This is a genomic window from Chryseobacterium sp. Marseille-Q8038 (genome assembly GCF_965111995.1).
Map to the genome: position 1 here is coordinate 2,941,246 of NZ_CBCOPN010000001.1, position 41,363 is coordinate 2,982,608.

At 36.1% G+C, this 41,363-nt stretch carries 39 protein-coding genes (1 of these 39 running past the window's edge); 22 read left to right on the top strand and 17 right to left on the bottom strand.

Annotation, left to right across the window (positions count from 1 at the left end):
* A protein-coding gene (locus ACWPWS_RS13730) for a PASTA domain-containing protein (RefSeq protein WP_454046856.1) crosses the window boundary here: on the bottom strand, nt 1–300 show its beginning. It extends 792 nt beyond the left edge of the window; 300 of the gene's 1,092 nt are visible here — the first part of the coding sequence; it begins with the start codon at nt 298–300; its stop codon lies off the left edge, out of view.
* Nucleotides 301–456: 156 nt separating this feature from the next.
* On the opposite strand from ACWPWS_RS13730, the gene ACWPWS_RS13735 reads away from it, so the two are divergent.
* The 5 genes from ACWPWS_RS13735 to ACWPWS_RS13755 all read left to right on the top strand — a co-directional run bounded on the left by ACWPWS_RS13735 (nt 457) and on the right by ACWPWS_RS13755 (nt 3,612).
* Nucleotides 457–1,440 (top strand): D-alanine--D-alanine ligase, encoded by a 984-nt coding sequence (locus ACWPWS_RS13735; protein ID WP_454046857.1) that lies wholly within the window; start codon nt 457–459, stop codon nt 1,438–1,440.
* Nucleotides 1,441–1,529: 89 nt separating this feature from the next.
* A complete protein-coding gene (coaD, locus tag ACWPWS_RS13740) occupies nt 1,530–1,994 on the top strand; it encodes a pantetheine-phosphate adenylyltransferase (RefSeq protein WP_076356137.1) in 465 nt (154 codons plus the stop codon).
* 23 nt (nt 1,995–2,017) lie between these two features.
* Nucleotides 2,018–2,389, top strand: a complete 372-nt coding sequence (locus ACWPWS_RS13745; RefSeq protein WP_185126837.1) for a four helix bundle protein — start codon at nt 2,018–2,020, stop codon at nt 2,387–2,389.
* A 49-nt stretch (nt 2,390–2,438) separates the two neighbouring features.
* A complete protein-coding gene (locus ACWPWS_RS13750) occupies nt 2,439–3,071 on the top strand; it encodes a trimeric intracellular cation channel family protein (protein ID WP_105684370.1) in 633 nt (210 codons plus the stop codon).
* Nucleotides 3,072–3,075: 4 nt separating this feature from the next.
* Nucleotides 3,076–3,612, top strand: coding sequence for a hypothetical protein (locus ACWPWS_RS13755; RefSeq protein WP_454046858.1), 537 nt, complete (start codon nt 3,076–3,078; stop codon nt 3,610–3,612).
* Between the two features lie 35 nt (nt 3,613–3,647).
* Here the strand turns inward: ACWPWS_RS13755 and ACWPWS_RS13760 are convergent, their stop codons facing one another.
* Nucleotides 3,648–4,217, bottom strand: coding sequence for a hypothetical protein (locus ACWPWS_RS13760; protein WP_105684372.1), 570 nt, complete (start codon nt 4,215–4,217; stop codon nt 3,648–3,650).
* Between the two features lie 75 nt (nt 4,218–4,292).
* On the bottom strand, nt 4,293–4,787 hold the full coding sequence (locus ACWPWS_RS13765; protein ID WP_209786003.1) for a dihydrofolate reductase: 495 nt from the start codon (nt 4,785–4,787) through the stop codon (nt 4,293–4,295).
* A gap of 73 nt (nt 4,788–4,860) precedes the next feature.
* On the opposite strand from ACWPWS_RS13765, the gene ACWPWS_RS13770 reads away from it, so the two are divergent.
* From ACWPWS_RS13770 to ACWPWS_RS13795, 6 genes are all read left to right on the top strand, one after another.
* Entirely contained in the window at nt 4,861–5,466 is a 606-nt protein-coding gene (locus ACWPWS_RS13770) for a LemA family protein (RefSeq protein ID WP_034693337.1), read from the top strand.
* 2 nt (nt 5,467–5,468) lie between these two features.
* Nucleotides 5,469–5,897 carry a TPM domain-containing protein gene (locus ACWPWS_RS13775; RefSeq protein WP_454046859.1) on the top strand — a complete coding sequence of 143 codons (429 nt, stop codon included), beginning with the start codon at nt 5,469–5,471 and terminating at the stop codon, nt 5,895–5,897.
* Nucleotides 5,878–6,690 carry a TPM domain-containing protein gene (locus ACWPWS_RS13780; RefSeq protein WP_454046860.1) on the top strand — a complete coding sequence of 271 codons (813 nt, stop codon included), beginning with the start codon at nt 5,878–5,880 and terminating at the stop codon, nt 6,688–6,690. Before ACWPWS_RS13775 ends, ACWPWS_RS13780 begins: the two co-directional genes overlap by 20 nt.
* A gap of 98 nt (nt 6,691–6,788) precedes the next feature.
* Nucleotides 6,789–7,367, top strand: coding sequence for a hypothetical protein (locus ACWPWS_RS13785; RefSeq protein WP_209786005.1), 579 nt, complete (start codon nt 6,789–6,791; stop codon nt 7,365–7,367).
* Between the two features lie 250 nt (nt 7,368–7,617).
* Nucleotides 7,618–8,139, top strand: coding sequence for an NAD(P)H-dependent oxidoreductase (locus ACWPWS_RS13790; RefSeq protein ID WP_454046861.1), 522 nt, complete (start codon nt 7,618–7,620; stop codon nt 8,137–8,139).
* A 3-nt stretch (nt 8,140–8,142) separates the two neighbouring features.
* Nucleotides 8,143–10,032: a monovalent cation:proton antiporter-2 (CPA2) family protein gene (locus ACWPWS_RS13795; protein ID WP_309513150.1), complete on the top strand. Its 1,890-nt coding sequence runs from the start codon at nt 8,143–8,145 to the stop codon at nt 10,030–10,032.
* A 1-nt stretch (nt 10,033) separates the two neighbouring features.
* On the opposite strand, the gene ACWPWS_RS13800 is transcribed toward ACWPWS_RS13795, so the two are convergent.
* Complete coding sequence (locus tag ACWPWS_RS13800; RefSeq protein WP_454046862.1) at nt 10,034–10,861, bottom strand: GIN domain-containing protein; 828 nt, start codon at nt 10,859–10,861, stop codon at nt 10,034–10,036.
* A gap of 253 nt (nt 10,862–11,114) precedes the next feature.
* On the opposite strand from ACWPWS_RS13800, the gene ACWPWS_RS13805 reads away from it, so the two are divergent.
* Nucleotides 11,115–13,256, top strand: a complete 2,142-nt coding sequence (locus tag ACWPWS_RS13805) for a M3 family metallopeptidase (protein ID WP_209786008.1) — start codon at nt 11,115–11,117, stop codon at nt 13,254–13,256.
* Nucleotides 13,257–13,400: 144 nt separating this feature from the next.
* Nucleotides 13,401–13,778 (top strand): YchJ family protein, encoded by a 378-nt coding sequence (locus ACWPWS_RS13810; protein ID WP_105684380.1) that lies wholly within the window; start codon nt 13,401–13,403, stop codon nt 13,776–13,778.
* A 199-nt stretch (nt 13,779–13,977) separates the two neighbouring features.
* Here ACWPWS_RS13810 and ACWPWS_RS13815 read toward each other — a convergent pair whose 3' ends face one another.
* Together ACWPWS_RS13815 and ACWPWS_RS13820 are read right to left on the bottom strand one after the other, a co-directional pair.
* A complete protein-coding gene (locus tag ACWPWS_RS13815; RefSeq protein ID WP_209786010.1) occupies nt 13,978–14,478 on the bottom strand; it encodes an FKBP-type peptidyl-prolyl cis-trans isomerase in 501 nt (166 codons plus the stop codon).
* A gap of 143 nt (nt 14,479–14,621) precedes the next feature.
* On the bottom strand, nt 14,622–14,870 hold the full coding sequence (locus tag ACWPWS_RS13820) for a VF530 family protein (RefSeq protein WP_309513154.1): 249 nt from the start codon (nt 14,868–14,870) through the stop codon (nt 14,622–14,624).
* 123 nt (nt 14,871–14,993) lie between these two features.
* Here ACWPWS_RS13820 and ACWPWS_RS13825 point away from each other — a divergent pair, with 123 nt between their 5' ends.
* The 3 genes from ACWPWS_RS13825 (at nt 14,994) to ACWPWS_RS13835 (ending at nt 19,601) form a co-directional block, all read left to right on the top strand.
* Nucleotides 14,994–15,146, top strand: a complete 153-nt coding sequence (locus tag ACWPWS_RS13825; protein WP_309513155.1) for a hypothetical protein — start codon at nt 14,994–14,996, stop codon at nt 15,144–15,146.
* Nucleotides 15,147–15,356: 210 nt separating this feature from the next.
* Complete coding sequence (locus tag ACWPWS_RS13830) at nt 15,357–16,562, top strand: metallophosphoesterase family protein (protein WP_454046863.1); 1,206 nt, start codon at nt 15,357–15,359, stop codon at nt 16,560–16,562.
* 3 nt (nt 16,563–16,565) lie between these two features.
* A complete protein-coding gene (locus tag ACWPWS_RS13835; RefSeq protein WP_454046864.1) occupies nt 16,566–19,601 on the top strand; it encodes an SbcC/MukB-like Walker B domain-containing protein in 3,036 nt (1,011 codons plus the stop codon).
* A gap of 75 nt (nt 19,602–19,676) precedes the next feature.
* Here ACWPWS_RS13835 and ACWPWS_RS13840 read toward each other — a convergent pair whose 3' ends face one another.
* A complete protein-coding gene (locus ACWPWS_RS13840; protein ID WP_454046865.1) occupies nt 19,677–20,702 on the bottom strand; it encodes an LLM class flavin-dependent oxidoreductase in 1,026 nt (341 codons plus the stop codon).
* 283 nt (nt 20,703–20,985) lie between these two features.
* Nucleotides 20,986–23,124 carry a DPP IV N-terminal domain-containing protein gene (locus tag ACWPWS_RS13845; RefSeq protein WP_454046866.1) on the bottom strand — a complete coding sequence of 713 codons (2,139 nt, stop codon included), beginning with the start codon at nt 23,122–23,124 and terminating at the stop codon, nt 20,986–20,988.
* A gap of 330 nt (nt 23,125–23,454) precedes the next feature.
* Here ACWPWS_RS13845 and ACWPWS_RS13850 point away from each other — a divergent pair, with 330 nt between their 5' ends.
* Both ACWPWS_RS13850 and ygiD read left to right on the top strand, forming a co-directional pair.
* The gene (locus tag ACWPWS_RS13850) at nt 23,455–23,967 is read left to right on the top strand and encodes a YceI family protein (RefSeq protein WP_454046867.1); all 513 of its coding nucleotides are present in this window, start codon (nt 23,455–23,457) and stop codon (nt 23,965–23,967) included.
* Between the two features lie 78 nt (nt 23,968–24,045).
* Nucleotides 24,046–24,873, top strand: a complete 828-nt coding sequence (ygiD, locus tag ACWPWS_RS13855) for a 4,5-DOPA-extradiol-dioxygenase (protein ID WP_454046868.1) — start codon at nt 24,046–24,048, stop codon at nt 24,871–24,873.
* A 78-nt stretch (nt 24,874–24,951) separates the two neighbouring features.
* Here the strand turns inward: ygiD and ACWPWS_RS13860 are convergent, their stop codons facing one another.
* From ACWPWS_RS13860 to hutH, 4 genes are all read right to left on the bottom strand, one after another.
* Entirely contained in the window at nt 24,952–26,433 is a 1,482-nt protein-coding gene (locus ACWPWS_RS13860; protein WP_454046869.1) for a S8 family peptidase, read from the bottom strand.
* Nucleotides 26,434–26,525: 92 nt separating this feature from the next.
* Nucleotides 26,526–26,972 (bottom strand): GNAT family N-acetyltransferase, encoded by a 447-nt coding sequence (locus tag ACWPWS_RS13865; RefSeq protein ID WP_454046870.1) that lies wholly within the window; start codon nt 26,970–26,972, stop codon nt 26,526–26,528.
* Nucleotides 26,973–27,053: 81 nt separating this feature from the next.
* The gene (locus ACWPWS_RS13870; protein ID WP_454046871.1) at nt 27,054–27,503 is read right to left on the bottom strand and encodes a DUF2059 domain-containing protein; all 450 of its coding nucleotides are present in this window, start codon (nt 27,501–27,503) and stop codon (nt 27,054–27,056) included.
* Nucleotides 27,504–27,506: 3 nt separating this feature from the next.
* Entirely contained in the window at nt 27,507–29,000 is a 1,494-nt protein-coding gene (gene hutH, locus ACWPWS_RS13875; RefSeq protein WP_454046872.1) for a histidine ammonia-lyase, read from the bottom strand.
* Nucleotides 29,001–29,129: 129 nt separating this feature from the next.
* On the opposite strand from hutH, the gene ACWPWS_RS13880 reads away from it, so the two are divergent.
* Both ACWPWS_RS13880 and uvrC read left to right on the top strand, forming a co-directional pair.
* Nucleotides 29,130–29,891 (top strand): hypothetical protein, encoded by a 762-nt coding sequence (locus ACWPWS_RS13880; protein WP_105684396.1) that lies wholly within the window; start codon nt 29,130–29,132, stop codon nt 29,889–29,891.
* A gap of 86 nt (nt 29,892–29,977) precedes the next feature.
* Nucleotides 29,978–31,771, top strand: a complete 1,794-nt coding sequence (gene uvrC / locus ACWPWS_RS13885) for an excinuclease ABC subunit UvrC (RefSeq protein WP_209786022.1) — start codon at nt 29,978–29,980, stop codon at nt 31,769–31,771.
* 394 nt (nt 31,772–32,165) lie between these two features.
* Here the strand turns inward: uvrC and ACWPWS_RS13890 are convergent, their stop codons facing one another.
* The 4 genes from ACWPWS_RS13890 to ACWPWS_RS13905 form a co-directional block, all read right to left on the bottom strand.
* Entirely contained in the window at nt 32,166–35,030 is a 2,865-nt protein-coding gene (locus tag ACWPWS_RS13890; RefSeq protein WP_454046873.1) for a T9SS type A sorting domain-containing protein, read from the bottom strand.
* Nucleotides 35,031–35,106: 76 nt separating this feature from the next.
* Nucleotides 35,107–35,850: a hypothetical protein gene (locus ACWPWS_RS13895; RefSeq protein ID WP_454046874.1), complete on the bottom strand. Its 744-nt coding sequence runs from the start codon at nt 35,848–35,850 to the stop codon at nt 35,107–35,109.
* Nucleotides 35,851–35,861: 11 nt separating this feature from the next.
* Entirely contained in the window at nt 35,862–36,944 is a 1,083-nt protein-coding gene (locus ACWPWS_RS13900) for a putative type IX sorting system protein PorV2 (RefSeq protein WP_454046875.1), read from the bottom strand.
* 13 nt (nt 36,945–36,957) lie between these two features.
* Nucleotides 36,958–37,836, bottom strand: a complete 879-nt coding sequence (locus ACWPWS_RS13905) for a DMT family transporter (RefSeq protein WP_209786026.1) — start codon at nt 37,834–37,836, stop codon at nt 36,958–36,960.
* A gap of 170 nt (nt 37,837–38,006) precedes the next feature.
* Here ACWPWS_RS13905 and ACWPWS_RS13910 point away from each other — a divergent pair, with 170 nt between their 5' ends.
* Nucleotides 38,007–38,528: a GNAT family N-acetyltransferase gene (locus tag ACWPWS_RS13910; protein ID WP_454046876.1), complete on the top strand. Its 522-nt coding sequence runs from the start codon at nt 38,007–38,009 to the stop codon at nt 38,526–38,528.
* Nucleotides 38,529–38,813: 285 nt separating this feature from the next.
* On the top strand, nt 38,814–40,442 hold the full coding sequence (locus tag ACWPWS_RS13915; protein ID WP_209786028.1) for an acyl-CoA carboxylase subunit beta: 1,629 nt from the start codon (nt 38,814–38,816) through the stop codon (nt 40,440–40,442).
* Between the two features lie 83 nt (nt 40,443–40,525).
* On the opposite strand, the gene ACWPWS_RS13920 is transcribed toward ACWPWS_RS13915, so the two are convergent.
* Nucleotides 40,526–40,723: a hypothetical protein gene (locus ACWPWS_RS13920; RefSeq protein WP_149835059.1), complete on the bottom strand. Its 198-nt coding sequence runs from the start codon at nt 40,721–40,723 to the stop codon at nt 40,526–40,528.
* Nucleotides 40,724–41,363 lie beyond the last annotated feature (640 nt).

The following is a 41,363-nucleotide window of genomic DNA, read 5'->3' on the forward strand; positions in this document are numbered from 1 at the left end:
CGTTACCGTTCTTCCGTCTTTCACACGGGAACCTGGTGCAGGATACACCTGCAACACCTGGAATGGTCTGTACTTCGGGTCGTAATTGGCACTGTCTACTTCATATTCCAGTCCAGTATCATCTAATATTTTAACGGCATCATGTACCGATTTATTTACAATATTGGGAACAGGAATTTCCTGACCGTGATTAGTATGGTATTCCAACCAGCGAAATGTAAGCCATACAAGCCCCACGAAAACACCGATGGCTACTACTAAATTCAGTAAAACTTTCCAATTGAAAAGTGATTTAAGCATACTTAAAAATACTTTAATTATAACCGCAAATATAGCTAATAATTTTAGAATGGACTTTTTATTTAACACAATTCATTTTCGATTTTAAAATTTGCCGATTTCCCATATTGCATTGCATAAAATGATTAAATTTGCCTTAATTGATACTATATGGTTATGAATAAAAAAAGTGTTGCCGTAGTAATGGGAGGCTATTCTGATGAATATGTTGTTTCTTTAAAAAGCGGACAATTGATTTATGATTCTCTGGACAGAAATCTCTATGACGTATATAAAGTAGTAGTCCTTAAAGATGAATGGTATTTTTTAGGAGAAAATGATAAAAAATATGCCATCAACAGAGGAGATTTTTCTGTGACTTTAGATAATGGAGAAGTCTTAAAATTTGATGTTTGTTTCAATATTATCCACGGAACTCCGGGGGAAAATGGAATTCTTCAGGCATACTGGGATGCCATTGGTCAAAAATATACAGGTTGTGATTTTTACCAGAGTGCTCTTACTTTCAATAAAAAAGATACTCTTGCCGTGTTATCTAAATATGGAATTCCTTCTGCAAAAAGTATTTATTTAAGAAAAGGGGAAGACATCAATGTGGATGAGATTGTATCAGAACTCAATCTTCCTCTGTTTGTAAAACCTAATCAGTCCGGATCTTCGCTGGGAATTTCCAAAGTAAAAGAAAAATCAGAACTGATTGCGGCTACTGAAATTGCATTCAAAGAAGATAATGAAATCCTGATTGAAAGCTTCCTTGATGGTATGGAAGTTTCTGTTGGCGTTATTGATTTTAAAGGAGAAACTATTGTATTAGGAATTACAGAAATTGTTCCTACTAATGAGTTTTTCGATTATGAAGCAAAATACGAAGGAGCCTCTGAAGAAATTACACCGGCAAGAATTGACGAAGAAACCACAAAGAGAGTGGAAGAAATTGCTAAAAGAGCATACAATTCATTAGGGATGAGCGGTTTTTCAAGAAGTGAATTTATTCTGATGAACGGGATTCCTTATATGCTTGAAATGAATACCAACCCGGGATTCTCTCCTGCAAGTATCCTTCCTCAGCAGGCAAAACATTATGGAATTTCCATCATGGATCTTTGCGGAAATGAAGTTGAAAAAGCACTTAATAAATAAAATAGAAGTTAGAAATTAGAGGTTAGAAGCAAAATACACTTACAGCTTATAACAGATAATTCACGATTCAAAATTATAACTCGTACAACATGAAAATTGCTGTTTTCCCAGGGTCTTTTGACCCGATTACACTAGGACATTACGACATTATAGAAAGAGCGGCACCGCTATTTGATAAATTAATCATCGCTATCGGCCAGAATTCTCAGAAAAAATATATGTTCCCTCTGGAGAAAAGAATGGAATTTATCCAGAATTCTGTAGCAGAGTTTCCCAACGTGGAAGTAGACTCATTTGAAGGCTTAACAGTGGATTACTGTTTTGAGAAAAATGCTCAGTACATTATCAGAGGACTGAGAAACCCTGCCGATTTTGAATTTGAAAAAGCAATTGCTCATACCAACAGAACATTAGCTCACAAAAAACTGGAAACCGTATTCTTATTGACTTCTTCTGGAAAATCTTTCATCAGCAGCAGCATTGTAAGGGAAATCATTACCCACGGCGGCGAATATGAGCTGATGGTTCCGGACTCAGTAAGGGTGGAAAAATAAATATAAGTAATGAGCAATAAGTAATGAGTAATTTTGATAGGATAGATTTTAACCAAATTTTCAGGGAAAGAACCAAAAGCTTTTCTATTACTATCATTAGAACGCTTTCTTCATTACCTTTTTCGGATGATATTTCAATAATAAGAAAACAAATTATCAGATCTGCAACTTCTGTGGCAGCCAATTACAGAGCTGTATCCAGAGCAAGATCGGAGAAAGAAAAATTTGCAAAAATGTGCATAGTCGTCGAAGAAATTGATGAAACTCAACTTTGGCTTGAAATTATTGAAGAATTAGAATATGTAAGTCCGGAAAAAATTTTACATTTAAAAACAGAATGTGAAGAACTTGTAAAAGTTATGACTACATATAAGTTTAAATTATCACAAATTTAAATGGCATAATTTTTATTACTCATTGCTCATTACTTATCATTCATAATTTATGCACGAACAGTTCAATTTTGCCATAGAAGTCCTGGGGACCATTGCCTTTTCCATGTCGGGAAGTTTTGCAGCAATGCAGAAACGGCTTGATCCGTTCGGAGTGCTTATTATTGCATTTGTAACTTCTGTGGGAGGAGGAACTGTAAGAGATTTACTGCTTGATATCCCTGTATTCTGGATGCATGATCTTCTGATGTGTGCTTTGATTCTCGTGACCAGCATTTTTTCAATGGTCTTCAAATCTCTTGAAAAGAACTTCAAAGTCACTTTATTTATCTTCGACAGCTTTGGGCTTGGATTATTTACCATTATCGGAGTTCAGAAAGGCTTAAATGCAGGAATCCATCCTATGATCTGTATTGCTTTAGGAACCATAACAGGTTGTTTCGGAGGGATTATCCGGGATATATTGCTCAACAGAATTCCATTAATTTTCAGAAAGGAAATTTATGCCACAGCATGTATATTGGGAGGTTCTGCATTTTTATTGATGACCAGATATACCATGCTTTCTTATACTTTTATACAAATATTCACTATTTTATTGATTGTTGCTATAAGAACCTTTGCGGTAAAATACCATTGGCAGATGCCTAAGTTCTATGGCTACGACCAGAATTCGGAAATGTAACTTTGTGAAAAAACTACCTCTTATCATTCTATCACTTTCTTTATTCTCCTGCAAACACGAGAGTCAATTTGATCTGAATAAAGATCTTTATCATTTTTCCGAAAGAATGCAAAACGGAGATACGGTTAAGATCATGACTGATCTTTCAGCCTGTACATTCCTTGCATTTGAAACCTATACTTTTACCAAGCAGCATGACACTCTGTTTCTGGAGAAATACTCTGAAACAGCATCATATGGTAAAACGAGCCAAACATTACCTAAAAGAATCTATAAAGTAAAAGCCAGCGATCCTTTGTCCTTTGAAAATTATCTTAAATTCCTGAACAAAGAAGATAAACCGCATGAGAAAGGAGATTTCCCTTTGGTTACGGTAACCTATAAAAAACAAAGCCGGAAATTTTATGATGACGGACTCCAAGATAAGTTTATGAAGCATGATAGTTTGTTTGCCGTTAAGGAAAACATTTACCCAAAAGATACATTTTTTAAACAGGAAGCACCTCCACCGCCTCCAATCATAAAAAACAAAAAGTCCTGAAAAATCAGGACTTTTATATTATATTTTTTTATTGACTAGAAGAATTTTCCTCTGTTTCTCATATTTGGGTTATGCATGTGTTTCTGCATAGTCGGCATTTTCAACTGATCTTTCATCATTTTGATCTGATCCGTCATCATGCCTGCGCTGTCTAATCTTTTTGCTTCTTCCAGCAACTTCTGCCCTTCCTGTTTTCTTCCTTTGGAAATAGCTGCTGCCGCAAGATTCAACGTAGCCATTGCTCTGTCGTGTTTCATATTTAAACCATACTCCAACGCTTTCTTCATGAAAGGTTCTACTTTCGCAGGGTGATCCTGAGCTTGTGTCAATCCTGATAAATAGTGAAAATATCCGTATTGAGTTTTGTGAAGCTGGCCTTTATAATCTGTTATTTTGGATAACCATTCTCCGGCTTTTTCCATATTTTGTTTTCTCAATTGCCAGAATGCCAGCAGAATATATTCGTTCTTGAAGAATAGTAAGATTGGAAATGCAGCTAAAAGAAAAACAACAATTCCCCACCCAAGGTTTCTTGTGAAAAACATCATATAAAGTCCTAACAGGATAAGAAGTGCTGCTACTGCAATTTTTATGTATTTATTCATTATTAAATTTTAAAAGTGCAAAGATAAATAAATTAGAGATTAGAAGCTAGAAGTTAGAGGTTAGAATTCCTATAACTATTCGCTCTTAATTTTTTCAAACGTCTGGAAGCAGAAATCATAGCCATTTTTTTCATCTTTTTCATGGCAGGTTTCGTTTGTTTTTTTCCAGATTTTCTGATCTATTTTTGGAAAGAATGTATCTGCTTTAAGATCTGCTTTCACCAGAGTAACCTCAAGTCTGTCTACTAAATCAATAGTCTGCTCATAGATATTTCCTCCACCGATAACGAAAACTTCCTCATCAATCTTTTTAGCAAACTTCAAAGCTTCTTTAATGCTTCCCACGATAAGAATTCCTTCTTCAAACCAGTCTTTCTTTCTTGACACAACAATGTTGGTACGGTTCGGAAGAGGCTTGCCAATACTTTCGTACGTTTTTCTTCCCATTATAATCGGATGTCCTGAAGTAATATCTTTAAAATGTTTTAGATCTTTGGGAAGATGCCAAAGCAACTGGTTTTCAAAACCAATTTCGTTTTTCTCTCCCATTGCCACCACTATTGTTGTCATTCAAATAATTTTTTACAAAATTAGCACATAATTTGTATATTTGGTTAGCACAAAAAATTTAAAAAAATAAACTATGAAAAATAAAGGATGTCTGGGTGCAGGAACCATTGGTATTGCCCTTCTTATTATTGTTGCTATTCTTTTCTTCTGGGGAAAAAGCGGATATAACAGCTTTGTCAACAAAGAACAGACTGTAAACGCAAAATGGTCTAATGTAGAGACCGTATATCAGAAAAGAGCGAACCTTATTCCTAACCTGGAAAGAACGGTAAAATCGTATTCAAAATTTGAGCAGGAAACTTTAACTCAAGTGGTAGAAGCCCGTTCCAAAGCGACTTCTATCAATATCGATCCTACGAATATGACGGAAGCTGATCTTGCCAAATTCCAGGCTGCACAAGGAGAATTATCGGGTGCATTAAGCCGATTGATGGCCGTAGTAGAGTCTTATCCTAACTTAAAAGCAGACCAGCAATATATCAACTTCCAGAGAGAATATACTGCTATAGAAAACAGTATCAGAACAGAAACTGTTTATTATAATGATGCTGCAAAGGATTACAATACTTCCATCAAGACTTTCCCGAATAATATTCTGGCGAATTTCACCAACTTTAAAGAAAAACCTTATTTCAAAGCTGATGCAGGAGCTCAGAAAGCCCCTGAAGTATTCAAATAATAATGGGTAATTTCCTAACAAATCAACAGATCGCTTCCCTCGTGGAAGCGATTCAGTCTGCAGAAGATCATTCTACGGGAGAGATCAGGGTACATATTGATTCCAATACAGAAAACCGTGATGCTAAAACGGCATTTGATGTTTTCAAAAAACTCGATATGGATAAAACGGCTGACCGGAATGCTGTGCTTTTCCATGTGAATTTCGAACAAAAATATCTTACCATTATTGGAGATATCGGAATTCATCAAAAGGTAAGACAGTCTTACTGGGATCATCTTCACGATTATATCACTGCTGAATTTGCCAAAGGAAATTATTATCAGGCTCTGAAAAGTGCTATCCTGGAAACAGGACTTGAACTCAAAAAATATTTTCCTGTAGAAGGAGAAAATCCAAACCAACTCTCAAATGAAATTACATTCTCTTAAAATAGTATTTTCATTTTTACTACTCTGCTTTTACACTTTTGTATCAGCACAATACACCATTCCTGAAAAACCAGCAGTTCTATATCCTGTTTTTGATGAAGCAGGGTTGCTTTCTCAACAGGAAAAAGATGCCCTTAATAATAAACTGATCAAGTTTGCAGATTCTACCTCAACGGAAATTGAAGTAGTCATCATCCGCTCCACCAAAGGAGAAGATGTGAATTTTCTGGCAACCATGTTCGGAGAGAAATGGAAAATCGGAAAAAAGGGTGTTGATAACGGAGTGGTTTTCCTTATCGCCACAGAAGACAGAACCATGTCTATCCAGCAGGGACGTGCCGTGGAACAATATCTTACAGCATCCGTAGCAGGACAGATCTTAGATTATATTGTTACCCCAAATTTCAAGAAAGGCCTTTGGTATGAAGGAATCAACGGTGGAACCTCAGCCATTATGGAGGCTGTTGAGGGAAAATTCAAACCTGTAGCAACCACAGCTCCTTCCGGCAACGGAAGTGCTTTTAAAGTCCTTATTATTGCTTTTGTTATTTTCATCATTATTGCTATCCTTTTTGGTAACAGAGGCGGCGGACGTGGCGGAAATAATGACGACGATGATGATGTGATTATCACAAGAAAAGGACGCAGAAATTACCCTGGTGGTTTCTTCCCATTCCCAGGCAGTTTCGGAGGCGGTGGCTTTGGCGGCGGAAGTTCCGGCGGTGGTGGCGGCTTTGGAGGCTTCGGCGGTGGCGGAAGTTTTGGAGGTGGCGGTGCATCCGGAGGATGGTAAAATTTACTCTTAAAAGAACGTACATCTATCTCATCTTTTTTACATTATCATTTTAAATTCTTTTTCGAATTCATTACAATTTTTATTCAACTCAACCCATGAAATTCTTATTTAATCTTTTCTTTTTACTTTTCTCAATCAGTACATTTTCTCAGAAAATAAATTCAGAAAACTATTATAATTTTTATAACAACAATAAAGAAAATTTAAAAAGTAAAAGATTATATACGGTATGGCTGAATAAAACAGAAGCCAGCATGATCTTAAAAGAAGAAATGAAAAATGCAGGTTTTGAATGGCTGAGTGATTTTAGAATTGTCAAAATTAATGATGAAGAATTCGTTATAGCTCTTTGTTATTCGGAAAAGTCTAAGTTTGGCTTTGTTTATGAATCATCCCATTTTGCAATTCCTAAGAAGGAAAACAGAACCATAAAAAGTTTATATAAACAAGATACCGGAAATGATTATTCAGAAAAAATAGTAAGTATCAATGGTGATTCTAAATTTGTTAAAATAAAAGATCTTCCTTCCAATTTACAAATCATAAAAGAAGATATCTACTGGTATCAACGTACTGAGAATCCTGAAGATGATAAATATTTAGTCACCAAACAGGATATGATTACTATTCTTCGTGAAGACATACGTAAAACCTTAAGCAGCTTCAAAAAATAAACAATATCTTTTTACAAAGCTCATACCCGAATTAAAGAATGAATAAAGAGATTTTCAACCGATTATTCTATTCATTCTTGTCTTCACTCCCACCAACTAATACTTGTTTTTTATCTAAATGACAAAAATACCCCCTTTATTTATTTAATCTTAACATTAAATTCAATTTTCCATATTAAAAAATTAATAAAAGCGTTAAAAAACCACCTTTTATTCAATATTTTTTATTATATTTACTGAAAACAGGATTATGAAGAAGACGCTGGTAGTATTTGCACACCCTTATCTGGAGCACTCCAATTCGAATGTAGAGCTCATCAATTTCTACGTTCGCCACCAGCATTATACCCTAAGAGATCTTTACGAAGAATATCCTGATTTTCATATCGCTGCTTTCCGGGAAAGAAAACGTCTTAAAAACTATGAACGTTTTGTTTTTCAGTTTCCTCTGATATGGTTTGGAATGCCTCCACTTCTCAGATTATGGATTGATGAAGTTTTCGACAGAGACTGGCTTAAAGAAGGTGAGAATAATCCTCTGGAAGGAAAAGAAGTATATATTCTGGTCACCACAGGCGGAAAAGAAAGATCTTTCAGCAAAACCGGAACCTATCAATACACCATAGATGAACTCATCAGCGGACTGATTGTTTCATTAAAGGTTTTCAAAGCTGATATCAGGCACATCAAAATCGTATACGAAGCCAACAAGCTTTCTAAAAAAGAAATTATTTTACATAAAAAGGAATTTACAGAACTACTCAATCAATAGCATATGGAATCCAGCTTAGCGATGAACACATTAATCTTCCTGGGTGTAGCCATTATTATGGTTCCATTGGCCAGGAAATTAGGGTTGAGTTCTGTAATCGGTTATATTTTAGGAGGAATCATTATAGGTCCTTATGCCCTTAAACTTACAGGAAATAATGTAAATGACATTATGCATGCCAGCGAGTTTGGAGTCATCATGCTTTTATTTTTGGTGGGCTTAGAGCTGGAACCCCGTAAATTCTGGGAAATGCGAAAAAAAATAATGGGTCTGGGACTTTCCCAAATGGTACTCACCATTCTTTTGCTTTTCTTAGTATTTACAAGTGTAGGCTGGAGAGTAGACAAAGCTATAGCTATTGCGATGTGTTTTGCTTTATCATCTACCGCAATTGTCCTCCAGACTTTGCAGGAAAAGAATAATCTTAAGACTACAGCAGGAGAAGCTTCATTCTCTACCTTGTTGTTTCAGGATATTTCAGTGATTCCTATTTTAGCAATACTCCCTATTCTGGCCAATTATAAAGCCAAGCATCATGATAATGAAATTCAGATTCTGATCCAAAAACTACCGGAATGGCTTCAGGCCGGAACCGTAATTTTCGGAGTAGCTTTGCTTATTTTACTGGGCAGATATGTCTTTGTTCCATTCCTGCGCTATGTGTCAAAATCTGGAATGTCAGAATTATTGACGGCTTCTTCCCTATTCCTCGTTATTGGAGTTTCTGAACTAATGGTTGTTATCGGGCTTTCTCCGGCACTCGGTGCTTTCCTCGCAGGAGTAATGCTTGCCAACAGTGAATTCCGTCATGAACTGGAAGCCCAGATTGATCCTTTCAAAGGACTGCTGTTAGCTGTTTTCTTTGTCAGTGTAGGATCAACGATCAATTTTAATATTATTCAGCAAGATCCGTTATTTATCTTCAGTACTGTTTTTGCTGTACTGGCCGTAAAATTTGTTGTTTTATATACGATTGGAAAGTTTTTCAGGATAGATACTCCTCAGAGTCTTTTTTATGCATTTGCGCTTTCTCAGGTAGGAGAATTTGCATTTGTACTGCTCAATTATGCATCGGATCTCTATCTTTTAGGTCCTGAAATGAATGCGCAAATGATGGCTGTTACGGCAATCACCATGTGTATTACTCCCATTCTTCTTATTATCAATGATAAGTTGATTACCCCAAAATTCATTAAAGAAATTCCGGAGGAAGAACATGATTATAATATTCTTGACAGTGATGTTACTCAAAAGAAAATTATCATTGTAGGTTTTGGGCATTTTGGAAGTACAGTGGGACGTCTTTTAAAAGCCAATAAAATACCCGCTACCGTTTTGGACCGTGATTCTGATCGTGTGAAATTGCTCAGAAGCTATGGTTTTAAAGTCTATTATGGTGATGCTACCCGAATACCTATTTTAAGAGCCGCAGGAATTGAAGATGCTGAAATTCTGGTTTTATGTCTGGATGATTCAGATGATAACAAATTCATTGCAGAACTTGTGCGTGAACATTATCCCAATGTGAAAATTTTTGTAAGAGCGAAAAACAGAATTGATGCTTATGATTATCTAAACAGCGGTGTTAATCATATCTACCGTGAAACATTAGGAACAGCGGTTGATATGGCTGTGGATGTACTTCATGAAACAGGAATGAGGAAATATGCCGCAAGACGTCTTGGACAAAGATTTATGGCTATTGATAAAGCTTCAGTCAGAAAACTGGCAAAAATGAAGGAAAATAATGATGATATTACACTATTTACCACAAAAGAAATCCTCCAACGAGAGGAGGAATTATTAGCTTATGACAATCTTAATTTTGATAATAAAAACTGGGAAGGTTCCTCATCCGCTGATGAAGAAGATGAGGAGGAATCCCAGGGTTAATTTATTGGATGTTTACGCTTCCACCACTGCTTTCATCTTTAATGACACTCTTAAGCTCTCCTTTTTTCGAAATGTCTACACTTCCACCGGATGAAGCGCCTGCATTCACACTGGAAACAGCACTGATCTGAATACTTGCTCCACTGGAAGCATCAGCGTCTACATTATCAGCAACAACTCCTTTAGCAGAAACACTGCTTCCTGAAGAAGCACTTACCTCTACTTTTTTTGCTTTTCCGGAAAGATCAAGTGTGGATCCAGATGAAGATTCAATATCAAGGTTTACAGCCCAGATTTTACCATCGAAACTGCTGCTGCTGCTTACATTGATATCCATATCGTTAGCCTCCAGATCTCCGGAAATACTTCCTGCACTGGATGCTTCGATCTCTGTTTTTTCCTGGGTAAATTTATCTTTTACAATAATTCTTGCGGCTGAGTCAGCAAGAAGTTTCTTAAAATCTTTTGTATAAATTTTTGCCGTCACTTTACTGATATTCATCACTCTGATCCCCGGCTTATAATGAATATGCAGTTTTCCGCCATCATTATCTACAAGAATTTCATTGATGATACTCTGAGGTGCTGAGATTTCTACTTTTTCTGTTTCAGATTTTATAATTTCAGCTTCTATGGCTTGTGAAACCTGGATTTCATCAAAATCTCCGTTAAATTCTTTATGCTGTATCGGGCCGCTTTCTTTCGTTACTACTTTCTCTACCCAGTTACTTCTGTCTCCTTCTCCGTTTCTGTTTCTGTTCTCATGTTTATCATTACATGAGGCCAATGCCACTAAGGCTGAAAAAATAAATAAAGTCCTTGTTTTCATGCTTATTTCTTTTGTTGATTATTTTTTTGATTCCTTTATTAAATAACAACTAATTTATAAAAAATATTACATTACATTTAAAAATACTGCAATTGTCTGCAACACAGATTTTTCAAAAGCCCTTTTCTTTACTTACCCTACCTAACTCATTCATTAAAAATACTCCCGGAATGGTTTCAATAAATACATACGCCAAAATAGATTCTATGATACAAGTTTTTAATATCTTTATCATTTAATAACAACTATATTTATGAAGAATATTTCATCGGTATTATTAATTTCTGCCTTGGCGTTCAATCAATCTTGTACTACAATGAAACAGACCGATATTCAACAGGAGCTTCCTGCCCCTGATCCCTCTTTATCTTCAAATCCTTTTATGAAGAAAAGCAAGCTTCAGTATGAAGCTCCGGAGTTTGACAAAATCAAAAATGAACACTTCAAACCTGCTTTTAACTATGGTTTAAAGCAGCATGAAGCTGAAATTGTAAAGATTGCCAACAATCCTGCTGCTCCTACTTTTGAAAATACCATCGTTGCATTGGAAAAAAGTGGCGAAGTATTAAGAAGAGCACAAATTGTATTCTCCAATCTTACAAGTGCCAATACAAATCCTACCTTACAGGCTTTGGATGAAGAATATGCACCTATTTTTGCTGCACATTCTGATAAATTGTACCTGAATGAAAATCTGTATAAAAGAATACAATCCATCAAAGAAGACGGTCTTGATTCTGAAAGCAAAAGACTTGTACAATATTATAAGCAGAATTTTGAAATCGCAGGAGCCAACCTTTCTGCAGCTGATAAAGAAAAACTAAAACAAATCAACCAGGAGCTGGCTTCCCTTTCTACTCAATATTCCAATAAATTATTGGAGGCAAGAAAGCAAGGTGGAGTTTTCTTCTCTGATGCTAAAGAGCTTGACGGCCTTTCTGCTGATGAAATTGCTGCGGCAGCATCTGATGCTAAAACAGCAGGGCAACCTGGAAAATATCTTCTGGCGTTACAAAATACAACACAGCAACCTCTTTTACAAAACTTGAAAAACAGAGCTACCAGAGAAAAGCTGTTCAAAGCATCATGGACAAGAGCTGAAAAAGGAGATGCTAATGATACAAGATCTACGATTGAGCAACTGGCTAAGCTGAGATTGAAAAAAGCTCAGATTTTAGGTAAGAAAAACTTTGCTGAGTGGAAACTTCAGGATCAGATGGCCAAAACACCTGAAGCAGCTACTCAACTGATGAATCAAATTGCAACTCCTGCAGTGGAAACAGCAAGACGTGAAGCAAAAGATATTCAGGATCTTATTGATCAGCAGAAAGGAGGTTTCAAAGTAGAACCTTGGGACTGGAATTTCTATGCTGAACAGGTAAGAAAAGCTAAGTTTGATCTTGATGAAAGCCAAATAAAACCTTATTTTGAAATCACAACGGTTCTGGAAAAAGGAGTTTTCTTTGCCGCTGAAAAATTCTATGGACTGACTTTTAAAAAGAGAACAGATCTTCCGGTGTACCACCCTGATGTAGTAACATACGAGGTTTTCGATCATGATGGAAAATCTATCGCCATTTACTACCTGGATTTCTATACAAGAGATTCTAAAAACGGTGGAGCATGGATGAGCAATTTTGTTGAGCAGTCTTATTTATTAGGAACAAAACCTGTAATCGTTAACTGCTACAATTACCAGAAACCAGCTCCAGGAAAACCTTCATTAATCAGCTATGACGATGTTTCAACTATTTTCCATGAATTTGGACACTCCATTCACGGAATGTTTGCCAGCCAGAAATATCCTTCTCTTTCAGGAACAAATGTACCAAGAGACTTCGTAGAATTCCCGTCTCAGATCAATGAGCACTGGGCTTTGGATCCTGCTGTTCTGAAGAATTATGCTGTTCATTATGAAACAAAACAGCCTATTCCACAGGCTTTGGTAGAAAAAATTAAAAAAGCATCTACTTTCAACCAGGGATATATGACTACTGAATTGGTTTCTGCTGCCGAGCTTGATATGGATTGGCATACCGTAAGCAATGACAGTCAGTTCATTCCTGTATTAGATTTTGAAAAACAATCTTTAGCAAGTCATGGATTCAATTTGGCAACGGTTCCGCCAAGATACCATACTCCTTATTTTGCACACATCTGGGGAGGTGGATATTCAGCAGGATACTATGCTTATTTATGGTCTGAAACATTGGATAACGATGCATGGGAATGGATCAGTAAAAACGGAGGCCTGACCAGAGAAAATGGTGACCGTTTCAGAAAATACATTCTTTCTGTAGGAAATTCTGTAGATCTGAATCAGGCATTCAGAGACTTTACAGGACACGATCCGGATATCAAACCTTTATTAAGAAACAGAGGTTTTATTAAATAAATCAACGGGAAGCATTCTTTAATTAGAGTGCTTCTTTTTTTATGTTTCGGCTAAAGCCAACAGATTTTTATTTGTTTATTTTTTAACGGGCTAAGCCCCGTTTCTATTGATATTGATTATTTTTGCATCTAAAATTTTAAATATATGGACTGTCCCTGCTGTTCAGGAAAATCCTACGAAGAATGCTGCAAGCCTTATCATACCGGAGAAAAACATGCTCCAACGGCTGAAGCTCTGATGCGTTCAAGGTTCTCCGCATTTGCTATTCCCAATGGTGAATATCTGATGGAAACCACTCTTCCCGGAAAAAGAAAATACCACAATAAGAAAGACCTTCAGGAATGGGGAGAAATCAACCAGTGGACAAAGCTGGAAATCATCCGGACTCCCACTTTAAATCATGTAGAGTTTAAAGCCTATTATACAGATCAGGATGGCCATCCTCAACTTCATCATGAGTTTTCTCTTTTTCAGAAAATGCATGAACGCTGGTATTATGTTTCAGGAGAATTTTTGGATTAGTAAATTAGAATGATGCTTTGTGCGTAGAACCACCCCGTCAAAAATTCTTTGAATTTTTGACACCCCTCCGAAAGAGGGGAATGCCAAGCATTCATTAACTATTGTACCTTATAAATAAAAATAAGCCAAAGATAATTCTTTGGCTTATTTCGTATTTGGTATTTAAAAAATGTCCGAAAGTCGGTCATTTTTTTATTTTTTAGTGAGCTTCGTTTCCGTCAATTCCGTGAGCGTGACCATGTGCCAATTCTTCTTCAGTTGCCGGACGTGTGTTCAAAACTTCTACTTCAAAGTCTAAAACTTTACCTGCCATTGGGTGGTTAAGATCCGCAACTACAACTTCTGGTGTTATTTCTACCACAAATGCCTGGAAATTATTCCCTTGGTTATCAGATAAAGGTAAAATAGCTCCAATAGGTGGAGTTCCTGATTCTTTGAACATCTCAATCGGCAATTGAGCGATAGCATCAGGCTGTCTTTCACCATAAGCTTCTTCAGGCTGAATAACAAAAGCAGCTTTATCACCAGCTTTTAAACCTAAGATATTTTGTTCAAACTTTGGAATCATCATTCCTACACCATACAAAAATGTAAGTGGATTTTCTGCTGTTGTTTCTTCTACAAGAACTTTAGTTCCGTCCGCTTCGATAGTGTGAAGGATGTAACGTACAGCTACAACGTGATTGTTTTCAATTGTCATATTTTTTCTTTTTTTCGTGATTTCGTTTCACGATTAATAATACAAATATACTATTTTTGAAATGATTCAATGAGCTTGGAAGCCAGGAGATAGAATAAAGCTATGAAAGGCATAAAGAAAAACAGATCTTCTTTTTACTGCCTTTATTTTCTTCTACCTTCCTCTCTTTTTTTCTGTCTCAGGACAAAGAGATACAGACTTTCAACTTTTGTTCTTGCCCAGGGTGTTTTTCTTAAAAACTTCAAGGAAGAGTTTATACTTGGGTTATCTGTAAAACATTTTATATTGATCTGTTCGCCAAGCTTTTCAAAACCTTCATAGTATTCTACGAGTTCTTCAAGGATAGCATCCAGCCTTTTTCCATGTAAAGGATCTTTGGACTGTTGTTCCATCTTTTTTTTGCAAAATTAAATTATTATAAGTTTATACGGAAATCCACAACGCTTCTTCCCTTTTTGTTTCTTATTTTTGAAGAAGTTATTCTCATCCATAAAAATTATTCGTCACAAAAAAATATGAGCAAAAACAACGAAGCGAACCGGCAAAAAAATAAAAAGAAGATTGATCAGAAAAAACGCAAAATACAAAATGCAGAAGCAGAAAGGAAAGCCAAGTTAAAGAAAATCCGAGAAGATTTCAAAGCAAGGGAGACTGATAATACACTGTAAAATAATTCTTTGCTAAAACCTGCTCAGTTTCTGAAACAGCTTGATTTAAGGTACTAAAATAATAGCTGGCAACAGGCAAAATTGTCTGAAATTTTTATCTGAATTAAGGGAAACCTTATTTTTTAAAATTAAGTATTTTCTATATTTACATTTTAATATTTGCAGGATAATTCTCTGCACATACTCTTTTTTAATTCTCAAACTTAAATTATGAAAATCCTCCACACTGCCGACTGGCATTTGGGTAAACGCCTCGACCGTTTTTCAAGACTAGAAGAACAGGTTTTGGTGATGAATGAAATTGTTCAGATTGCCGACGAGCAAAACGTTGATTTAGTTTTAATTGCCGGAGATTTATTCGATAGTTTCAATCCAGGTGTAGAGGCCGTTGAACTTTTTTATAAAACTTTAAAACGGTTATCACTAAACGGTAAACGTCCGGTAATTGCTATTTCCGGTAATCATGATTCTCCAAGTTTAATCAATGCTCCTGATCCTCTGGCCAGGGAATGCGGAATCATTTTAATAGGCCATCCTAAAGCAGAGATCAGCCCTTTTGGTACAGAATATTTTAACATTACCCATTCAAAAGAAGGTTTTATCGAACTGAAAATAGAAGGAATAGATTTCCCGGTAAGAATTCTTCACACTCCTTATGCCAATGAAATCCGGTTAAAGGAATATTTTGGCGAAAATAAAGAGGAAGAAATCAACAAGGTTCTTTCACAGACCTGGAAAAATCTTGCCGATCAGTTTTGTGATGATTCCGGAGTTAATCTTCTCACTGCCCATTTATATATGAATAAAAGAGGCTCGGAAGTTCTGGAAGAGCCTGAAGGAGAAAAACCTATTAGAATCGGAAATGCCGATCTTATTTTTTCAGATAGCATTCCTGAACAGATTCAGTATACAGCCTTGGGTCACCTGCATGGGTTTCAGAATATCGGCACGAAGGAAAAACCTGTTATTTATTCCTCTTCTCCTCTGTGCTACAGTTTCAGTGAAGCGGGACAGAAAAAGTATGTTTCCATTATTGATGCAGAGCCGGGAAAACCTGTTTCTTACGAGAAGAAAACACTGACAACAGGAAGAGCTTTAGTCAGAAAAACATTTACCTCCATTGAAGATACCGTCAACTGGTTGGGTGAAAACCCATATACATTTATAGAACTTACACTGGAAAGTGAGACTTTTTTAACGGCTGATGAAAGAAGATTAATCTATCAGTCGCACAACGGAATTGTTCATCTTATTCCCAAAGTAAAAAACCTGGAATTATCAGAAGATCAAAGCCATGAAATCAATTTAAGTCAGGATATTGATATATTATTTAAAGACTATTTTAAATCCAAAAACGGCGGGCAGGAAGCCAATGAAGAACTGATGAATTTGTTTAACGAAATTTTAAATGCATAAGCCATGATCCCTGTTCAATTAACAATCGAAGGACTTTACTCCTATCAGGAACGCCAGACTATTGATTTCAGAAATCTTACTGAAGCGGGATTATTTGGTATTTTCGGTGCTGTGGGTTCCGGAAAATCATCTGTTTTAGAAGCGATTTCGTTTGCTCTCTATGGAGAAACGGAGCGTCTGAACATGCGTGATAAAAGGGCTTACAACATGATGAATCTGAAATCAAACAGTTCTTATATAGAATTTGATTTTGTGAATTATGAGAATAAATTGTTCCGTGCTACCCGTGATTTTAAAAGAAATTCAAAAAAATTCGAAGAAGTAAAACCTAATGCCGTTACTTTTTATGAGCATATTAATGGCAAATGGATTCCTTTAGATCATTCGAATGCCGAAATAATTATTGGTTTAAGCTATTCCAATTTTAAAAGAACCATCATTATTCCGCAGGGGCAGTTCAAAGAATTCCTTGAATTGGGTGCTGCAGAAAGAACGAATATGATGAAGGAGATTTTTAATCTTCAGAAATTTGATCTTCAGAACAATGTTTCTGCACTCCATGTAAAAAACAGATCTGAACTGGATCAGCTGGAAGGACAACTAAAAGGTTTTGAAGAAATCAATGAGGAAAAAATCAAGATTCAGAAAGAGCAGCTGGCAGAGGAACAGAAACTCCTTTCGGAATCCAATGAAAAGGTGGAAAAAATTTCCCAAACTTATCAACAGCTAAAAAACTTAAAAAGTGACTTCGATAGTTTACAGCAGAATAAGGAAAAATTCACCAAACTTTCTGAAGAAAAGCCTCAAATAGATGCTCTGGAAGTACAAATGGAATTATATGACCGTGTTTTCAGGATTTTCAACCCGTTGATTATTGAGAAAAATAAGCTTTCAAAAGAAATTGCTGATAAACGAAACGATAAAGAACAACAGATCAAAAGCCGGCAGGAAACTGAAAAAGCTTTTACCATCTTAAAAGAGCAGCTCACAGCCCTTGAACCACAATTTAAGGCCTTGGAGCAGTCCAGAATCCAGGAAAACGACCTGAACCTCATCATTCAGATCCTGAAATTTTCTGAAGAGATCAAAGTTCTGAATGAAAGAACACAGAAAGGTTCCGAAAAGGTAAAAGAAGTTGATATCAACAAAGAAAAGATTCAAAAAACCATTGATGAGCTTTCTGCCCTGATTAAAAACTTAAAAGAACAGAAACTTGATTCTGCTTTGCTTTCGGAAGTCGGAAACTGGTTTATTCAACAAAAAAATTTAAAAAAATCCCTGCAGGAACAAACCGAAAAGGTTAATAAACATCAAAAACAAATCGGAGAAATTGCAGAAGAATTACAACCTTTTGCCTATCACGAAAATTATAAAGATGATTTCAAAAACAGGAAAGAAACTTTAGAAACAAAGAAAAAAGAGCTTTCTCAGAAACTGGATCACCTTAAAATACAAAAAGAACTTTCCCGTTTTGCCAGTGAACTTCATGACGGTGAAAACTGCCCTCTTTGCGGGTCTAAGGAACACCCACACATTGTGGAATTTCATGATGTGAATGCTGAGCTAAACGACATCCAGGAGAAAATAACATCCGTTGAGCAGGAAATAACCGGTCTTCAAAAGCAGGAAGCAGAAATTGATAAGATTCTCGACCGCAAAAAAATCTTTGAAGAACAGCTTCTTTCAGAGCAGAAAATTGTTCTTCAAATTCAACAAAATATGGAAACCCATCTTCAGCATTTCATCTGGAAACCATTCTCTCCAGATCAGGAAGAGGATTTTGAAAAAAAGCGCTCAGACTCTTTTAATCTGGAGAAAAAGATTGAAGAAACGGAACGTAATATAGCCATTGAAAGGGAAAATGTTGACAAGGAAAACAAAACACTGGAAAAGTATAAAAGTGCTCTGGAAGGTTTCCGTATGGAAGAAGTTTCAAAACAGGAACAGATTAATATCAGCCGCTCCGGTCTTAAGATCCTGAACTGGAATCTGTATGCTCAAAAGGAAATAACAGAGGTTGAAGAAGCTTATCAAAACCTGGTACAATCCAATAAAGAAACTGAAGAAAATTATCAGAAGGCATTACAGCAGGAAAAAATTCTTTCTCCAAAACTGGCGGAGCAAAGGGCAATTGTCAGCCAATCTGAAAAACAGATTACAGAGCTTGAAAAAGAAATTTCCGGAAATGAAGAAGCTATTGGTAAAGCTTTGACTGATCAGAATTTCACTGAATTCGGAGAAGTTGAAAATATCTTGCTTCAGGAAATCAATGTTCAACTGGTAAGAAACAAAGTTCAGAATTTCAAGGTTGATTTTGAAGCGTTAAAGAAATTCATCGGAGAACTGGAATTAAAACTGAAGGGACTTTCATTCGATAATGAACAGTTTTCTTTGGCTGAACAGCAATTTCTTCAAGTGCAAAGTGAACAGAAAAAAATCAGTGATTCTGTAGTAACTAAAACTGCAGAAATAGACCGACTGGAAAAAGAATTCGTAAAAAAAGAAGATCTTCTGAAAGAATTGGCAAAGCTTCAGAAACGTTCAGAGAATTTAAAAATAATGATGAACCTGTTTAAAGGAGCAGGTTTTGTACAATATGTTTCATCTATTTATCTGAGACAACTTTGTGATCACGCGAATGTGCGTTTCCACAGAATGACCAGAAACCAGCTGAGTCTGCAGCTTAATGAAAATAACGATTTTGAAATCATTGATTACCTCAACGAAGGGAAAAGCAGAAGTGTAAAAACGCTTTCGGGTGGACAGGCCTTTCAGGTTTCTTTAAGTCTGGCGCTGGCGCTGGCAGAAAGCGTTCAGGCCAATGCACAGGCAGATAAAAATTTCTTCTTTATTGATGAAGGTTTTGGAACTCAGGATACGGAATCTGTGAATATTGTATTTGAAACCCTTACCAATCTGATGAAAGAAAACAGGATTGTAGGGATTATTTCGCATGTTGAAGAGCTGAAAGAGAAAATCCCTACAGCTCTCAATATCATTAAAGATGAGGAAAGAGGAAGCTTGATTGAGATTATTTAATCAAATATATTTTAAATTACAAAAGCCACAAGAGAATAAATCTTTTGTGGCTTTTGCACCTCATAAACTTCTATTTTACAGCTCTTTTATAACAGGCTTCACTTCATTCCCAAACAATTCAATAGATTTCATCATCACCTCATGAGCAGGATCTCCCACATCCATGTGTCCGATAAATCTTGTAATTCCGAAAATTTCCTTCATATAAGCAATTTTATCTGCCACCTCTGCCGGGCTTCCGATAAATAAGGCTCCATCTTTGCTTCTTCCTCCGTCATACTGCGCTTTTGTGTAAGGAGCCCAACCTCTGGAAGCCCCAATCCTGTCCATCTGGGATTTATAATTATGGAAATACCCATCTACTGCTTTTTGATCATCACTCACAAAAGTATGGGAGTGGATTGCGATCTGCATTTTCGAAACATCATGTCCCGCTTTTTGGTATTCCTGTTTATAGAATTCGATCAGATTTCTAAACTGTATTGGCATTCCTCCAATAATAGCTACCACCAAAGGCATTCCCAATTGTGCTGCACTTAAAACAGATTGCAGAGTTCCTCCTACAGCTCTCCAGATTGAAAGTTTTCCATCATTTTTTGCTCGTGGATATACAGTTTGGTTTTGCATTGGAGCACGAAGTTTCCCTGACCAGCTTACGTTTTCCTCAGCATTGATTTTCAGTAATAATTCTAATTTTTCGTCAAATAGCTGCTCATAATCATTCAATGAGTATCCGTACAACGGAAATGATTCAATGAAACTTCCACGTCCCACAAAGATCTCTGCTCTTCCATCTGAAATCAAATCCAGTGTTGAAAAATCCTCATATACTTTTACCGGCTCCGAAGAACTCAAAACAGTAACGCCACTGGCCAGTTTTATATTTTTGGTAATACTTGCTGCCGCTGCCAATACTATTTCCGGAGAGGAAACAGCATAATCCGGACGGTGATGTTCTCCCATTGCAAACACATCAAGCCCTACCTCATCCATGAGTTTTACCTGATCTAATATTTCACGAATCTTAATTCCTGCATCTCTATATTTTCCGGTGGATTGGTCAAAAGCCAGATCACCAAACATTCCTATTCCTAATTCCATATTGTTGATTTTAGTGATACAAAATTACCACTCTGAAAAATCAAAAACATTGATGTTTGTTAAGATCGAGGTACTGATGTTTCAAGTTGGAAAACGCAAAGGCGCAAGGATTTTATCTGCGATAAAATTTCATAACCCTAATACTATAAGAATTAATCCTTGCTGAAAATCTTTGATTTTCTTGCGCCTTACAGCAGCATAATCATAAAATTCTTTGCGCCCTTGCGCTTTCCAACAACTCTATTTATGAAAAAAATCCAGCCGTTCCGGCTGGATTTTTTTATTATTTCTTCAGATACAAATCAAAATAATCTGTAATCTTCTGCATCAGGTGAACCCTGTCTTTCCCGATCACATTATGCGGATGTCCCGGATATGTAAAGTAATCTAACTGAACTCCATTATCAACAGCCGACTTGATGAATTTTATAGAATGCTGCCATACTACTACATCATCCTGTGCTCCATGAATCATCAGTAATTTTCCTTTCAGGTTCTGTACTTTATCCAAAAGATTGGCTGCAGCATACCCTTGTGGATTTTCCTGTGGAGTATCCATATATCTTTCTCCGTACATAATTTCATACATACTCCAGTCGATTACAGGTCCGCCTGCTACCCCTACTTTGAATACATCCGGCTTACGAAGCATAAAACTTGTCGTCATAAATCCTCCAAAGCTCCATCCATGGATTCCCATTTTGTCACCATCTACATAAGAAAGAGACTTTAAATACTCTACTCCTTTCATCTGGTCATTCATTTCTGTAGTTCCAAGATTTCTGAATACCGCCTGCTCAAACTTCAATCCACGGTTAGAAGAACCTCTTCCGTCCATAGTGAAAATAATGTATCCATTTTGAGCCATGTATTCATACCAAAGGTTTCCTGAAGCCGGAAAGCTGTTTGTGATCAGCTGTAAGTGCGGTCCGTTGTACAGATAAACAATGGTGGGATATTTTTTATTCGGATCAAAATTTGTTGGAAGAATGATTTTTCCATACAAAGGAGTTCCGTCATCTGCTTTTAATGTTACATTTTTAATTTCCGGTCTCTGATAATTCTTTAATGGATTTTCAGAAGTAAGGATATTAGTAGTCTTTAAATTAGCCGTATTAATAATATTGGCAATTCTTGGTGAATTCGAGTTGCTGTAAGCATCATACAGATAATTTCCGTCACTGCTCAGTGTTCCAATATGCATACCTTCTGCATTGTCCAGTTTTTGCATTTTGAAGTTCGTCCAGTTGATTCTATACAAATGTCTTTCTAAAGGAGTTTCTTTTGTAGAAGTAAAATAGATTTCCTTTTTCTTTTCATTGAATCCTAAAATATCCGTTACCAGCCAGTCACCTTTTGTGATCTGTGATACCAAACCTTTTTCAAGACTGTAATGAAACAGGTGATTGTATCCTGTTCTCTGACTCTGCCAGATAAAGTCTGTATTGGAATTCGGGAAGAAAGTAAGCGGATGTTGTGGTTCAACATATTTACTGTCTGTTTCTTCGAATAAAGTTTTCACCAATTCTCCTGTTGCAGCGTCATACTGATTCATTTTCATATGATTCTGACCTCTGTTCAAAACGCCTACAAAAATGTATTTTGAATCTGGACTCCATGTAATTGCTGTCAGATACTGATCTTTTTCCCCTTCAACTTTCAGGAAAGTTGTGGATTGGGTTTTAATATTGAAAACACCTAAAGTCACCTGGTGAGAAGTCTTACCAGCCATTGGATATTTAATATTATGGTTAACGGCTGGAGTTACAGACCAATCGATGATCGGGTAATCTGCTACCATGCTCTGATCCATTTTATAGAATGCTACACTCTCAGAATTTGGCGCAGGGAAAATTCCGGTATCAATTCCGAATTCATTTCTGTGAACGGCCTGTCCACTGATGATATTTTCATTGGTTTCATTGGTTACAGCAATCGTTTTTCCATTCCTGTTTACAAATAAATTATTCTTTGCTGTGAAAGCAAAAGTCTGACCATCACCAAACATCTTTACGTTGGCTGCATCCTGATCAATTACAGCTGTACTTTTTACTTTCCAATCGTTTCCAGATTTTTCAATCCATGACATTTTGCCACCTGTCGTAAAATAACCATTGGTATTTCCTGTAAATTTGATTGCCGGAACAGCCTTCAGCTTATCATTGGAAAGATTCCTGTTCAGTTGGCTCAGCGAGATCAGAGTATCCTGTTTGTTGGTTTTCAAATCCGTAATCAGATAACCACCTTTTACGGCCTGGATGTAAGATTTTCCGTCCGCGGCCCATGAAAATTGAGAAATATTTTTCACAGCAAGGTTGGTTCTCATCCCATTTACAGCCTCAGCCATGGTAAACTTCTGGGTCTGGGCAAATGCTGAACTGCCTAAAACCAGCATTAATAAAGAAAACTTATGTAATTTCATTGTATAAAATTGAATCCTCCAAAAATAAGAAATAAAAACCAACCGTTAAGAAATGTTAAATTAAAACATTCATAAAATGGAATTTATGCACTCATAAGAAATTATTTCTTAACTTAATGGTAGAATTTAAAGGGAATAGAATAGGTCAATGGTGAACTGTCAATCCGCTGCGCTTGTCAATTTGATGTTGGAATAGATTCACCATTCACTTGCCAAGCAAAATTGACGATTGACAAAAAAAATCTCATTTCTTATCCTATATCAATGACTTGTATAGGTACTCTGTCCTAAATTTGCATCATTAATAACAAACAAAAAATACAAAATACAATGGCAACAAAATGGATTTTAGACCCTACGCATAGTGAAATTACTTTCAAAGTAAAACACATGATGATCTCTAACGTAAAAGGAAGCTTCAGAACTTTCACTGCAGAAATTGAGTCTGAAGATGAATTCTTTGCAAATGCAAAAACTACAGCTACCATCCAAACGGATTCTGTATTCACAAACAATACAGACAGAGACAACCACTTAAAGTCTGCGGAGTTCTTCAATGCTGAAGTACATCCTACAATCACTTTTGAATCTCAGGCATTAAACAATTCTATCATTGGAAATCTTACCATCAATGGAATTACAAAACCTGTAACTCTTGATGTAGACTTCGGAGGAATCAATGTAGACCCATGGGGAAATACAAAAGCAGGTTTCTCTTTTGAAGGGAAAATCAGCAGAAAAGATTTTGGATTAAACTGGAATGCAGCTCTTGAAGCAGGAGGTGTAATGGTAAGTGATGATGTAAAAGTAGCTGGTGAATTACAGTTTGTAAAGCAAGCATAGTAAATAACATATATTGTAAAAGGTTCAGGGATTTTTCTAAAGCCTTGAACCTTTTTTATTTTTATAATCTTCAATATTATGAACCTGAACGATCTTCAAAACATAAGCGACGGTTTTAAACGCACACAGAGAATGCCTGTTTTATTTCTTGGACATGGTTCACCGATGAATGCCATTGAAGAGAATCAATTTGTGCAGGGTTTTCGAAAAGCAGCCTCAGAAATTCCTAAGCCTAATGCAATTCTTTGTATTTCTGCCCATTGGTATACAGACGGAACTTTTGTAACCGCTATGGATATGCCGAAAACCATCCATGATTTTTATGGGTTTCCAAAAGCTCTTTTTGATGTGCAGTATCCTGCTCCGGGAAGTCCGGAATTAGCAAGAGAAACGGCTGAAATCCTTCTTCCTATTGATGTAGAAGAGGATCATAGCTGGGGGCTGGATCATGGGGCATGGTCAGTCATTAAGCATATGTATCCTGATGCAGATATTCCTGTGATTCAACTGAGTATTGACCATACAAAACCTCCGCAGTATCATTATGATCTGGCCAAAAGACTGAATAAGCTTCGTGAAAAAGGTATTCTGATTATAGGAAGCGGAAATATTGTTCATAATCTCCGTCTTATCGACTGGAAAAATATAAACACAGTAGGAGCTGGCTGGGACTGGGCAGTAGAAGCCAGAGAAAAAACCAACAACTGGCTTCTTGATGGTAATTTTCAGAATATCATTGATTATCAGAAACAGGGAATTTTCTTACAGTATGCTGTTCCTACCCCTGATCATTATCTTCCTTTATTGTATACTTTAGGTCTGAAGGATCAGTCTGAAGAACTTGCCTTATTCAATGATGAACTTATTGGAGGTTCATTGAGTATGACAAGTGTAAGGATTGGATAATGATAACCGGATATTAAAAATAAAAAAGGAAATACCTCAGCCGAGATATTTCCTTTTCTTGTATAATGATAGTATTATTTACTGTACTGCTTTTAACACATTGATATTTCCGTAGCCATAGCTTGAATTAACATTTGGATAATAGGTAGCAGCCTGTCTCATTTTATTAAGCACCTGATCTCTCGTCCATGATGGATTTTTAGCCCACACTAATGCTGCGATTCCTGCTGTAGCTGCTGTTGCTACTGAAGAACCACCCACATAATCAGCCTGTCCATTGTAGTAACTCAATACAGGAACAGTATTTCCTGAAGATCTCTCCATCTGGAAAGTAAAGTCGATCTGACTTCCGGAGTGGCAAACATCACATTTCTGATTGGAAGTATTCTCTTTCACTCCAGTTATCGCCTGGGTTTCCGACATTGATGCAGGGAAAATCACCCCAACAAAACTAGTAAAGCTGGTAGAAGTTCCCCCAGCACAGAAGATTAGTTTTCCTTTAGAATAAGCATATTTAACACCATCTTCAATTTTCCCGACAGAGAAAATATGTCCCATTGACATTGAAATGATTTTTACACTGGTATTGTTACCCAATTCTGTGAAAGCCGTTTTTACAGCGGTCTGCTCACTGGAAGTTTCCAGAACAACATTTTCTGCTGCTCTGTAGGCGATCAGATTGGCATTATAAGCAACTCCCACTGGTAACCCTGCATTATTTCTCGGAGCAGCCATTACGGATGCCATTTTTGTTCCGTGCCCACACTGGTCTCCTGATCCGTCTGAATTATACACTCCAAGTTTACTGATTGTTCTTCCTGAAGAAGCACCATTATTAAAACTACCTCCTAACAATGTCTGCTCTGGGGAAACTCCGGTGTCAATAAGCCCGATGGTAACGCCTGCTCCCGTACTGTAGTTCCATGCATCAGGAATACTGTGTTTGGTGAAAGCCCATGGAATTTTTGCACTTGGAGTGGTTGAAGTATAGTCTGCTGTACTTAATGTAGATGATGAAAATCCACATCCTGATGAGCCACTTCCTGAAGATTTTGCAGCAGCATTATATTGAGCTTCAAACTCAAAATAATGATAGTCTGCCGGTTCTACATATCGGATGTTCTTCATTTGTCGAAGAGCAGTAATAGTTTCTTCATTTTCAATCACCACATCCATCTGATTAAGATATTGATCTGAAAGAAGAAGGAAATTTCTTTCGTCTTTTCCTTCATATTTTTTGATAACAGAAAGAACTTCTTTTTCCATATCGCTGCTGTTTGGAGATTTACTTCTGTCGAAATCATCTTTAGAAGCTCCAAAACCAATAGATACCATTTTATTTCCGCGGAAAATAGCACTCCACACGAAATGATCGGATTCATTCTTCCAATTGAAAGTACCATCCGTTTTAATAGCCTGGTTGATCCTTTCGTTGATCTGTTTTGCGGTCAACGGATCTTTCTGAGCCATTTCTGTTTTTACATTTTCGTTCTGAAGTTCTTCTCTGGAACACGAGTTCAGAGCAAAAAATATTGCCAATAGGAATACAGTTTTTTTCATATGTTATAATTTTGGTTGGATCCACAATATAACACTTTAACGGGAATTAAGAACTGAAAAAAAAATGAATTTACCATTACATGAATATTAAATTACCATCCTTTCTCGTAGCAGACACTTTGCTCTATTCCAACGTATTGCCCATAGTTGGGTATTCTGTAAAAACCACTTTTTTCGTACACAGAGATTGCACTTTTAAGGTCTTGAGAAGTCTCCAATACTGCTTTTTTAAAGTTCAATTCGGATGCCCAGCTTTCGAGTTCTTTTACAATTGCTGAGCCCAATCCTTTTTTTCTGAATTCCGGATGGGTAAACATTCTTTTTATTTCTACCGTATCTTCTGAAAATGGTTTGAATGCACCGCAAGCCGCAGGAATACCATCTATGTAAACTACTACGCAGTTTTTAATGGTATCAATTGTATTGAACTGAGCAAAGAAGCCATCGTTTTCACCATTATGTTTAGCTAAAACAGCATCTAGGGATTTTACTAATTTTTGAAAATCTATGTTGGTGGAATCTGTTCTGAGGATGTGCATTTTGTTTGATTAAAAGATTAAAAAATTTAATAATTAAAAGATTTGGGAAAACAAAAAGCTCCCTTTCGGAAGCCTTTATTTTTATGGAGCTGGTGGAGGTGGATCTTGAAAGTGATAATATTTATTCAATTTTTCATTAACCCTTTTATCTAATGCTTGTGCATAATCAGTTCCAATTTTCATTGAATCATTCATTAAGCTGGGCATATTTTCGATCATTTTCTGACCTGCCGGAGTTTTATAAAATTTAATGAGCTCATCAACGTCCGAATCTGTAAAATACTTTTTATAGACCGGAATGTACAACGCAAAAATTTTCTCTAGAGACATGTCTTTTTTAAACTCATCCCAAAAACTATCCGGTAAATCTTTATACCTATTGTTATAATGATCCATAAATTGTTGAAAAGCTATAGACAACATCTTATCTGATCTTGTTAAAGTGATCAGTTCTTTCAATTTTGCTTCATTTGACTGAGAAAAAGCATTTATCCCTAGCAAAAAGAAACATAAAATAATCCCCTTTCTCATTTCTTATTTTACATCAACAATAAACTTTCTCTCATTGATCAACTCTGCAATGGCCAGCATATCTTTACCGATCAGTCGGTCATCTTCAAGTTTAGCAACTTTAGAACGAAGAATCGTAAAGTTTTCTTCAATTACTTTAGAGCATTTCGCGGGTCTTCTGAATTCAAGTCCCTGAGCGGCAAACATCAGCTCAACAGACAGAATGTTCACAAGATTTCCAAGAACCTGATTGAATTTTCTTCCTGAAATACTTCCCATAGAAACATGATCCTCCTGCCCTAAACTTGTAGGAATGGAGTCTGCTGATGCAGGGAAACATAATGTTTTATTTTCTGTAACCAAAGCTGCAGAAGTATACTGAGGAATCATAAATCCGGAATTTAATCCTGAGCTTTCGGTCAATAATCTTGGAAGACCGTATTTTCCTTCTAACAATAAATAGCTTCTTCTGTCTGAAATATTCCCTAATTCTGCTGCGGCTAATGTAGCATAATCTAAAGGCAATGCCATCAGCTGTCCGTGGAAGTTTCCACCCGAAATAGATTCTTCGGCACTTAATACAATCGGATTATCTGTTACAGAATTCAATTCTGTTTCTGCCATCCCTCTAAGGTGCTCAAAAGCATTTCTGCTGGCTCCGTGAACCTGTGGCACACATCTCATAGAGTAAGGATCCTGAACTCTCTCGCAATCTTCGTGAGCTTTCATATTTTGTGATCCTTTCAGGAATTTAACCATTCTTGCCGCCACTTTTTTACTGCCTTCAAAAGGTCTGATCTCATGAAGTTCTTTTTTAAAAGGGCTTTCTGAACCTCTGTAAGCCTCAATACTCATAGCAGCTGTCATATCAGCAAGGTCTAGTAAATATTCAAATTTTTCAAGTCCTTTGATTGCATGAGCAAGGATAAACTGTGTACCGTTGATTAATCCCAACCCTTCTTTTGGGCCTAATGCTAGTGGTTCAAGGTCATGTTTTTTCAGCACTTCCATTGTTTCGGAAACCCGATCTCCTTCCCAAACCTGTCCTAACCCCAATAAAGGTAATACCAGATGTGCTAACGGAGCAAGATCTCCTGAAGCTCCTACAGATCCCTGTTCAGGAACCACCGGGATGATATCTTTTTCAAGCATCAGGATCATTCTTTCAATAACTTCCAGGGAAACTCCTGAAAATCCTTTCGAAAGGGCATGTACTTTAGCAATCATCATGATCTTGGAAAGTTCTTTATCAATAGGCTTTCCTACTCCCACCGCATGGGAAATAATCAGGTTATATTGTAACTGGGCGGTTTCGTCAGCTGAAATTTTAGTATCACATAATGGTCCGAATCCTGTATTGATTCCATATACACATCTGTCTGACTCTACTATTTTCTGTACGTTTTTCTGAGATTTTAAAATTTGTTCTTTTGCTGCTTTGTTCAGCTTGGCTTTATTAGGTTTTTTACATATTTCCAGAACATCATGGAAAGTAAAAACATCTACTCCGTATATCATTTCTAAAAAAATTTCTTTAAAATTACGCATTTAACAATAATTGGAAAAGCTAAATTTTAATCTTCTATATTTTTATAAAACAAGCGAATTAATTTACTATTTTTAGCCCCGAAAATTAAAAACAATAACATGAGACTGAAAACTCTATTCCTTGCCGTATGTGTAGCAAGCACAACTGCTTTCGCCCAGAAAGTAAAATATTCTAAAGAGGATATCAAAAAAATGGAAACTTATCTTTTTAATGAAGGTTTTAATAGTCCATCTCCTAAGAAAACTTCTACGATTCTCCTGAAAGACGGAACTACCTACAAAGGATTCTGTAACAAGATCGAAACCAAAAAAGGACAGATTTACGAAGTAGCTATCAAAGACAGTGTTACCAAGAAGAATGCTACATTCAATGCTGATCAGATCAACGAGATGTATGTATATCCAAGCAATGCTGAAAAAATTGCAAAAGTGGCCAAATACATGGGGAACATCAGAAACTTCGGAACTAAGAAGCTGACTAAAAACACCAATAATGACAGAATCTATTTTGTGAACCAGACGGTTTCTCTAAAGAATAAAAAAGATGATAAGGAATTCCTGATGCAGGTTATCAATCCAGGTTTTGATGATATTATTTCAGTATACCACGATCCCAGAGCTAAAGAAACAACAGGTTTTTCTGTAATGGGTTCTCCACAGCTTGGTGGCGGGGTTATTAAATCTTATTACGTAAAAAAGGGCAACAAAGTAATGTGGCTGCATAAAGATGATTTTGAAGATAATTATGATTTCCTTTTTGGAGATAATCAGGATTTCATGAAAAAATATCCTAAAAACTCTGTGGAATGGGATTACTTCAGTTTTCTTGTGAATGAGTACACTACAATGACTAACGGATAAAATCCTTTGAACCATACAATAAAGCCTGTAGATTCATCTGCAGGTTTTTCTTTTTTAAATAGGGAAAGTTTCCTTAATTTTGTTATATGAATCCTTCTTTAGAACTACAGCTCAAAACCTTACCATCCGAACCCGGCGTTTATCGTTATTATGATAAGAATGAACAGCTTTTGTATGTTGGGAAAGCTAAAAATCTTAAAAAAAGGGTTCTTTCCTACTTCAATAAAAATCTTTCCGGATACAGAATCAAAATAATGGTCAGCAAGATCCAGCGACTGGAAACAACCATTGTAAACAGTGAATATGATGCGCTTTTATTGGAAAACAACCTGATTAAGGAGCATCAGCCGTTTTATAATGTCATGCTGAAGGATGATAAAACTTATCCATGGATTTGTATTAAAAATGAAGATTTTCCAAGAATTTTCCTGACAAGAAATGTCATTAAAGACGGATCGGAATATTACGGTCCCTATGCAAAGGTGCGCCCTGCAAAGATTTTATTAGACACAATCAAACATATTTACAAGCTCAGAACCTGTAACCTGAATCTTTCTCCAGCCAAGATTGCAGAAGGAAAATACAAGGTCTGCCTGGAGTATCATATTAAAAACTGTGAAGGACCATGCGAAGATCTGGAAAGTAAGGAAGAGTATGATGAAAAAATAGATGCTATCCGCGGGATTATCAAAGGAGATTTCCGGAAAGCAAAAGATTATCTGGTGAATCAGATGATGAAACTGGCTTCCAATCTTCAGTTTGAACAAGCTCAGATTATTAAGGAAAGACTGGACATTCTTGAGGATTATCAGGCTAAAAATACGGTAGTGAATCCGAATATTGATGATGTGGATGTTTTTGGGATGACCAGTGATGAAACGGCTGCTTATGTCAATTTCTTTAAAATCAGAAATGGAAATATTATCCAGAGTTTTACTACTGAGATCAAAAAGATTCTTGAAGAAACGGATGAAGATATTCTGGAAGAAGCATTAATAGAAATCCGTCAGAAGTTTTCTTCTGATTCTAAAGAAGTCCTTTTACCCTTCCATTTGTCTGTAGAAATCCCGAATGTAAAATTGATTGTTCCTAAAGTAGGAGATAAGAAAAGAATTGTAGAGCTTTCTGAAAAGAATGCTAAAGAATATCGTCTGGAAAAGCTGAAACAGGTTCAGATTATAGATCCTGAAAGACATACCAACAGAATCATGGCCGAGATGCAGAAACTTCTGAGAATGCCTGTAGAGCCAAGACATATTGAAGGTTTTGATAACTCAAACATTCAGGGAACGAATCCTGTGTCAGCTTGTGTTGTTTTCAAAGATGGAAGACCTAGCAAGGCAGATTACAGAATTTTCCATCCGAAAACAGTGGAAGGACCGAACGATTTTGCAACTATGGAAGAAGTGATCTACCGCCGTTATAAAAGGATGCTTGATGAAGGTGAAGATCTTCCTCAGCTGATTCTGATTGATGGAGGAAAGGGGCAGCTGTCTTCTGCTGTAAAAAGCCTGAGGCTACTAGGACTTTATGGCAAGATTACCATTGTAGGTATTGCCAAAAGACTGGAAGAAATTTTCTTCCCTGAAGATTCTATTCCTTTATATCTTGATAAAAAATCTGAAACGTTGAAAATCCTTCAGCGTGTCCGTGACGAAGCTCACCGATTCGGGGTAAAACACCACAGAACAAGAAGGAAAAATTCTACTATAAAATCTGAGTTGGAAGAAATTCCCGGTGTGGGAGAAAAAACTATTGAACTGCTTCTGTCTAAACTAAAGTCTGTAAAACGTATCAAGGAAGCCAATCTGGAAACTCTGGAGGAAATTTTAGGAAAAAGTAAGGCTAAAGTAATTTGGGAGTTTTTTAATGCCCCTTGATGATATTTGTAATCCGACAGTTAAATTTTCACAAATAAAACCTACTATTTTTACAATATTTTATATTCATTTCCTATTTTCTCATTTAGGGACAAACATCAACAATTCCTTTAACACAAAGAAAACACAATAATAAAAAACGTTAAAAAAATAAATATTTTGCTAACAAATAGTATTATATGTGTTTTTTTCATAAATTAGTAATATCAACTAATAACAATAATACTGTGAAAATTTTTCTCTTTTTGTAAATCTTTTTCACATTCTCATTTAGCATTTGAATACTCAGGTTACCTCCCTCTTTGTAGGAAACTATGTTCAAATTTTCAAAAAATGAAAAACACATCAACATATATATTATAAAAGGCTCTTTTTCAAGAGCCTTTTACATGTATTATTTTTTTATAATCTTACCCAAATATTCTCCTTTATCTGTTTTTAACTTAACAAAATATACTCCTGATGGAAGTTCTGCTACATTAATATTTTTATGATTATCGATAATATTCTTCACAAGCTTTCCGGAGGCATCAAAAATTTTCACGTTTTCTATTTTAGAATTTTCTTTCAGTTTTATTGAAAAATATTCTGAAACAGGATTAGGATAAATCTGCAGATCTGCATTTTCTTTTTTAATCTCTGCGCCGGATATTTCATGGGTTGCCAGATAAACAGGCAGTGAATCAGTCACTATATACAATTCACTTCCATGTTCTTTCGTATTAATGGTCAGAAATAATTTTTCACCATCTGTTCCCATTTTTTGAATATTTTCATTAACCAACAGCTGACTATCATCGTTTGTCACGAAAATATCTATCGGAGAAGTTGAAACACCGTCACTTTTCCATACCTTTTGGGAATCTCCATTAAGAAAGTAAAGATAATTGTTGGCACACGTCATATCTTTCACTGAAGAAAAATTTTGGGACAAATCAGATGTGCCATTTGCCGTTCCATCTGTTTTCCACAACTGTGTACTATTGTTATTGGTAAAAAATAACTGATTTCCACATTTTTTAAATTTTACATCACCCAAAAAGTTTCCCGCTAATATCTGTTCTGTCCCTGCAACTGTTCCATCTGTAGAATGCAGCGCTGGGGAAGGATAACCTGCAGTGACATAAAAAAGCTTATTATTAAATATTATTGTTTCTCTCGCAATACTTGAAGAGCCATAAGGAGCAGCGTAAGATTTCAGTAATATAGCAGATGCCTGATCACCGTTTGAAATCCAAAGTTCGTTTTGCCCGGAGCTGTAATTCGCAGGAGTATTTTCCTGTTGTTTTGTAAAGAATAATTTATTATTAAAAGCATTCAGTACCTTAATATCTCCATCTGTACCATCCTGATAGGAGAACTGTACTACCTTTTGGGTATTGGCTTCAGTAGCATCTGTTTTCCAGATCCCCAATTTTCCATTATCTTTTGCCACAAAATAAGCAAAACCATTCAGTATTGCAGTTTTTGAATCTACGGAATAAAGACTTCCCATATTATCCTGGGAAATATCTTTGACCATACTAACAGTATTGGAAGTATTATCAATCTTCCAAAGTTCAGTTCCTACCACATTATTATATCCGGCAAAAAGCAATGTATTATCATTCAAGCTGGTATACGGTACCCTGCTGGTAATATTGGGGGATGATATTGACAAAGTATTGGCTTCTGTACCATCTGTTTTGTAAGCTGCTTCGGGAGTATAAAGATAGTTTCCTACTTTAATGAAATTATCATTAAAGTCACTGCCCATACCTATAAACGAATTTCCTCCAAAGCTGGATATTCTCTCAATCTGCTGTGTGATTTTATTTCTCTTATAAATCTGGCTGTTATACTGTCTGTCTGTTGCAATGAAAATAAGATCATCATTCAGTACCTGAAATGCATGAGGCAAAGAACTTTCAAATCTACTGATGTCCGAAGCTATCGCAGTCTGATGGGTCACCGGATTTAGTGAAAATAGTTCAGTGCCATATTTTGGGGTATTTCCGGTAAGATAAATTTTAGAATTCAGGTCTACAAAACTATTATTATTTGGCATTCCAAGTCCTGTAATTTCAAAACTTTGTGAAGAATTTCCATTCACTACCCAATATCTGTTTCCATAATTAGCCATCGTAAGAATCAAATGATTACTATCTGAACTATTCCCATGAATCAAAGCTCCTGCGTGCGTATTGAAGAGAACAGTTCCGGCTTCTGTACCATCTGTTTCCCAGATATAATTACCATACGCTGCGTTAACACCGTTGGCACTACTTTCAAAGAATATTTTGTTATTATATTTTACAAATTTCTTCATTGCCATAGAACTTGTAGCTCCAGGAATTAGATTTTTCAACAGATAAGTTCCTGCCGTTGTTCCGTCAGAAACCCATGGTTCATAGCCATTTGCTGCATCAAATCCTGTAAAAACAAAATAATCATCAACAGCAGCACCTTCCAGCTGCGGATAACCTACAGATTTTATGGATACTGTTCCCGCTTCTGTTCCATCTGTTGAATATAATTCATATCCCGCTGTTCCTGTTCCAAGATTAACAACGAAGTATAGTTTATTTTTAAAGATCAGTGCTTTAAAATCGCCATTAATACTTCCACCCGCATTGGGAACAATATCCTTTAATAAAGATGTTCCGGCAATGGTTCCATCTGATTTCCATATCTCTTTTCCGTGTGTGCCATCATCTGCTGCCAGGAACAAAGTATTATTCATGGTATACATTTTTACATCACCGGAATATTGAAATGTTTTTAATAGCTGCAGGCTATCTGTAACGGTATTGTAAGACCAAAGTTCATTGTGGTGGTAGAAAAAGATATTATTTCCAACCGCAGCATTTGCAGCTACCGAAAACTCAAAATTCAGATCTTTTACCTTGGATGTTCCTACTGGGGTTCCGTCTGTAACCCAAAGCTGATTATTGGACGAACTATTGCTTTGTACAGCAATAAAGTAAATTTTATTATTGAGCCTCATAAAAGACGGATCTCCCGCCATCCCAATACTGTATCCCGGAAAAACATTCTTCAGCAGAATTGATTTTTGAGTACCCGGATCAAAGCTCCACAGTTCCCTTCCTTCCTCTGTAGACTTGGTGGCTGTGAAAAGAATATGATTATTGAATTTTATAAAATTATCAGGATCACTGGAAGCTCCAAAATTAATTTCGTTTAATTGGGTATTAAATACACTTTGTGCGCTCGAAAATACTGACAGTATTGCCAATATAGAAATGTAAACTTTTTTCATAGCTATTAGTTAAAATAAATCCTTAATTCTAAAAAGTTATGAATTAAGGATAATATTTTTTTATTATTGATGTAAATTATTTTGCTGTAAAAACTTCTTTGGAATATCTTCCGTCAGTCTGTGGAATATCGATCACAATATTTCCATTTTCAAAATATCCGATGGTTGTATTTCCATCAGCCAATTTTACAATAAAAACAGAATTCTTAGAAGTTGTTTTAAAAACAGCAAATGGAACAGAGCTGCCAGACTTTGCCAAAATAAACTGATTGGAATCAATCTGTATTTTCTGAAGATCCATTTTCCCGTTTGAGTAATTATTGGCTTCAGGGGTTACTGTAGATCCTACAGACGCTACAGGTTCAGGAGATGTGTGCTGAGCAGTATTATTAGATGCTGGTAATAGCGCAACCGGATTGGAAACCGGTACTTTCATCAAAGCCTCTCTTAAAGCATCCTGCAATCCTTCTTCAAATTCTTTAATTCTTGACCCTCCTTTAGATTCCAGAATCATATTATTATTACAATCCTTAAACTGGAGTATTACTTTATTTTTAAATAGATTTTTATCATTAAGGAGATCAGCAGTAACCACGTTACAGAAATTACCTTTAGCTTCTGAAGGCCAGTTATCTTTAATGACAGGAAGGACTATGTACTTTTTCCCGGTCAAAGCTTTAGTCAAAAAACCTTTCAAACCATAATCCTCCCCAAATGTTTCGAATTTTTCAGGAACTGCAACATATTTGTAATCTGAAATCTTTTGTGCGAAAGCAATTGTTGAACATACTGCCAACATCAGCATTGATAACTTTTTCATTTTTTTAAATTTTAATCGTTTCTGAATGCTCCCATATCCAGTTTCAATGAGAAGAAGTTAGAATAGAAATTAGATCCGCCTATCCCGGAATTCGTAATCGCATAATCCAGTGTAAGCCCTCTGTATCTGATTCCAAGACCTGCACTTGGCTGGAAAGAAACTTTTCTTTTAAGATCTTCTATATCTGTAATAGACTGGAATCTGTTAATCCCTAATCTTACAAAAATCATTTTCTGATACCCTAGTTCAGCTCCGGCATACGGGCTGATACTTGCAAAATCTGTGGAGATCAATGATGCTGTCTTTGCAAAATCCACATTCAAACCTGCCTCCGGTAAGACGTATACACTGCTATTGATTTCGAATAATTTGCTGGCACCCACATTAAGTTTAGGCATGGTAAGTTCCAGTTTATCTTTTGGGGCAGGGTTGAACTCTTCTCCGTTTACAACAGTAGAAAGTTCTTTCTGGTTAATTGTCCAGAAGTTTACCGTAGTGGTAATATCTCTCATCATACCTCCGAACTTCCATCCGTTATCAGCTTTATAAGTAGCTCCCACATCAAAACCGAATCCATAGCCATTTGCAAATTTACCCACATTCCTGTAGACAATCTTTGCATTTACTCCCACATCCAGTTTAGGGTTTCCACCAGGCCTGAATGCATAAGAAAGAATGGCTGCATAATCGGATTGAGAGAATTTTGTGATTTTATCATAATCAATATTCCCTTCAGAATCGATCATTTGGGTTGTATTCAAAATATTATCTACTCCAAGTCTTACCACAGAAACACCAAAAACACCTTCTTCAAGCACTTTTGCGTATGCCAGATAATCATATTTTGCGATAGACTCAAAGTACTCAGCGTGCATTGCTGCTCCTTGCCAGTCTCTTTCAATAGACATTAAACCTGCAGGGTTCCACATGGGAGAATATACATCATCCTGATTGGTGATTACTGCCCCTCCCATTGCAAGTCCTCTTGCTCCGGCTCCGATATTTAAAAATTCATTGGAATATTTCCTGATAATCTGAGATTGAGAAAGCCCAAACAGCAGTGAAAATGCAAGTAAAAAATATTTTTTCATCATATAAATTTGATGCTTAGTTTAAGTTTTTAGTTTTTCTGGCTTTAATTAATCCATTTACAATGATTGCCAGTATCATAACACCTGAAGCCACATAAAATATAGGGCTCATATGTTCTGATTCCCCAAAGATAAAAAAAGCTAGTATAATTCCGTAAACAGGTTCTAAATTAACTGTTAAAATTAAAGTAAAGGGTGATATATATTTCATTAAATTCACCGATTCCAGCATGGGAAAAGCGGTAAAAACACTGGCTAACAAGCATATTAACGCCAAATCCCGGTAGTTTATTTCATTCATTTGAAAAATTTGCCCCGAAAGCAAATAAAATACCATTAAAATGAACCAACCACAGAATATTTCATAAAAAATAATGTTTCCTGAACTTGTTTTACCAAACATTTTACCATTAAAAACCGAAAAAATTGTTCCAAATACTGCGCAAAGAATTCCATAAATAATACCCTCTTTGAAATGAAACTCGGTCTTAAAGATTAATAATATACAGGCAACGATAACCGTTCCCATCACCACTTCCGATACATCAATTTTTCTTTTGAAAATAATAGGTTCCAGAATGGAGGCAAAAAGTGTGGATAATGAAAGACAGCTCAATGCAATGGAAACATTCGAGACTTTAATAGAGTAAAAGAAACAGTACCAATGGAGCGCCATAGCCAAACCTATTGCTGCCAGTTGAAAAAATATCTTTTTTGAAACTTTTATACTATCCTTCTTAAAAACCCGGATAAATACAAAAAGAAAAATAGAAGCAAACAACATTCTGTAAAACACAAGAATCTGTGCATTGGCATGAATCAATTTTCCTAAAATTGCGGTGAACCCCCACAAAAATACAATTAAGTGTAACCTGAAAAGCGCCAATTTATGCATAACCTATCTCCTTAGAATTTTTAACGTGCAAATTTACAAATACGCTTTTATAAATCTTACAAAAAATATAAATTTACATTAATAAAAAGATGATAAATAAAGTTTTTAATAGTTTTTCACCTAATACAGACCCTTTTCTATTCATTTAATCAAAACATCAGAATTACAATATGATATTAAGTCCAACTATTGAAATCAAAACAAAACGTCTGGTCTTACGGCCTGTTAAAGACTTATACATAGATGATATCTTAGAACATTTTACCAATGAGGTTACCAGATACATGCCTTTTGACCCGCAAGGTAGCAGACAGGATATAATCACTTTTGTTAATGAATCAAAAAGAACTTTATTACAAAACACAGATCTGGTAATGGTTGCCCTGGACTCTGATGGTGATTTTGAAGGATGTTGTGGTATCCATAATATAACAAAAGAATCTGTTGAGCTTGGTCTATGGTTAAAAAAGAGTTCTCAAGGAAAAGGACTGGGAACTGAAATCATAAAAGCCCTCATAGAGTTTCTGGAAAAGAATTTCACTTTTAAGTATATTTTATATCCTGTAGATGAAGAAAATATAGCCAGCAGAAAAATTCCGGAAAAATTAGGTTTTATTCCTGCTAAAAAATATAAAAAAAACAAGAATCATCTTATGGACCTGAATATTGTAGAATATAGAAAGTATTACTAATTATTGCACACACAGTAATAAAAAAACCCTGAAAATTTGTTAAACTTTCAGGGCCTTCAAATAATAAACTATTAAAAAAATAAACTAGGAACTTAGAGTATTTTGCAGAGAATATCACCTCTGTTACTCTAGTGTAAAGTTAGAAAAAATATAAATTATTTAAAAATATTTTTTAGTTAAAAAATTCACAATTTACTAGAAACCAAATAATTAAACATCTGTTTTACTTCCAATTCATATTCCTCATAAAAATAGTATCTTTAAGCGTAAAAAATTGAAAATTTTATGGACATCGAATTCAATAAACGAGAAGATCAGAACAGATTAAAATTATCTGAAATAAATCGCTTACTCACTGAAATCAAAAAAGGAGGCGGTGAGAAGAGGCTTCAAAAGCTTCGTGATGAAGGAAAAATGACAGCAAGAGAAAGAGTGGATTATCTTCTCGATAAAGATTCAGATTCTATAGAAGTAGGTGCATTTGCAGGCTTTGAGATGTATAAAGAACATGGAGGATGTCCTAGCGGAGGAGTTGTAGTAGTGATAGGTTATGTTTCCGGGAGACAATGTATCATTGTTGCCAATGATGCTTCTGTAAAAGCCGGAGCGTGGTTTCCTATCACAGGAAAGAAAAATCTGAGAGCACAGGAAATTGCTATGGAAAACAAACTTCCTATCATTTACTTGGTAGACTCAGCTGGTGTTTACCTTCCTATGCAGGATGAGATTTTCCCGGATAAAGAGCATTTCGGAAGAATTTTCAGAAATAATGCCAAAATGAGTTCTATGGGAATCATCCAGATTTCTGCCGTTATGGGCAGCTGTGTGGCTGGAGGAGCTTATCTTCCCATTATGAGTGATGAAGCCATGATTGTAGATAAAACAGGCTCTATTTTCCTTGCCGGGAGCTACCTGGTAAAGGCCGCTATCGGGGAAAGTATTGACAATGAAACATTGGGTGGTGCTACTACTCACTGCTCTATTTCAGGAGTAACAGATTATAAAGCGAAAGATGATAAAGATGCTTTGAATAGAATCAAAAACATCATGAAATCTCTTGGGACAACTGAAAAAGCTGGTTTTGACAGAATAGAAAGTTTCCCTCCCAAAGAAAACCCTGAAAACATTTTCGGAATTATGCCGGTTTCCAGAGCTGAGCAATATGATACTTACGAAATTATCAAATGTATTGTGGATAACTCTGAATATGAAGAATACAAACCAGACTACGGTAAAAGTATTATCTGTGCAACGGCAAGAGTTGACGGGTGGTCTGTAGGGATTGTAGCCAACCAGAGAAAATTGGTTAAAAGTGGAAAAGGAGAAATGCAGTTTGGAGGCGTAATCTACTCAGATTCTGCAGATAAAGCAACACGTTTCATTGCCAACTGCAATCAAAGAAAGATCCCTTTAATTTTCTTACAGGATGTTACCGGATTCATGGTAGGTTCCAAATCAGAGCACGGAGGAATCATTAAAGACGGAGCTAAAATGGTAAACGCAGTTTCCAATTCTGTAGTTCCTAAATTCACCATCATTACAGGAAACTCTTACGGAGCAGGAAACTATGCTATGTGTGGTAAAGCCTATGATCCTAGATTAATTGTAGCATGGCCTTGGGCTGATCTGGCTGTAATGGGAGGTGCGCAGGCCGCAAAAGTGCTTGCTCAGATCCAGGAATCAACATTGAAAAAACAAGGAAAGGAAATATCTGAAGAAGAGCACAATGAGATTCTGGATACGATTTCTAAGAAATATCAGAAACAAACTGAATCTACCTATGCAGCAGCAAGATTATGGACAGATGCTATTATTAACCCTGTGGATACAAGAAAATGGATCTCTATGGGTATTGAAGCTGCCAACAATTCTCCCATCACTGAGAAATTCAACTTAGGAGTAATTCAGGTCTGATTACAATACATTTATAAAATAAACACGGCTATTTCTGTTTGAGATAGCCGTATTTTTATTTATACCTTTAAGTTATAGGAATATTAGTTTCCATATTCTTCTTTACAAAATTCTATAGGGCCGCCCAGCCTCATACAGCATTGATATTTGCTCAAACAAATTCCATTAGGCCATCCCGGAGGATAACACATTCCAAATGCCGGATCATCCGGGCAACCTGGGCCACCGCTTCCTTTAAGTGATTTTAAACTCTCTCTTGAAATCTTTACCAGATTTTTCATAGTTATTTAGTTTTTGATATTTCCTACTCTATTATAGCTTTTCGGATTACGCTTTTCTAATATACCATTTTATTCAACATCCTGTGAAATTTAATGAGAAATTTCCATCTTAGATTTGAATTATACCTAATAAGATTTATATACACGATAATAATGGAATAGCGAGAAAATACTTTAACAAATTTCAGGAGCCTTCTCCCGCTATCCATTCATACTCCTCGCACCTGCACGCTCCCACGCTCCACCCCTTCAACTCTCCCACGCAAGCTGCGGGGTAACCATTGCTATCGGGGCTAGGAGGACATTAATGATGAATGATAAGTGATGAATGATGAGTTTCGGGATCCTATTTAAGAATGATCAGTTTTATATCGTAAGATTTAATAGTTCCGATTATGTCATTCCGTAGGAATCTAGCCAGATTTATTAGGTCTAAAAAATTCAAAGGATAAACTACAGAATTTTAAATGGATTGTATAGACTTCTACGGAGTGACAATATTGTTGGTAATGATGAGTAATGGGTAATGGGTAATAAGTAATGATAGCATACGTTGGATATTATTCATTGCTGATTACTTATTACTCATTATTGATTATTTATGTTGGGTTGGGATTTGTCAGGGTAAGCAGGTAGCTAT

Excerpts from the sequence above, each read along its gene's own strand:
- ACWPWS_RS13880 (WP_105684396.1), top strand. The coding sequence starts at position 29,130 with ATGAGACTGAAAACTCTATTCCTTGCCGTATGTGTAGCAAGCACAACT.
- uvrC (WP_209786022.1), top strand. The coding sequence starts at position 29,978 with ATGAATCCTTCTTTAGAACTACAGCTCAAAACCTTACCATCCGAACCC.
- ACWPWS_RS13910 (WP_454046876.1), top strand. The coding sequence starts at position 38,007 with ATGATATTAAGTCCAACTATTGAAATCAAAACAAAACGTCTGGTCTTA.
- ACWPWS_RS13805 (WP_209786008.1), top strand. The coding sequence starts at position 11,115 with ATGAAGAATATTTCATCGGTATTATTAATTTCTGCCTTGGCGTTCAAT.
- ACWPWS_RS13780 (WP_454046860.1), top strand. The coding sequence starts at position 5,878 with ATGAAATTACATTCTCTTAAAATAGTATTTTCATTTTTACTACTCTGC.
- ACWPWS_RS13915 (WP_209786028.1), top strand. The coding sequence starts at position 38,814 with ATGGACATCGAATTCAATAAACGAGAAGATCAGAACAGATTAAAATTA.
- ACWPWS_RS13900 (WP_454046875.1), bottom strand. The coding sequence starts at position 36,944 with ATGATGAAAAAATATTTTTTACTTGCATTTTCACTGCTGTTTGGGCTT.
- coaD (WP_076356137.1), top strand. The coding sequence starts at position 1,530 with ATGAAAATTGCTGTTTTCCCAGGGTCTTTTGACCCGATTACACTAGGA.
- ACWPWS_RS13790 (WP_454046861.1), top strand. The coding sequence starts at position 7,618 with ATGAAGAAGACGCTGGTAGTATTTGCACACCCTTATCTGGAGCACTCC.
- ACWPWS_RS13760 (WP_105684372.1), bottom strand. The coding sequence starts at position 4,217 with ATGAATAAATACATAAAAATTGCAGTAGCAGCACTTCTTATCCTGTTA.
- ACWPWS_RS13750 (WP_105684370.1), top strand. The coding sequence starts at position 2,439 with ATGCACGAACAGTTCAATTTTGCCATAGAAGTCCTGGGGACCATTGCC.
- ACWPWS_RS13735 (WP_454046857.1), top strand. The coding sequence starts at position 457 with ATGAATAAAAAAAGTGTTGCCGTAGTAATGGGAGGCTATTCTGATGAA.
- ACWPWS_RS13920 (WP_149835059.1), bottom strand. The coding sequence starts at position 40,723 with ATGAAAAATCTGGTAAAGATTTCAAGAGAGAGTTTAAAATCACTTAAA.
- ACWPWS_RS13785 (WP_209786005.1), top strand. The coding sequence starts at position 6,789 with ATGAAATTCTTATTTAATCTTTTCTTTTTACTTTTCTCAATCAGTACA.
- ACWPWS_RS13775 (WP_454046859.1), top strand. The coding sequence starts at position 5,469 with ATGGGTAATTTCCTAACAAATCAACAGATCGCTTCCCTCGTGGAAGCG.
- ACWPWS_RS13840 (WP_454046865.1), bottom strand. The coding sequence starts at position 20,702 with ATGGAATTAGGAATAGGAATGTTTGGTGATCTGGCTTTTGACCAATCC.
- ygiD (WP_454046868.1), top strand. The coding sequence starts at position 24,046 with ATGAACCTGAACGATCTTCAAAACATAAGCGACGGTTTTAAACGCACA.
- ACWPWS_RS13835 (WP_454046864.1), top strand. The coding sequence starts at position 16,566 with ATGATCCCTGTTCAATTAACAATCGAAGGACTTTACTCCTATCAGGAA.
- ACWPWS_RS13905 (WP_209786026.1), bottom strand. The coding sequence starts at position 37,836 with ATGCATAAATTGGCGCTTTTCAGGTTACACTTAATTGTATTTTTGTGG.
- ACWPWS_RS13770 (WP_034693337.1), top strand. The coding sequence starts at position 4,861 with ATGAAAAATAAAGGATGTCTGGGTGCAGGAACCATTGGTATTGCCCTT.
- ACWPWS_RS13870 (WP_454046871.1), bottom strand. The coding sequence starts at position 27,503 with ATGAGAAAGGGGATTATTTTATGTTTCTTTTTGCTAGGGATAAATGCT.
- ACWPWS_RS13825 (WP_309513155.1), top strand. The coding sequence starts at position 14,994 with ATGAGCAAAAACAACGAAGCGAACCGGCAAAAAAATAAAAAGAAGATT.
- ACWPWS_RS13800 (WP_454046862.1), bottom strand. The coding sequence starts at position 10,861 with ATGAAAACAAGGACTTTATTTATTTTTTCAGCCTTAGTGGCATTGGCC.
- ACWPWS_RS13850 (WP_454046867.1), top strand. The coding sequence starts at position 23,455 with ATGGCAACAAAATGGATTTTAGACCCTACGCATAGTGAAATTACTTTC.
- ACWPWS_RS13865 (WP_454046870.1), bottom strand. The coding sequence starts at position 26,972 with ATGCACATCCTCAGAACAGATTCCACCAACATAGATTTTCAAAAATTA.
- ACWPWS_RS13795 (WP_309513150.1), top strand. The coding sequence starts at position 8,143 with ATGGAATCCAGCTTAGCGATGAACACATTAATCTTCCTGGGTGTAGCC.
- ACWPWS_RS13845 (WP_454046866.1), bottom strand. The coding sequence starts at position 23,124 with ATGAAATTACATAAGTTTTCTTTATTAATGCTGGTTTTAGGCAGTTCA.
- ACWPWS_RS13820 (WP_309513154.1), bottom strand. The coding sequence starts at position 14,870 with ATGGAACAACAGTCCAAAGATCCTTTACATGGAAAAAGGCTGGATGCT.
- ACWPWS_RS13745 (WP_185126837.1), top strand. The coding sequence starts at position 2,018 with ATGAGTAATTTTGATAGGATAGATTTTAACCAAATTTTCAGGGAAAGA.
- ACWPWS_RS13815 (WP_209786010.1), bottom strand. The coding sequence starts at position 14,478 with ATGACAATTGAAAACAATCACGTTGTAGCTGTACGTTACATCCTTCAC.
- ACWPWS_RS13810 (WP_105684380.1), top strand. The coding sequence starts at position 13,401 with ATGGACTGTCCCTGCTGTTCAGGAAAATCCTACGAAGAATGCTGCAAG.
- hutH (WP_454046872.1), bottom strand. The coding sequence starts at position 29,000 with ATGATATACGGAGTAGATGTTTTTACTTTCCATGATGTTCTGGAAATA.
- ACWPWS_RS13765 (WP_209786003.1), bottom strand. The coding sequence starts at position 4,787 with ATGACAACAATAGTGGTGGCAATGGGAGAGAAAAACGAAATTGGTTTT.
- ACWPWS_RS13830 (WP_454046863.1), top strand. The coding sequence starts at position 15,357 with ATGAAAATCCTCCACACTGCCGACTGGCATTTGGGTAAACGCCTCGAC.
- ACWPWS_RS13895 (WP_454046874.1), bottom strand. The coding sequence starts at position 35,850 with ATGAAAAAGTTATCAATGCTGATGTTGGCAGTATGTTCAACAATTGCT.
- ACWPWS_RS13860 (WP_454046869.1), bottom strand. The coding sequence starts at position 26,433 with ATGAAAAAAACTGTATTCCTATTGGCAATATTTTTTGCTCTGAACTCG.
- ACWPWS_RS13890 (WP_454046873.1), bottom strand. The coding sequence starts at position 35,030 with ATGAAAAAAGTTTACATTTCTATATTGGCAATACTGTCAGTATTTTCG.